Below are 57671 nucleotides of genomic sequence, written 5' to 3' on the forward strand. Positions count from 1 at the left end.
TCCCCCGTCTTCAGCGAATCTAAAACTACCTGCCAGCGGCCTTCTGTTATAAAACTTTTACTACTGCGACCGTTTACTGCGTGATTACTTATAATTAAGGAATCACTCACAAGATCTGGAAGCATTTGTCCCCAGCCGTGTTCAGGATTAACCTCAGGATTTTTTTTATCTGCCATTGTAGAATCTCCTATGAGATACAATGTGGTTTTTTGCTGCGCGGAAACTAACGTAACCCAAGCAAATAAGAAACTAAAGAGTAGCTGTTTTATATTCATTTTTTAATTGTTTAAGATTGAAGAATATGCATCAAGATTCCAGTTATCATGGCCTTTTAAAACGGAAGCTTTAGTGTATTGAGCTAACTCGTTTTCATAAATCTGATGCGACCACCATACACGTTTTTGAGGGTTTGCTCCTGCACCGCTGCTGTTATATTCCGCATAAAAAACCGTACGCTCTTTGTGGGGAAACATGACATCGCCATCCCAGACTTCCCAACCTTCGGGAAGTATGTGGGCTCCCAGTTTACAATTTAAAAAAACGGTTTTAGCATAAGGTCTCCAGGGTCTGCCTAAATATACTTTTGAGACTGCAGCATCTGCAGTAAGTGTACAATCTGAAAATACATAACCGTATTGCTGTCTTGCTGGGGTTGAAGCTGCCGTAACATATGAATCTGCCAGACTTTTAATCTCACAGTTATCAAAGAATGCCGTTGCCTGCCCAAATATAAAATCTGTTGTTCCCTCAATGTAGCAATTTTCAAATAGCATACGGTTGTCTTCGCCGGCAGTATAAACAGTATCCTGACATCCTAAAATTTTACAATTTTTAAATACAGAACGATCTCCTGCCGCGTGTAACGATACTGCCTGCCCTTTTTCACACCACGTATTTTGTATGGTTAAATTTTCAGCATAAAAATCCTGTCCCTCAACTTTTAGAGTAGCCGAAGTGAACGTATTCAAAACCTCCTGGGTCACCGCATCTACTTTCCCTGAATAATCGCTGTTTACCAAAATAACCTGATCACGGTCTTCTCCTATTAGGGCAATCTTTCGCTTCCAGGCTGGGATGGTGATTTTCTCGTTGTAAATTCCTTTTTTTATAAATATACGCACGTAATCAGGACCCAAATCGCGGGTACTATTTATGGCTTCCTGTATACTTTTAAAATCACCACTGCCGTCTTGAGCAACTGTAATCTTGTGGTAAACACGAGCTGTTTCCGCAATAAATATCCGGTTTAAAAATGATAGGCTGTACTGTAATGTTTTTTCAAACCAGGGATTCATTAACCAGAACGAATGCGGTGTTTCTGGGATGGTATGTACTTCATTATAAATCCCGTACTCGTTTAATAGAGAAACCATATCATCACGACCAGCGTGAAAACGAGATACGGTACTGTTTATAAAAAGCGTGGGTGGTGTAGTGGCATTTACATATTCTAATGGAGAAGCTTCTTTCCATTTTTTTGGGTTTTCATCTTGTAAACCGCCTAGCCACTTCCCTGCGATCTCACTTTCTTCAGCCTGCGGGTGAATAAAAGAAACGATACCGTCAACATTAATAATTGCCTGCACTGCATCTGACGTTTTATAATCTGTACTATCAAATCTTTTTGAATTACCTGTAACTCCTACTATAGTGGCCAGTTGAGCACCGGCAGAATTACCCAGAATTGCAATTTGATCTGGATTGATGTTGTACTTCTCTGCGTGATCCCTCATAAATCGTAAAACCGCTTTTAAATCTAAAACTGCCCCGGGAAAAGGTGTATCTGTGCTTAAACGGTATTCTGCAGTAACTGCTACAAACCCATTGTTAGCTAAATGCTGTGCCATAGGCCTTACATTTTCTTTACTTCCACTAATCCAGCCGCCTCCAAAAACCAGTAAAACCGCCGGACTTGTTGCTGATTTATTCTTGGGGTAATACACGTCTGCTTTTAAATCTTTCCCAGAAACACGGGCATAAACGACGTCTTCTTCCGCAGAAAATTGGGCTTCTTTTAAAGTTGTAACCGGTGTGATAAACGGATACTCTTTTTTTAGTTTCTTATAAGTGGTGCTAATCGTGTAAGGTTTTACCTCAATCTCCTTTTTCTGCGCAATACAACTATCGGTAAGTATTAAAAAAAGAGTAAACAAGCTTAAAATTCTATACATCGCTTTTTATTTTGTAATTCTAAAAAAAATCAAAGTCTGCGTAACCGCCACGTTTTGCATCTAGACTGCTTACGCTAAATATACCCACTTTTGCTCCCACCCATTTTCCGGGTTTGGCGGTGAATGCTTTTCTGAGCCGAATTTGTAAAGCTTTGTGCGAGTATATAGGCAAAGAGTGATATCCGTTTTAAATATTCTATAAGGTTTAGATTCTGCATTTTTCTAAAAATAGAAAAAAGCTTAACCGAAACCGGCAAGCTTTTTTCTTTGTTTTTGCAATTAATTAAGGCTATTGATACGCAGGATTTTGTTGAAAATCTCTGTTTTGATTTAAATCGATAGCGGTTTGTGGTAAAGGTCTTAGAATTTTTAATTCGCCGTTAGCTCCTTGAAAATTAGCTTCATTAACCAGATAATGATAAGCAGAAGCACGCTCAACCAATTTGCCGGTACGTTTTAAATCAAACCAACGGTGATACTCTCCTAATAATTCACGTCCACGCTCATCAAGAATATAATCTATATCAAAGTCTCCCGCTTGCGCTGGAACAACTCCTGCACGCCTGCGTACTTCGTTAAGACGTAATAAACCCGTTGCCGGATCGCCTGCTTGAAGATATGCTTCTGCAGCAATTAAATAGGTTTCTCCTAATCGTGATAAAATAATATCTCTTCTGCTGGTACTTCCACCAAATGGAGCTGCAGGATCATCAAATTTTCTAACCGGAATAGTTTGATAATCTGTTGAAGGATTTACTGAAGGTACATAACTACCATAATCGTGATAAACAGCTTCAGGATGTGCAGCCATATAAGCAGCCTTGTCTGCAGGAGTTGCCTCCCAGGCTGGCGCGTAATAATGCGCTACAGGAAGAGTACTCGTATCTTCTACATCGTAAAAGTCAAAATAACGATTATAAACCTCAACCATAAATGTCGCATTATAACGGGTATCGTCTTCAGTAAACAAATCAATAGCAAATTGAGTAGGACATAATAAATACCTTCTACTCGGTGCATTGCCAGCTACTTCAGTTCCACCTTGATACGGTCCAAAATACGATGTTTGTTGATGCCCCAAAGTCTGAGGGTCTGTACTCACCGATTTAGGATCATATTGTACAGAAAATAATGTTTCTGAATTAATTGCATACGTGGGATTACCCGGTGCCCATAATTCATCAAATGGCAGCGTTAAACGCTCTCCTGCAATCGCAGCATCTGCATAACTTGCAGCCGTATCAAAATCTGCCTGTGTACCAAAATCTTCATAACCTCTGGTTAAGTACACTTTAGCTAATAAATGGTTTACAGCACGCTGTGTTACTTTTCCCTGAAAAGCACCTGTAGCTACCTGATTTAGTGCTCCTTCTAGTTCAGTTATAATAAAACTGTAGATGTTTTCTGCAGAATCACGGTCAAAACTAAGAACCGGCTCTTTGAAATACTCTGTAACTAAAGGTACACCTCCATAAGTTTGAACCAATAAGAAATAGGCATTTGCTCTTAAATAGCGTACCTGTCCTATTTGCTGCGTAAGTACACTGGTATTTGCAGTTAAGTCTGCATAAAAAATAGCGGTATTTGCGGTTTGAATCGCTTTATAAGCGTTATCATACAGTGCTGCTACACCTTCAGATGAAGGGTTAAGATCTGTATATTGGCTTAGTCCCGTAGGTTCGGCATCACGCCCTTCAGCATATAAATCTGTTCCGCAGGCATACAACCATGGTTCATTTCCGTAAAGTTCACGTAGTTGTGAATAATTTGCATTAATCAACGACTGGTATCCTTCTGCTGTAAGATAGAATTCTTCGGCAACGGCAAACGACTCATTTTCCTCCTCTAAAAAATCCTGACAACTGGTCACCGCGAGCAGCAGTACCAGACATCCTATTATATATCTTGTCTTTTTCATCTTCTTAAAATTTTAAATTAAAACCTACCTGATAGGTAACATAACTAGGTCTTCCTGTTTGAAGTGATGCCCCTGCCCACTCGGGATCGTACCCATCATACTCTGTAAAAACAAATGGATTGAGTACGTTAGCATACACGCGTAGCTGTGAAAGGTTTAAAGATTCTAATGCTTTACCACTCAAGTTATATCCTAAGGCTATGTTTTTTACTTTAACAAAAGACGCATCTCTGTAATAGCCTACTCCATTATTTCTCCAAAAGCTACCTTCGTTACGAGGTTGTGGATGTGTGTTAGAAGCTCTGGCAGGAATACCGGCATCGTTTGCAGGTATATACCAGTCTATATCTAATTTTTGACGACCGCGATCACGGGTATCTGCAAAATTTGCATGGTAATTACTGTAAACTAAAACTCCCTGAGTAACTATTACTGAAGTAGATAGGTCAAAATTCTTAACGCGTAAAGAACTAAAGAAACTACCCGTCCAGTCTGGATTTGTAGATCCTAAAATAACACGATCTGCATCTGGTGTGTATTTACCGTCACCATTGACATCGAGAAGTTTTTCCTGCCCTTCTTTTAACCCATAACCTGCAGCTTCATCAATCTCATCTGCTTGCCAGATTCCGGTAAACTTGTAATTATAAAGCGCATCTAGCGACTCTCCTATAAACAAGTTATTACCCACATCATCTACCTGATCCTGCCCGTAAATAGAGCGTAATTCATTAGTATTTTTAGTAAAAGTAAACGACGTTGTCCAGGTGATATCCTCTGTTTGGATATTGCGTGTTGTAAGTGCGATCTCTACCCCACGGTTACTTACAGAAGCAACGTTTGCTGCGATATTTGCAAAACCGGTTTCGCTTGGTAAATCCTGAGTAAATAGTAAATCATCAGATAAACGATCATAAACATCGATACTACCTGTAATACGATCTCTATATAAACCGAAATCAAGACCTACGTTAAATTCACGGGTACGTTCCCACTTTAATTGTGCGTTTGCAATCTGGTTAGATATAAATCCGTTTGAAGACTGACCTGCATAATCATAATACGTTTGTGTATCTAGTGTATTTAATGAGGAATACGGATTAATTTTATTATTCCCGGTATAACCAAAACTAGCACGAAGTTTCAAGTTACTTACAACAGCAGACTCGGTTAAGAAATCTTCGTTAGAGATATTCCACCCCAATGCTGCTGAAGGAAATGAATCCCAACGGTTATCTTCAGGAAATACTGAAGAACCATCCCATCTATTAGAAAGTGTAAGTAAATATTTATCGTCATACGAGTAATTAAATCGTAATGCGTAGGATCTTAATGTAGTTTTAAAATAATTAGAACCTAAATCATAAGTGCCCTGTTCCCCACTACCTATATTGTAAAAACTGGTATCAAAAGGCATATTTCTAGAAGAAGCAAATGAACTCTCATTACGGTCTGAAAACATACTGTATAAACCTAAAAGATTTACATTATGTACTTCATTAAAAGTCTTCGTTATATTAAACTGGTTATCCCAGGTATAATTGAAGTTTTGTATCTGATCCAATCGAGCAGAAGACAGATCGTTGTTTTTACTACCGGTATCTGTAAGTGGTCCCCAAGATCTTCCTCGGCGATTATCTGAATATCCTGCAGCCAGCGAGGTCTTAAAGGACAACCATTCTAGAGGCTTATATTCAAAATACGTATTCCCGATTATATTCCATCTACGAATGTTATCGATTGCATTTTCAATTTCTAAAAGAGGATTATATGTACTGGTCTTATCTATAATAAAATTTCCGTCTGGACCCACTAGTTTTCCGGGTAGTGGAAATAGCGTTTCTCCATCAAGGTCATAAGGATCTAAGAAAGGATTTAATCTAAAAGCCTCCTGCATGGCTATATCACTACCCTGATCCTGATCTGTTAAAGTTACCGTAATATTTGTGCCTAAGATAAACTTCTCATTAATCTTATGATCTACACCCAGTTTTAACGTGTATTTATTTAATTCTTCATTTTCTATGTTTCCGGTTTCTGTCTGGTACCCTAATCCTAAGTTATATCCTAAACCGTTTTCAGCTCTTCCAGATGCATTTACATAAGTGTTTTGTTGAATACCTGTTTTTAAAACAGCATCATACCAATCAAAGGACTGGTTTGCAGCTACACGTCTAAATAGTTCTGAATTTCCTGTCCCTGCAACTGCATCAAATAAAGTCGCCTCAGTAACTGCACCGGTGTTTGGGTCTTTAGCAGCAGTAGCTAAATAAGCACCCTGGTGATATTCCCACCACGTCTGCGGATCCATAAATTTAGGTAAACGCGCAACATCTTTGACTCCTACAAATGATTCTACACTTACGGTGAGGCCACCTTTTGCACCTGCTCCACTGCGTGTTGTGACGATTACAACACCATTAGATCCCCGAGAACCATAGATCGCTGTAGAGGAAGCATCCTTTAGAATATCCATACGCTCAATATCCTGAGGATTGAGGAAATCAATATTATCTGTAGGTACACCGTCAACCACAAATAAAGGATTACCGCCACCGCCAATAGAATTTTGACCACGTATAGTAATGTTGTAACCATCGCCAATACGACCGGTTGAATTACTTACCTCAACACCGGCAACCAGCCCCTGTAAAGATTCAACAGGATTTGTAAGGTTACGTTCGGTTAAACTTCCTGAGTCAACCGTACCTACTGCACCGGTAAGGTCTGACTTTTTAACGGTACCATATCCTACGACAACCACCTCACTTAGAGATTGAACATCGGTCTCCAACGATATCGTAAAACTACTTTGAGAGCCTACCGGCAGACGTTTGGTTAAAAAACCTACATAACTTACAACAAGTGTTGCGTCATTACCTGTAACTTCTAACTGAAAATTTCCATCAAAATCAGTAACAGTTGCAGCATTTGTACCTTCAACTAATACGTTAACTCCGGGTAAAGGCATACTGTCATCAGCTGCTGAAACCGTTCCTGTAATGGTACGCGCATTCTGGCTAAAGCCGAATAAAGAACAGAGACTGAAAGCAAGTACAAACAGTCCTCTCTTTTTTCCTCGAAAGAGGAGATGAGTAATTAAATAATTCATTTTAATAAGTTTAATTGTGTGTGTAAATTTTTAAATAAGCAGTCTGGTTTATTTCATAATGGTATTGTTTATTTTGGTATTGATGTATGTTATTGGTTCGCAATTTTCTATTGATGTGGGTTGTTGTGCACCATTTATAGTCACATTCTTTAACGTAATTCCCGATATCAACTTTTCGGGTCTTCCTTTAATTAAAACTCCGTACTCACCCCCATTTTCTACTGTAATATTCTCGAGGTTTATGTTTTTTATAGTGGGGATAAATTCCCCTTCCTGAACTCCGTAAATCCCATAATATAAATTGATTTTAAGTACAGCTTCTTTAACCTGCCCTACCTCAATATCTTTTACATAAAGATTTTCGACAAAACCTCCACGAAGTGTATTTGTTTTAATGCGTATTGCTCTATCAAGATTAGGACTGTTCATAACACAGTTGCGTACAAAAACGTTGCGCACCCCTGCCGAAATCTCACTTCCCATTACCACACCACCATGACCATCTTTCATTTCGCAATTTTCTACGACTATGTTCTCACTAGGAATATTTACACGACGACCGTCTGCATTACGACCAGATTTGATCGCAATACAATCATCACCGGTATTAAATTTACAATTGGTAATGTGCACATAACTCGAATATTCAGGGTCGCAACCATCATTGTTAGGACCGTGACTGTTCACCGTTACGCCATCTACCGTTATATATTTTGATTTTAAAGGGTGTATAACCCAAAACGGTGCATTAGTAAATGTCACCCCCTGAATTAATACATTTTCACATTCTAAAGCCTGAAAAAATAAAGGACGCAATTGATGTTCTGCTCCAAAAACCCGATTTTCAATAGCAACACCATCTTCAATCATTTTAAATAGTGTCGGCAAATTGTGTTCATCTTTTTGTTGAGGAGTATCTTCTTGATGCCCATAACGTTCTGCTCCAGACCACGGCCACCAATTTTCATTGCTAGCCTGTCCATTGAACGTTCCGCTTCCTGTTACTGCGATATTTTTTTGCCCTTTAGCATAAATTAAGGGGGAGTAATTCATAATCTCCATACCTTCATATGAGGTGTGTACCGCCGGTAAATACGCTTGGTGATCTTTAGTAAACAGTACTTCTGCTCCTTTTTCAAGATGCAAGTCAACATTACTTTTTAAATGAATAGGCCCCGTTAGATAAGTTCCCGCAGGTACAATAACACGACCACCTCCCGAAGCATTACACTTTTCAATAGCGTTCTTAAAAGCCTGAGTATTTAAAGTTTTGCCATCTGCAACAGCACCATAATCTGTAATTATAAATTGTATGTCAGGAAATTCTATAGTTCCTATTTTTTCTATGATTCGATCTGCTTCTAGCCAAGGGTCAACTTCTAATGTAGCTTCCTGGATTCCCCCCGTTTGAGATTGATTTTTACATGCTACGAATACTCCTATAACTATTAGGCAAACAGTCAGCGAAATTTTACGCAATCGATTTCTTTTTTGATTAGACATTGAAAATATTTTCAAGATTAAAGCATTCACAATTGCAACATAAAATACAATCGATTGCATAAAAGTAATTATTTAATATGATTATGCAAATAAAATGCTTAAAGAATTATTAAATATTCATTTATTTTAAACAATTTATTTGTTTAAGTCAGAAACCACTCATTAAATCCAAAAAAGAATGCTATAAATACAAGCAAAAGTGTCTCGAATTGAAAAATTATTTTAAATTGAAAACGATTACATACCCTACGACATGCGCCAAAAAGAAAAGATTACCATTTATGATATTTCAAAAAAATTAAATATCAGTGCAGCGACTGTTTCCCGAGCATTAAATGATAGTAACCGGGTAAGTCCCAAGACCAAAGAACTGGTCTTGAAAATGGCAAAAGAATTAAATTACCAGCAAAATACTTTAGCTCTCGCACTTAAAAGTGGTCGTACCTTTAACGTGGGAGTTGTCGTACCGTATATTAATCACACTTTTTTTGCTTCAGTAATACGAGGTATTGAAGAAGAACTGACCCCTAAAGGATATCACGTTATCATTTGCCAGTCACATGAAGATGTGGCAAATGAAGCCCGCCAGATTAAAACCCTACTCAATACGCATATAGACGGTATTTTTATTTCGGTTTCTAAAACAACAGAAGACTTATCTCATATTCAGGAAATACAGGACGACGGCGTACCGCTTATCTTTTTTGACCGTAAAAAAAATATTAAAGGTGTCAGTTCGGTTACCATAAATGATTTTGAAGGTGCTTTTATGGCGACAGAGCATTTAATTCAACAAGGATATAAACAAATTGTACATATAGGTGGTGATCCTAAATTAGAAATATACAAGCATCGTTATAACGGTTATATTGCAGCCTTAAAAGCCTATGATATAGCTATAAATGAAAACCTCATTTTAGAGGTTAGCAGTACCGTTGAAGCGGGTATTGACGCTGTAAAAGAGCTTCTTGATAAGAATATAAAATTTGATGCTTTCTTTTCGGCCAGCGATTATGTAGCTCTGGGTGGATTACGAGAACTACGCAGCCGCGGAATAAAAATACCCGAAGAGGTAGGCGTGGTAGGTTTTAGTAATGAACCTTTTACAAAATATCTGGAGTGCCCGTTAACCAGTGTTGGTCAAACTCCTATGCTGATGGGCCAAATTGCTGCACAGGTTTTTCTAGAACAAATAAATGAACAATCTAAAAGCCTTAAAGTTGAGAAAAAGGTAGTTTTGATGCCAGAACTTTATGAACGTGAGACTTCATTAAAAAAGGGAGTTGCAGTAAGTCTGTAACTCCCTTAGGTAGTTATTAACGCTATTTTTTAAATTATAAGGAGACGCCCCTTTTCCACGGAATAAAATCGTCTTGCCCCAGAATATCTGCTTTAGATTCAATTGTACCACTTGCAACCTGTATTACGTATTCTAGAATTTCTTCTCCCATCTCTTCAATGGTTTTTTCGCCACGTATAACCCCGCCGCTATCTATATCTATAATATCTGGCATACGTCTGGCTAGGGTACTATTTGAAGCTACCTTTAAAACCGGAGCAATTGGGTTTCCTGTAGGTGTTCCTAACCCGGTTGTAAATACCACAACTGTAGCTCCAGAACCTACCATAGCCGTTGTACTTTCTACATCATTTCCTGGTGTGCATAACAGGTTTAATCCCGGTTTAGTTACGTATTCGCCGTAATCTAATATCGCCTGTATAGGTGATGTGCCACCTTTTTTTGCTGCACCTGCAGATTTCATCGCATCTGTAATTAAACCATCTTTGATGTTCCCTGGTGACGGATTCATATCAAAGCCAGAACCTGCATCGATAGCAGATTTTTCATAAGCTTTCATCAGTTGCATAAAACGAGATGCATCTTCGTCGTTAACGCAACGATTAACTAGTTCTTGCTCTACGCCACATAGTTCAGGAAATTCTGAAAGTATAGGAGAGCCTCCTACTGCTGCCAGCAAATCTGAAGCATATCCTAATGCAGGATTAGCTGATATACCGGAAAACCCATCAGAACCACCACATTCTAATCCCATTTTTAACTTGGCAATAGACGCAGGCTTGCGCTGTATGCCATTTGCTTTTTTAATACCTTCAAAAGAATCTTTAATTATCCTGGCAAGCATCGCATCAACGGTTCCTTCAGCTTGCTGCTCATAAATTAAAACAGGCTTTTTTACATCTGAAGTTATACCCGCAAGAGCATTTTTAAAGATGTCTATTTGCAGGTTTTGACAACCCAAACTCAATACAGTTGCCCCGGCAACATTAGGGTTATTTACATAACCTGCCAGTAATTTTGAAAGTGCGACAGCATCCTGTCGAATACCCCCACAACCACCCTGATGGGTTATAAATTTCACCTCAATATTATCAAAAATAGCTTGCTCTTCTTCAATTTCTGCTACCTCGGTATCTTCAGGTACACCTTGAATTAGGTTGCGCAATAATTGGCGTTGACGGCTAGCTTTATGAAATGAAAGTTCTTTTTCGAAAACATCTTTTAATAATTCGATATTTCGGTTTTCACAAAATACCAATGGAAAAAACAGCCATACATTTGCGGTCCCTACCTGACCGTCTTCTCGATGGTATCCCATAAAGATTCGGTCTTTCCATTTGGTGATATCTGGAGCTGTCCACGAAGTAGTTTCTGTTTTTTGAGATACCGAATTTGCCTCATGTTTTACATTTTGAGTAGTAAGTACTCCGCCCACTGGTATCTGACTTAAAGCCTTACCCACTAAAACACCGTACATATAAATAGAATCTCCTGGAGCGAGATCAACTAACGAAATTTTATGCTTCGCTTTACAGTCGTCTAATACCAAAAGTGTCTTTCCCTCAAATTGTAAGCTATCTCCCGTATATAAATCTACAAGTGCTACGGCTACATTATCGCTGGGATGTACTTTTATAAGCTTACTTATCATTTTATTCTATATTAAAAAGGCCAATTTTAACCTTTAAATTTATTGTATCCTTCTTCTATACCGTGTGTATCAATTAGATCTAATGCTTTTGAGATTTGATCTTCAAGATCATCGACTTTAGTTAAATCCTGATCCCAAAATGCTGTATAACTCAGAACTTCATGTGCAATGAGTTTATAATCATGAGTTGCCCATAATTTATTAAATACTGCAACCACTTCAGCATCATCCTGTACAGGTAAAGACTGCTCTTTATAGCTGCCTCTATAAAACCGAATTAAACACGCTAGTGCAAAGGTAAGATTTATTGGTAATCGATTGTATTTTTCATGATAAGCCAATAAACTTGGTAAAACACGAACCTTAAATTTAGAAACAGTATTAAGTGCTATACTCGAAAGTTGATGCTTTATAAACGGATTTCTGAATCGATCAAATACTGCATCTGCAAACGTCTTAAGTTCCTCGTCAGGTAAATCTAATGTGTGATTAATCTCATTGAATACTGCATCACGCACAAAGGTTCCTGTAAAAGAATTGTCTATCGTTTCTTTTACCGTATCGTTACCATATAAAATAGAAAAAGGGACCATAGTAGTATGTGCACCATTTAAAATACGTACTTTACGCGTTCTATACGGCTGCATATCATCAACGACGAGAATATTCTCATCTATTTTATCAAAGGGAATTTTAGCTTTTAAAGCTGCTCCACCTTCAATAACCCACAGTAAAAAAGTCTCTGCAGAAACAATCAAATTATCTTTAAATTCTAGCTGACTTTGATATAATTCTATATCGTCTTTAGGATAGCCGGGTACGATACGATCTACTAATGTATTGTGAAAACTGTTGTGAGTTTCAATCCAGGATTTAAAATCATCGCTAAGTTCCCATAAGTCTGCATACTGCAAAATTATTTTCTTAAGTGTATCTGCATTGTGATTGATTAATTCACACGGAATAATGGTCAGACCTTTATCTGCAGCTCCCTTAAAGTGCTTAAAGCGTTTATAAAGCAATGCAGTCACTTTTGCTGGAAAACTATTATGCGGAACACCTTCCAACGTATCCTGATCATCATAACTTATACCTGCCTCTGTAGTATTAGAAATCAAAAATTCTAACGCTTCTTCTTCAGCTAATGCTAAATAAGCCGCATAATCTTCATATGGATTAATCCCTTTTTGAATACATGAAATGGTATGAATTTCTTCGGTCTCACTACCATTTTTAATTCCTTTTAAAAACAGATTATAAAGACCATCCTGCTCATTAAGCATTTGTATTAGTCCTCCTGCGAGTGGCTGTATTACAGCAACACCTGCATTAAACTGGGCTTCTTTGTTGAGTTTATCTATAATATAATCTACAAAAGCTCTTAAAAAATTACCCTCTCCATATTGAATAACCTTTATGGGTAGTTTTTCAGTATATCCTGAGTTTTGTCTGGTTAAATTTTTCATCGGGTTGTTTACGTTAGGGATTTAAATTATTCAAATAAAGATGGTAACCAAAGACTGATTGCCGGTATAAACGTTACTAAAAGTAAAACGATAGCCATTACCGCATAGAGCGGTAAAAGCGGTTTCATGATTTTTTGAATTGATGTTTTTGCTACCCCTACTCCAATAAAAAGAACGGCTCCCACCGGTGGTGTACATAATCCTACACACAAATTCATTACCATCATAATACCAAATTGCACAGGGTCTACGCCCATACTTGTTACCACAGGTAAGAAAATAGGTGTAAAAATCAAAACAGCTGGAGTCATATCCATAAACGTACCTACAAAAAGTAGTAAGACGTTTATGATAATAAGTATCACAAATTTATTATCGCTAAGTGCCAATAAAGCTGCGCTTACGTTCTGCGGAATATTTTCAAAAGACATCACCCACGACATACTCATAGAAGTCGCAATTAGTAACATCACAATCGCCGTTGTACCTACCGAACTTAAAAAGATGCTTTTTAAACTTGATATTTTTAATTCGCGATAGGCGAATGATAAAACTAAGGTGTATAATACAGCAATACCTGAAGCTTCGGTAGCTGTAAATACACCGGTAACGATCCCGCCAATAACTACAACTAATAAAAATAAACTAGGTAACGCATCAAAAAAAGTGCGCAAAACAACACCCATACTACTACGTTCTCCTGCAGGATATCCTTTTTTCTTAATCCAAAATGCCGCGACAACCATAAGCGCTAATCCCATTAAAATACCAGGTATATAACCTGCAAGAAATAAAGATGCGATAGATACACCACCACTCGCTAAAGAATAAACAATAAGTACATTTGAAGGAGGTATCACTAATCCAGTAGTAGAGGCCGTGATGTTTATTGCTGCACCAAATTCTTTAGAGTAGTTCTCTTTTTCCATAAAAGGTCCTAAAATACCACCTATTGCAGATGTTGCCGCTACTGCAGAACCTGAGATTGCTCCAAAAAGCATCGCAGCAATTACATTAACATAGATAAGCCCCCCCGGTAAAGCCCCCATTAAAGCCTTTGCAAAATTTATAAGCCGTAGGGCAATACCTCCCTGATTCATTATTTGTCCTGCCAGTACAAATAGCGGTATAGCGAGAAGTGAAAAACTATCGAGACCAGTTGCCATACGCTGTGCAATGGTAGTAAAACTAGCCAATGAATCTATAGAAACCATGATGGTAAGTAAACACGAGATCCCAATAGACCACGCCACAGGAACTCCTATTGCAAGCAATACAAAAAATACGAGTACAAGAATTAAAATTTCAATCATGATAACAAGTATTTTTTAGGATTCGCTAATTCTATAGCTTTATATATAATAACTAAAATCCCACTAATGGGAAGAACCATATACACAACTCCTAAAGGCAAACCTAAAGCAGCAGAATATTGTCCCAACTCGTAATTAACATACACTAAATTACCTCCACCTATGATTAATGCAAAAAATGCAAAGAGCATAATCAAAATATTAATGCCGATACGCAGCTTTATGCGATTTTCAGGATTTAATTTAGGCGGAAGAATATTAATTGCCAGATGCTCTTGCTGTCCTGAAGCATAAGCCGCTCCCAGAATACCTATCCAAATTAACAGATAGCGTGCAATCTCTTCGGTAAACGAACTCGCAGATTGCAACACATATCTCGAGAATACCTGCCAAAGAACCGCTATAACGATTGAGGCCATCAAAAAAACCAAAATCGAACCTAAAATTTTATCTAATGTTTTTTTCATACTATTCACTCTTTACCGCTTGAATGGCTTCGATTAACTTTTTCATCTCGGGATTCTGTTCAAATTCAGTGTACATAGGTTGCACTAATGCTCTAAACGGTTCTTTCTCTGGTCTAATAATTTTAACCCCCGCTTTTTCAATTTCACTTAGTGCCTCCATTTCGGCCTCGTGCCAGATTTTTTTCTCATATTCTAGAGACTCCATCGCAGCTTCTTTTACCCACTTTTGTTCCTGTTGAGAAAGCTTATTCCAGATTACCGTACTTATTAATAATTCGTCTGGTAAAGCGGTATGCTCGTCAACGATAAAGTATTTACAAACCTCGTAGTGATGAGATAGAAAAAAACTAGGTAAGTTATTTTCGGCACCGTCTACAACACCCTGTTGCAATGCTGTATATAACTCTCCCCAGGCGATAGGTGTAGGAGAGCCTCCTAAACTTTTAACCATATTCATCGCGGTCTGACTTTCCATCACACGCAACTTTAATCCTTTTAAATCTTCAGGATGTTCTACCGGCTCTTTTGTATAAAAACTTCTACTACCGGCATCATAAAATGTTAAGCCTTTAAGTCGTTGCGGAATACTAGCATTTAATAATTCTTCCCCTATAGGACCTTCTAAAACTGCAAAACGGTGGTCAGCATCTCTAAACAAAAATGGCAGTCCAAAAACCTTTAATTGAGGTGCAAAATTTTCTAAAACTCCTGTTGAAACTTTTGTCATTCCCAGACTTCCTATCTGTAAAAGTTCTAGACACTCGCGTTCTGAACCTAATTGCTGGCTGGGATAAATATCTAGAGATAATTTACCTCCAGATTTTTCTTCAAGGCGCTCTCCCATAAAGACCATTGCTTTATGTACGGGATGTGTAACATCTAAGCCGTGCGCCAATTTAATAACCCGGGTATCACTTATTTCGGCACAACTAAAACTACTTAACAGTAATACTGTACTTAAGAAGAATACTATATATTTTGAGTAAATGTTCATGATCTAATCTTTTTTACAAGATCAAGAGCTTCTTCAATTTTTGCTGTTATTGCGGTGTAATCAAAGGCACCCGCTGCATTCTTAATAAAGAGTTTTGAGCCTATACCTACACAATGCACACCGGCATTAAACCAGGACTTTAAATTCTCTTCGGTAGGACTTACACCACCGGTAGGCATAATACTCGCCCACGGCAAGGGGCCCTTAACTGCTTTTACGAACTCTGGCCCACCTACTTGCTGGCCCGGAAAGATCTTAACTACCTCAGCACCTAATTCTTCAGCATATGAGATTTCAGTAACCGAACCACAGCCGGGCATCCACCCTACTTTTCTACGGTTGCAAGCCTTTGCCATTTCTGCATTTACTATAGGAGAAACTATAAAATCTGCTCCTAACTGAAGGTATAATGAAGTTGTACCGGCATCTAAAACAGATCCAACACCTAAGATCATACCGTTAAGGTTTGCCTTAGCATATTTATTCAATTCGCCAAAAACCTCGTGTGCATAATCTCCCCTATTTGTGAACTCAAAAACTCGAGATCCACCATCGTAACAGGCTTTTAAAATCTGTTTACAAACTTCGATATCCTGATGATAAAAAACCGGAACAATTCCGTTTTCGTGCATTCGGGTAACCGCTTCTATTCGCGTATATTTTGCCATTATTTATATTATCTTTTAATTCTTCCTCCTGTATTTCCTTGCATCACTTCAGTAATTTCTGCTACCGAAACAAGGTTTACATCTCCTAAAATGGTATGCTTTAAAGCACAGGCAGCATTTGCAAAATCAAGCGCTTTTTCGGCATCAAAATGTCTTAGGCCATAAATAAGTCCTGCTGCGTATGCATCACCGGTACCTATACGATCTACCACTTGTGTTATCTCTAATTCTGACGTTTCTAAGTAGGTGTTATCAACCCAGGCTCTGCCGTAAATTTTCTGCCACGAGGCACTTACACCGGTACGTATTTTATCAAAAACCTGTGTGATATTGGGACAGGCATTCATAAGGTGTTTACTAGCTTCAATAAAGCCGTCCTTATCGAGTTTAAATGAAGTTCCTAAAATCTCATTAATCTCATTAACACCCCCAATGAAAATTGTAGATAAGCTTACCAGTTCTTTCAAAACTTCCTGACCTTTACGGCCATACTGCCATAAATTACTTCGGTATGCAGGATCTGCGGTAATATGTAATCCTTTCGCATTCGCGGAAACTAAAGCCGCTTTTAAAGCCTGGTATGCCCCTTCTGAAATTGCGGGTGAAATCCCGGTCCAGTGAAAGAAATCTGCATCTTCAAATTGAGTATCCCAATCTATTTCCTGAATATTAGCAAAAGAGCCGTTGAGTCTGTTATAAGCGATCTGGCTGCTACGCATTCCCGAGCCTACTTCAAGTAAATATTGACCTATAGGATGATTTACCTTTTGTACTGAAGAAACATTTAGACCGTATTGACGCATACTTGCGATAGCCGCATCACCTACCAGATCATTAGAAACTGCAGTAATATGCTTAACTGATTCGCCTAAATACGATAATGAAGCACCTACATTCATCTCTGTACCTCCAAAGAAAAAGTCTAAAGAAGTTGCCTGCATAAGTTTACGATTCTCTGCAGGAGAAAGACGCAACAACACTTCCCCAAAGGTTACTATGTTTTTGGTTTCAGCCATTAAATTTAAAAGTTGAAATAATTCTTAGCATTGTGATAACTTATGTTTGCTACCATTTTACCTACCAGATCCATATCTTTTGGGATCTCTCCCGCTGCCATTTCTTTACCTAATAAATTACAAAGTATACGTCTAAAATACTCGTGACGCGGAAACGACAAAAAGCTCCTGCTGTCTGTAAGCATACCTATAAAACAACTTACCAGCCCCATATTAGAAAGCGCATTCAGTTGTTTTTCCATACCGTCTTTCTGGTCTAAAAACCACCAGCCAGATCCCCATTGCACTTTGCCTCGTACACTACCATCATTAAAGTTACCTATCATCGTTGCAAAAATCTCATTGTCTGCAGGGTTAAGGTTGTAGATGATGGTCTTTGTTAATTTGTCTGTACTATCAAGCGCATTTAAGAAGTTTGATAAACCTTCTGCCTGCTTATAATCTCCTATAGAATCCCATCCCGTGTCTGGCCCTAACTGGCTCAGCATACGCTTATTGTTATTACGCAATGCACCTAAATGAAACTGCTGTACCCACCCAAATTCGTGATAGGCTTCTCCTAGAAATACCAGAATTGCGGTTTTAAATTGTTCTGCTTCGAGATGTGTTAATTGAGCACCGCCTCTTCGTTTTTTAAATAGTCGCTTAACCTCTTCTTCTGATACCGGCTCCCAGGAAACATAATTTAAACCGTGATCACAAAGCGTGCATCCGTTTTCATTAAAATATTCGATACGCTTACGTAATGCTTCTTTTAAATCTTCGTAAGCATCAATACGCACCCCCGAAACGTCTGCTAAATCATCAAGGTATGCATTGTAAGTATCAGCTTCTATTAAGATTGCTTTATCTGGTCTAAATGCGGTACTCATTTTGAGTCCGGCTTTTTTAGCATCAAAAGCTTTGTGAAATTCGAGTGAATCTAGAGGGTCTTCTGTTGTACAAACGGTCTCTACATTCATTTTTTTAAGCAGCCCGTGTACGCTATACTCAGGAGTTTGAAGCTTTCGGTTTACCTCTTTATAAATAGCCGGTGCAGTTTCTTCATTTAGCAATTCATCAATATCAAAATAGCGTTTTAATTCTAAATGCGTCCAGTGATATAATGGGTTACGCAGGGTATGCGGAACTGTTTTTGCCCAGGCTAAAAACTTCTCTTCATCTGTAGCATCACCGGTAATAAAACGTTCATCTATACCTAACGCACGCATTGCACGCCATTTATAATGATCTCCTTTTAACCAAACCTGAGTAAGATTTTCAAACTGATGGTCTGCAAGAATCTCTGCAGGTGGCAAATGGTTGTGATAATCTATTATAGGCTGTGAAGCAGCATAATTATGATACAAATCTTCTGCAAATTTGTTTTGCAGTAAAAAATTATCTGTGATAAACGTGCTATTTACGTGACTTGACGTCTTAGTTGAACTCATTTGTATTAACGTATTACAATCTAAAAAAGAGATTTTTCAATGGAATAAAAAATTATCTACCCATCCAGCCACCGTCTACAGTCATCACATGACCACTCATATAATCGCTGGCTTTTGAAGCTAAAAATATTATAGGGCCTTTAAAATCATCTGGCTGTCCCCATCTGCCAGCAGGAATTCTTCCTAAAATTGAAGAACTACGCTCAGGATCGTCGCGCAATGCTTCTGTATTATCTGTTGCGATATATCCCGGAGCGATTGCATTTACCTGAACTCCCTTACCTGCCCACTCATTAGACAACGCCATTGTAAGTTGACCTATAGCACCTTTTGAAGCTGCATAGCCTGGAACCGTAATTCCGCCTTGAAATGTTAAAAGTGAAGCGGTAAAAATCACTTTACCATTACCTCTTTTTATCATTTCTTTGCCCAGCTCCCTACTTAAAATAAACTGTGCATTTTGATTTACTTCAATTACTTTATCCCAGTATTCATCGCTGTGTTCTGCTGCAGGAGCGCGCAAAATGGTACCTGCATTATTCACTAAAATATCTATTGTAGGATTTTCTGCTTTTACTTTTTCTATAAAAGCATAGAGTGATTTACGATCTGAAAAATCACATTGATAGCCGGTAAATTTTCTTCCGGTTGCTAAAACTGCCTTTTCAATTGCAGAGCCTGAGGTTTCTAAAGATGCTGAAACTCCCAGAATATCTGCCCCCGCTTCTGCAAGAGCTTCCGCCATTGCAAAACCTATTCCTCTTTTACAGCCTGTAACTAAAGCTGTTTTACCTTCTAAACTGAATAAACTCATGTTATTTTAAATCTTCTGGTGAAACGCCATCCATATCTCCATAGTCCATATTCTCACCTGCCATTCCCCAAATAAAGGTATAGTTAGAAGTCCCAGCACCTGAATGAATAGACCATTCTGGTGATATTACTGCCTGGTGGTTTTTCATAAATATATGACGGGTTTCGTCTGGTTGCCCCATAAAGTGGCTAATGGTCTGCCCCTCTTCAAGATCAAAATAGAAATACACTTCCATTCTGCGTGTATGGGTATGCGCCGGCATTGTGTTCCATACATTTCCGGGAGCTAACTCTGTCATCCCCATTTGTAGTTGGCAAGTTTCTACAACGCTGTTTACAAGAAGCTTGTTAATAGTACGTTTATTAGAATATTTTGTGTCGCCTAATTCAACAATTTCTGCTTCGTTCTTAGTTACTTTCTTAGTAGGATACGCGTGATGTGCAGGAGCTGAATTTATATAGAAATACGGCTGCTCTTCTGTTGCTTCAAAAATCACTTCTTTGACCCCTTTTCCTATATAAAGTGCTTCCTTGTTTAAAAGTTCATAAACAGTACCATCAACAGTGATTTTACCTTTACCGCCTACATTGATAACTCCTAATTCCCGACGATCTAAGAAATTTTCGGCCTTTAAATCATCTATGGGCTCTAGCTTTAAAGCTTTATTTACCGGAAATGCACCCCCCGCAATATAGCGATCGTACATAGTATAAGTAAGGTTTATCTCATCTTTCACAAACACATTCGGAATTAAGAAATGCTCCCTAAGTTCTTGAGTCGTATATTTTTTTACATCTTCCGGATGGTGTGCGTATCTAAATTCTGAGTTTGTCATGGTTGTTATTTTAAATATTGTAATTTCTTAAAGACGGTAATTTACGAATCCTTTTTTAAATGTAAAATATACATTTCTGTTTTATTACCGTTCTTTCTTAATTATTGAACTGCTCTAAAAATAAGTTTAGAATTTTTAGGGCTCATCCTGTACTGTGTGGTAAATGGTAGGCAATTATTCTAGTACACCTTCTGCATCTAGCTTTTGAAGTTTCAGTTTTAAGTCTAGTTTAAAGCTTTCTTCACTGGTTATACCGTCTTTTTCCTGATCCCACGCTGCTATAATATAATACGTCTGCGGTTCTAAAGAAGGTTTAAAAACTACTAAATGATCGTGAGGTCCTTCTGTAACTGTAGCTTGTTCTGTATTATAAAATAATGCCATACCTAATTGATCATCTACCCCTGCAAGCGTTTGTTTCCCATAGGTTGCTATATAGGCCCACTTACCATTTTCACTAGTCTGCTCAATACGCGCGATATCATCAAATTTCACAATACCTGTTGCTAAGCCGTCTATAGCAGAGCCGGGAGTTAAGCTTATTTTTAAGAAACGGTCTTCAGGAAAAATGCTTATTTCAGATTTAAGATCTGTAATCACCTCTCCTGTTTTCCAACCTGTATAATTAATGGTTACTGAAGAAGCCTCATCAGAATTATCAACTTTAGCCGTAGTTTTTTCTACCGTATTAAAATGTGCTATCGTATCTCCTGTAAAACGCCCATAACCACCTATACCCATAGATTTACCAGCTTTTAAAATGTCTTGTCCCCAGGGTGCATTTTCATGATACGAGTCAAAACCATCCTGACCTACATAGGGTAACACTAAGGTATCTACGCGTTTCCCAAATATATCGAGTGCATTACGCCAGTCTAAATATAAACGGTACGCTACCTGCTTATTTTCCCAACCGGGACCTTCGTAACGTATATACCATGAATGATCTGTATGGGCTTCTGGCACCTCCAGAAAGTCAACATTTTTAAAACTTCCCTGCAGATATTCTCTGGTCTCCATATTCCAGCTTCCGCCTTCTTTTATAGAAAGCTCGGCGTAGGTTTCTCCTTTCTTATCTACCGAAACTTCCTTAATTTCATTTTCAGCTTTATCGTCTTTATTTTCTTTACAGGCTGTGAATGCTAAAACTGCAAAAGCCCCAACTAAAAATCTTGATTTCATATTCTTATGTATTTGAATAATTATTAACGCTCTAATTGTAATGCTGCCATTATGAAAGGTCCTGTACCCTTAGGATCATTATCCTGCTTACGCTCATTTACGTAATACTCAAAAGAACCGTCCCGGTAGGGATCGCCACCAAGACCGGCTACCGCACAAACCTGAGTTAGGGTAATCGTACCATCTTCATCTCTTACGATAAGTTGGTTTGTTAATCCATCAAATGCTTTATTTGCTGCATCCTTAAATTTAGCATCTAAATAGCCTTTATTAGCTCCCTTAGCAAATGAATATGCAAACATTGCACTACCGGAAGCCTCAAGATAATTACCTTCTTTATCACCTAAATTAGTTACCTGATACCATAAACCGCTCTCATCCTGAAAAGCAACTATTGCCTCAGCAAGATTATTTAAATAGGAAATTAGTTCTGCTCGCTTAGGATGCTCTTCAGGAAAATAATCAAGTACATCTACTAAAGCAATAGCATACCAGCCTAATGATCTCGACCAAAAATGAGGTGAAACCCCGGTTTCAGGATTCGCCCACTTCTGCTCTTTGCTTTCATCCCAACCGTGGTAAAGCAAACCGGTTTCTGCATCTAATGCATTTTTTTGAATTAATTCAAATTGTAGTGCAACATCATCAAGACTCTTACCCTCTTCAAATGTTTTAGTATATTCTGCATAGAAAGGTGCTCCCATATAAAGACCATCTAACCACATTTGAGAAGGATAGCGTTTTTTATGCCAGAAACCACCCTGGGATGTTTTAGGATGATCTGCCAGTTGTTTCATTAAAAGCTGCATCGCTTTTAAGTATTTATCATTTTGAGATTTTGTATAGATAGGAAACAATAATTTTCCTGCATTAATCATATCTATGTTGTAATCTTCTAATTTGTATGTTGCAATAGTACCATCTTCAGCAATAAGTGTGTCTGTATACTGCGCTGCATAATCATAATATCTTTCGCGACCAGATACTTCATATAAATCTACAAAACCCTTTAAGACCAAACCGTGTACATAATCCCATTTAGCATCATCTCTACCATCTATTTGATAAGCCTGTGGGTTACGCTTCATAATAGACTCTGCCATTTGTACCGACCATAATTGATCAGCTAAAGTGTCTTTAACCTTTACACTTGATAATTCCTGTGGTTTTGAAGAATTATCCTTGCATGAGGTCGTGCCTGCTAATAGCAATACAAATGCAAAGAAATGGATAAAATGAACTTTCATAGTTTCTAAATAAAAGATTTATAGAACTCACTAAAACGATTGAAATACAAATGCATCTTTATACAATCGATTACACAAACATAACATACATTGTAAAATAAACAAAAAATTGCGCGTTAATTCTATAAACTATTTTAAAATGTCTAAAATGATTTCCATTTTCACAGATATATCTCAAAAAAAGTTGTGAAGCACTCTAATGCAGAAAATTTAAAATTTGTGAAATTCTACTTGTCATAGTTTAAACTGTATTATGAGTGTAATTTTCTTTTAAATTTTTCTGGTTTTCTCCCATCCTCTCTCCTTTACAACCCTAATACAAATCCATTTTTATAACAAATGCCTTTAAAACCAAAAAATTGAGTACAAAAGAGAATAGTACCTTCAAAATAAACTCTTTCAAATCGCTGATAAAAACGACCAACCACCCTCATTAAGATTATTTTTTGTTAAAATAGTTTAAGTAAAACGTTTAACCTCTAAGATAGCAGGAAAGTACAGGACGCCAAGCAACTAACAGCCCACTACATTTGATTGCAAACGATTTCGCAATTAAATCGAACGTTAAAATTTCATTTCGTATTTAACAGTTTTTAAGAATGAATAAAAAATTACATCACTATTTATTACTCCTTTTTGTGCTGGTTACTTTGGGTAGTTGCAGCAGAGAAGAAGTAGATGAATATTACGCCCGTCCTGATGATTTAGAAGATCCCATATTTCAACAACTTGAAGCACGGGGTAATTTTTCAAACTTCACAACGCTTATTGATAAAGCAGGTTATAAAGATATTTTAAGTAAGTCTGGCTACTGGACGATGATGGCTCCTAATGATGCAGCATTTAGTAAATACTTTGCCGAAAACAATATTTCTAATGTCTCTCAAATAGATTCGGTAACTGCAGCAAAGATTGTACGCTACGCACTTATTTATAATGCGTTTAGAACAGAACGTTTAAGTGATTATCAATCGCGTGGCGGCTGGGAAGAAAGCAATTCATTTAGAAGAAGAACGGCTTACTACGATGGTTTTCAAACTAAAACTGTTAATGGCCAGTCTATGATTGTTGTAGGCTCTAACAGAAATAATTCACCTGGTGGAGATTACTACATTCCCGGCGACAATAATAATAAATACCTCACGTACTTTTTAGAGGAGTATATGACTAATGCGGGTCTTGGAGCAAGTGACTATAATTATTTCTATCCTAACTCAACCTATACGGGGTTTAACGTTCTTCAAGCCGAAGCCGTAAAAACCGATATCGTCGCAGAAAATGGAATAATTCACGAAGTAAGTGAAGTTTCATTACCGCTAATTAACCTGGATCAAAAGCTTGAAGAAAGTAGTAATTACAGCCTTTTTAGAAGTATGCTCGAGAATAATCTGGTGAATTATATTTTTGATCAGGATGCTACCACTACCTATCAAAACTTTACCCGTAAATCTGACAATGTTTTTGTAAAAGTTTATGATGCAGCGCTTTCATTTTCACCTAATAATGAAAACTATCTTAAAGAATCTGATAATGATGGCCAAAGTCAGGCCTACACCTTAATAGTGCCCGAAAATACAGTTCTACAAGAATTTGTTGATGAAATCTTACTTAAGAATTATACTGCTTTAAATAAATTACCAAAATATGTCTTTGAAGATTTCTTTAATGCGCATATGATTCAAAGTGCCGTATGGCCTTCGTTGGCTTCGGGTTATAACAATGAACTGGGAGAAGATCTGCGTATAGATTTTAACTCTAATGTTATTGAAGCTCAGGTTTTGAGTAATGGTTTTTTCTACGGAACCAATAAAGTGCAGGAATCAAATCTTTTTTATAGTGTATACACTTCTGCATATTTAGATCCTAAGTTTACGCTGGCAACCAGACTATTTAATGATGGTTCGGGTTTTCGCGAGATTATAAGTAACCTATCTGCAAGGTATACCCTATTCTTACCATCTGATACGGTATTAGCAGATCTTGGTTTTGGGTATGACATTCCCACATCCTCCTATACTTATACTTCTCCTGAAGGTAATGTTTTGCCGGCAAACATCGCGCGATCACGTTTAATACGTGTTCTATTTAATGGAATCATACCTACTCCAAATAACGAATTAAATGATTTATCTGGTTCAGGAATCATACGTTCTGGAGACTTTGACCTTCCTGGTGAATATATCAAATGGGAAAATGGTCAGGTTTATGCGGCAGGAAATGAGGTCTTAGACAATCGGGTTAATATTTTAGGTTTTGAAGATCAACGCAACGGCCGTACCTACTACATTGATAAACTTCTAGAGTTTAGTGAAGAACCACAAGGTCTTGATTTAAAAAGACTCGCTGAAGTACCCGATTCTGAATACGCTAATTTTTATAGTTTCTTAGAGAATGCATCACTTTATGACAAAAATGCGGGAGTTATAGATGGTATAGAGTTAGGTACTTCTTACACATTTGTAATCCCTAACAATGACGCTATCATTCAAGCTGTTAGAGATGGCGTGCTTCCGGGAGATACCACGACAGGTATTCCTAATTATAACCCCAGCTCTCAGGGTGAGAAAGATAAAGTTGCAGACTTTATAAAATACCATATTCTAGCTACACGTACTGCGTCTGATGACGGACTCATAAACGGTCTTACTGAAACCCTACTAAAAGACGAACTGGGCGAAAAAACCTATATCAATATTAGCAGCGCTCAAGATGATTTATTCTTTACAGATGCTGCAAATCGCGTTGCAAATTACATACCTGCCTTTAGTAATAATCTGGCAGACCGATCATTAATTCACCTAGTTGACAACTATCTTTTATATACAGAATAAGATGAGACAAAAAACTACCTATTTTTTATATTGTTTCACACTTCTATTGCTGGTTTTTTCAAACACTGCTTTGAATGCTCAAAACAGTGATTTAGTAGTACGTGGAACAATAACCGATATCAGTAACGGACAGCCAATTCCCGGAGCAACGATTGCAGAACAGGATGCAGACAATCGTACCGTAACCGGTGTTATTTCTGATTTTGATGGAAATTTTGCAATGCGGGTTAAAAGCCCTTCTAACAAATTAGTGATCTCAACGCTGGGATATACTTCGCAAACGATACCGCTTACCGGAAAAAGCAGTTATGCTGTAAAGCTTACCGCATCTGTTGATGAGTTAGAAACGGTAATGATTACGGTAGATAAAAAAGTTGAAAGCGGTTTGCTAAATATCGCAGAACGTAATCAAACTACCAGTAACGTAACAGTTAACGCCAGCGAGGTAGAAAATACACAGGCCGCTTCGATTGATGAAGCCTTACAGGGCCGTGTTCCCGGGGTTGATATTGTTGCAAACTCTGGTGATCCCGGTGCCGGTATGCAAATTAGAATACGAGGTACCTCATCAATATCTGGGTCATCAGATCCGTTGATCGTGGTAGACGGTATGCCGTATGAAACTTCAATCCCACAGGATTTTAATTTTGGGACAGCAGATCAACAGGGTTATGCGGCACTTTTAAATATAGCGCCTTCAGATATTGAGAGTATTACCATTTTAAAAGATGCTGCAGCAACCGCAATGTGGGGTTCACGTGCCTCAGGTGGTGTTTTGGTAATCAATACAAAAAGGGGTTCTGTAGGATCTCCGAAAATAGGATACAATTTTACAGGAACCTATTCTCAATTACCCAACACAATCCCTATGCTTAATGGTGACCAATATTCACAATTAATCCCGGAGGAGTTTATGAATCGTGATGGTATTCCTTTAAATACGCTTACCGTTAAAGAATTTCAGTATGACCCCCAGGAGGTTTATTTCTTTAAAAACTACGGAAATAACACAGATTGGGTAAAAGCGATTACCCAGACCGGTCTTACCGGGGAGCATACCTTATCGCTTCAAGGCGGGGGTGAGAAAGCACGTTATTATACATCGGTAGGATATTACAATTCTAAAGGAGTTACAAAAGGAACCGGTTTTGAACGTATAAACGGTAGATTAAATTTAGATTATATCGTTTCAGACCGTATTCGGTTTAGAACAGATATCTCCTATACCCATACGGATACAGATCGTAATTATGTAAATACCTTTGGCACTTCAGATCGTGATAGGTTAAGAAGTGTTGCCTACACTAAGATGCCTAACATGAGCATTTATGAGTATGACGATGTGGGTGATCTAACCCCTAACTACTTTTCACCGGCAATAAACATACAAGGTTCATACCCGAGTACCTACAACCCGGTAGCACTCGCAGAATATGCTAGTAATAAACAAACCGGTGATCGTATTGTACCACATTTTAATTTACAGGTAGATCTAATACCTAAGCGTTTAGTATCTACATTTGATCTTCAGTTTGACTTTAACAGCACAAAAGCAAAAGCTTTTTTACCTCAAAACGCAACCGGTAGACCCATCACAGAAACGGTTGTTAATCAGGCTTCAGATGCAGATGTAGATGCGTCTACAGTTACGACAAAAACAAACCTGATTTATACACCAGATTTAGGCACAAAACAAAGTTTACAGGCACTTTTTAGCCTTCAAACAAATGATTACAGATACGAGTCACATCAGGCTTTAACAGCTAATACGGCTTCTTCTCTATTAACAGATCCTTCAGTCCCATCAAGAACGCAAAATTCTAATTTACGCCTATACACTAATAACAGCCAGTCACGCAGTGTTGCTGCTTTAGTAAGTGCGCAATACAGCCTGCTCGATCGGTATATACTTAACGTAGGTATACGCGGAGATGGCAATTCAAAGTTTAGTGCAGACAACCGGTACTCCCTGTTTCCTTCTATATCTACGAGATGGAGAGTTTCTGGAGAGCCTTTTATGGAAAGTTTTGATTTCTTAGACGATTTAAGTTTACGTGCCAGTTATGGTCAATCTGGAGGAACACCCAGATATGATTACCGTTATTTTAATATCTACGGAAACTTTGATACTGAATATTTAGGCTTAAATGGTGTCTATCCTCAAAATATTCAATTAGATAATTTACGTTCTGAAACCCTTACCGGTAAAAACTTAGGGCTTAATCTTCAATTATTTAATAAGAAAGTAATTCTTGATGTAGATGTATATCAAAACCGAACTACTAATTTACTTTTTGAAAATTTAGCAATATCATCTGTTTCCGGTTACGGCAGTGTGTCTGACCAAAACGTAGGAACAATAGATAATCAAGGTTGGGAAGTAGGTTTATATACCACTCCTTACAAATCTGATAAATGGCAGATAGATTTTAACTTCAATATTTCTCAAAACCAAAACATTATACGAGAGATTTCAGAATTTTTCCCAAGTGAGAGTGGCAATATAGATCGCAACGGCGAGTTTAAACGCTTCTTACAAATTGATAATCCTTTTGGTTCTTTCTACGGGTATCGTTTTAAAGGGGTCTATACAGATTTAGAAGCCACTAAAGCAAGAGATGCAAATAACAATGTAATTATAGGTCCTAATGGTCAGGAAGTGTTTATGCGATTTAATTTCCCTAATACTGATTATGTATTTCAACCGGGAGATGCTATTTATGAAGACATCAATAAAGATGGTAACATAGACAGTCGTGATGTCGTATATCTGGGAAATAGCAATCCCAAATTTACAGGAGGTTTTGGTCCTACAATCACCTTTAATGATCAGTTTAAACTTTTAATGTTTTTTACCTACAGATTAAACTATGATATCATAAATGGTACCGATATGCGCACCACAAATCTATATTCATTTGATAACCAAAGTACCGCAGTATTATCAAGATGGCGCAACCCGGGAGATGTGACTAATATTCCCAGAGCTATTTATCGCGGTGGATATAACTGGTTAGGTTCTGACCGCTATGTAGAAGATGCCTCATTTTTACGATTTAGGTCTGCCACGTTTAGCTACAGTTTCAGCAAACCATTTTTAAGAAAGATGAAAGTTGATGATTTACGTGTATTTCTAACTGCAGACAACTTACTCACATTTACAAATTATCGAGGTCAGGATCCTGAGGTTTCAAGACGTGGTGGTGATCCCTTTGAAATAGCTATAGATTACTCACGTACACCTCCTACACGCAGATTCACTATAGGTATTCAAACACGATTTTAAATATTAAGCTATGCGCACTAAAATAATATACACATTAATTCTTATCCTGGCTGTAATGACACAGTCATGTGATAGCTACCTTGACCTAAAACCAGAAGATGGTACGGTACGCGATGAATTCTGGAAAACAAAAGAAGATATACAGGCTGGTGTTATAGGTGTCTACTCTTCATTACTTAACCCACCTCCTTCTGAAAACGATTTGACTATTGCAGAATACCTATTTATGTATGGCGAGTTACGTGGAGGTATGGTGAGTCCCGGTGCTCAGGCATCAGAAGATCAACGCGATGTATTAACTACAAATATTTTACCCTCTAATACCACTTCAAACTGGTCTTCATTTTACAGGGTTATTAATTATTGTAATACGGTTATTGAGTTGGCTCCTGGCGTTTTAGCTCAAGATCCCACTCTAACACAAGAGCAACTCAATAATTATTTATCTGAAGTTTTAGCAATACGCGCTTATTTATACTTTACGCTCGCACGTACCTTTAAAGATGTACCGGTAAAGTTAACAGCAACCTTATCTGATAAAGAAAATTTTCAAATACCTGCAACACCACAAGCCGAGGTTTTTGCTCAGGTTCTTTTAGATCTCAATGAGGCAGAACGCTTAGGAGTTGAAGATTATGGTGCTCGCGATCAAAACAAAGGTAGAATTACCAAATACGCTATAAATGCGATGCAGGCTGATGTTTACCTATGGATGGAAAATTATGAAGAAGCCTTAAAAGCAACCAATAAAATCATAAACACCGGCGACTTTGCACTAATCGATGCCAACTCACAATGGTTGAATATTGTCTATGCGCAAGGAAATTCTTCAGAAAGTATATTTGAGTTTCAATACACCACTCAAAACCTAAATCCGTTTTATAGTATATTCTTTCAGCGCCCACAGTATCTCGCAGCCACTCCTGTTTTAGAGCAGGTATTTGGTGTAGATTTTAATAATCCTGAAAATAAAGATATACGCGGGGAACGCGGTTCGCTTGTACCGGGTACTAATGAAATTTATAAATACACCGGTCTCAATACAACTGTTAGAAAATCATTACAAGAGTCAGACACGCACTGGTTTGTTTACAGATATGCAGATGCATTATTAATGAAAGCTGAAGCTCTTAATGAGTTAAATCGTGGTGAAGAAGCGCTGGCTATTGTAAGTGAGTTGCGCGAAAAAAGAGATGCTATACGCCAAACTCAAGAACAGATTAGTGTAGACAATCAAGACGCTATTAGACTTTATATACTTGCAGAACGCGCTCGTGAATTTGCTTTTGAAGGCAAACGCTGGTTTGATATTCTGCGCAATGCGCGCAAAGAAAATTATGCATATCTCGATATATTATTGAGCGTAGCACTACAAAGTGCTCCTGCAAATCAACAGCAAAGTATTACTACAAAACTGCAGGACCCTAACAGCCATTATTTACCTATTAGTGAAAATGAGCTGATTACTAATAAAGCTTTAATACAGAACCCATTTTATAAATAATCTTAAGTCATGAAAAAAATATTCACCTTACCCATTTTGCTCAGACTTATACTAGTCTTTGTATTGGCCAGTACGGTTATTAACTGTACTTCAGAAAAATTTAAAGAATCTACAGATGAGACACTTAATATAACGGAGTTTTTAAAGGCTAACGAGGAATATTCATCCTTTTTAGAAATTTTGGAAATTACAGATTACGCGTCTTTTATGAATACCTATGGCACCTACACCTTGTTCTTACCAGACAATGATGCTGTGGCTGCTTTACTATCAGATATGGGTGTAAGTTCACTATCAGACATCCCTGTAGATGAATTACAGGATTTAACTAAACTTCACATTCTTGAACAAACTATAAAAACTACAGAATTTACAGATGGTAAAATCGCTGCGCCCAGTTTACAAGGACAATTTTTAATCACAGGAGCGTCTAATAAAAATGGCACTTCAAGTATAACTGTAAATAAAACATCAAATATTATCTCTTCTAATATTGAAGTAGGTAACGGAGTTATTCATGTTTTAGATAAGGTTCTACGCGTTGCAGATAAAACGCTTGCACAAACCTTAGATAGTGACACCTCTCTTACGCTCTTTACAGAAGCTGTAAAAGCTACCGGCTGGTATGACAAACTAAATTTACCGGTCACTTATAATACAGATAGTATTCCCAGTTATTTAACCGTGATAGCACAAACAAATGAAGCATTTGCAGATTCTGGCTTAAATACACTTGAAGATTTAAAAACCAGATACAGCCATTTAGGAGACCCTTTAAACCCTAAGGATAGTTTAAACCTATTTGTAGCATACCGAATTTTGCCCGGGCTTAACTATCTGGCAGATCTTGCGGTTACTCCTGCGGTTATTACAAAGGCCCCGCTAGAAGTAATTACAGTTAAACTGGCATTAGACACCTTATTACTTAATGAAGAAACGTTTAACGGGGTTCTTGAAAAAGGAGTTGCCCTAGATCGAGATAAAAGTGATATAACCGCATCAAACGGTGCGCTACACCTGGTAAATGAAAACTTTTTTATTAAGAAAAGATTACCTGCTCCCGTGTATTTTGATGTTGCAGATCAACCGGAATTTAGACAATTAAGTTCGGTGTTTAGAACCCCGGGAGCCCCTGGTGTATATCTAAAGAATTCTGAGTTGAGCTTAGTATCCTGGCCAGATAGCCAATCGTTAGGATATATTGCTGCGGCGATAGGAAGTAGCTCGCAGCTTGACAGAGCCTGGCATGGCGATGTTATTGATTTAAACAGATTTAGACAAGGTCACCTCAACCCCATGACGTTTACTTCTCCTGTTATTATTAAGGGGCAGTACAAAGTATGGGTGTCGTACAGAGTTAATGAACGTTCTTCTGCCGCTGCACAAGTTTCTGTTGATGGCGTAGCGTTGCCCAGACTTATAAATTTTAGAGAGTATGGTAACACAGATCTCCCAGAACGAGTATTAGAATCTCAAGGTTATAAGCGACATATAGAACCCAGTACTAACCGCTTTAATTGCAGGCTAATGGGTATCATAAACATTGAAACTACAGGAACTCATAACATTACACTTGAAGCCATTCAAGATAGTAGCAATGGTAACACCTGGATAGATGTAATCGAGTTTAGACCTATAGACATGGACCAACTTTATCCCAAGTTTGAAGCCGGTGGAGATGGTTTAATCTTTGAATAGAACACAAAATAAAATGAGTAAAAAACTTAATCCCTTTAGGATGATATCAATAAAAACTTTTATAAAGCCACTTATTGCCGGTCTACTACTTGCAGGTGTAATTTCCTGTTCTGACCCCTGGGAAGAACACGCAGAAACCAGCGATACCAATTTAAGTGTTAATCTGGGTGAAGCACTCACCGCATCAGCGCAAACTTCAGAATTTGGCAAATTACTCACGGAAACCGGCTATGATAAGATTCTTGCTTCTTCAAAAACTTTTACGGTGTGGGCTCCTACTAATGAGGCTTTAGCTCAGGTAGAAGCGTCAGCATTAGCAAGTGCAGCTGCAAAAAAACTCTTTGTAGAAAATCATATTGCACTAACCGCTTTCTCTTCAGTAGCGCAGCAAGATACGGTTACCGTAAAAATGTATTCAAATAAATACCTGGAGTTTAAATTCGGTAAGGTAATGGTAGATGCAAATGTTATAGAAGCAGATAAGTACACATCTAACGGTTTATATCATATCATTGATAAAGCGTTGACTCCTAAAAAGAATATTTGGGAGTTTGTACAGAGCAAGGCTTCTACAAACGCAATGAGCGCATATTTAATAGATCTAAATGAGATTAATATTTATTCTAGAGATAGTGTTCAAAAGTCATTAGCACTACCCGGTATTTATGCAGATTCATTAACGAACTCCTACTTTACAAATGTTTACAATCTTAATAATGAGGAAAATAAATACACCTTTTTTCTTTTAGAAGACGGAAGCTTTGTAACGGAGACCGAACGATTAAGACCTTATATGAATCGTATAAGTGAAGATTCTACTACAACCTATACAAATTATTTTACAGTAAGAGATTTGGCTTTTCATAAAGCTATTGCTCGCGAGAATTTACCCGATACATTAGTGTCTAAATTTGGAGTAAAAGTACCGTTAAATGACGCTACGATAGCTGAAGAGATACAATTAAGCAATGGCGTTGTTTATGTGATGGGTAAATTAGAAGTACCCCTCGCAACCCGCCTGCTTACAACGATCATTGAAGGAGAAGAACCTTTTCAATTTAGCCAGGGAGATAAACGCGGCAATACATTTTATCGTGAAAAAGAAGATCCTAGCGGAAACATCTTTAATGATATAATGATACAGAATCACCGTGTAAATAGATTTACGATTTACTATGGTGCGTCTAATTTATACACCACCACCTATAAGGTTTACTGGCGAGCTATAAATGATATACAAACTAATACCTTTCAGCAACGCGTAAATATAGGAGGTTTTATATCTGCAGTTGATGGTAGCTTAAATGAGCCCTTTGCAGAATTACCCTATACTAACGTAGCGCCTAATGTTTACGAAGAAGTTTATGTAGGTGAATTTGAATTAACTCTAAAAGGAAGTGGTCAAACACTGGTCTCGCTTATGGCTGCAAACTCAACCTCAGACGGTGCAAACACCTTAAGTCTAGATTATCTTAAACTAGTACCTGTAATTAAATAAAGTCTTTTAAACCAATCGTTATGCTCAAAAAATTACAACTAACCTGTCTTCTTAGCATACTGTTCTTCGGTGGAATAGATGAAGGACTTTATGCGCAAACTTCTGCAGATTCTACAGCGGTTAAAACCCGTAGTCAAGAAGGTATAGCAGTAGAAGGTCTTATCAAAGATGCTAAAACCGGCAAAGGAATTTCAGGAATAAGTATTGCCGTTGAAAACTTTTCTGCTGCTATTACTAATGAAGATGGTACATTTTCAATAAAAGTACCGCATCTAAATGCGCTATTACGTATAAGTGGTTTAGAATATCAAGCAAAAGTATTCCCTATTAATAACAGAGAAAATGGTTTTGAAATAGAATTGTTTGAAGCTAATTATTCTTCATTTTATGAAGTTGCTCGTTTACCGGGTAACGATCAATTACAATATACCGGTACACAGGCTACGCACGTTGAAGATTTTGATGAATTGCAATGGAGCAATCCTGTTAATGAATCTGTAGGAGACTTTCTACAAGGTAAAGTTGCTGGTCTTAACAGCGTACGCAAATCTGGGGTACAAGGCTCTGGGGCTTATCTTACCTTAAGAGGATTTAATTCGCTTTATGCAACTAACAAACCGTTATTAGTCGTAGATGGCTTGATTTACGATGATGAAGATTACGGGTCAGGAATAATTCAGAATAACACCTCTTCTCCTCTATCTATGTTAGATGTAAAAGATATTGAAGATGTTACTGTTCTTAAAGATGGCTCGTCCCTTTACGGGACAAAAGGAGCAAATGGTGTTATAATTATTACCACAACCCGAGCTGTAGATTTAAGCACAAAAATAGATTTTACAATGTACGGCGGTTTTAACCAAATTCCAGATCGTCTTCCTGTATTAAATTCTGGTGAATATCGAAGTTATTTATCGCAGTTAGTAGCTACCCGCGGAGACAGTCAAACCCAAATTGAAAATCTACCCTGGGTAAGTGAAGACCGTTCTACTGGTAACTACTTCAGATATCGAAATAATACAAACTGGCAGGATCAGGTTTTTAAAAATAGTGGTAATCAAAACTATTATCTGAAGATTAGAGGTGGTGACGATATCGCTAAATATGGTCTTTCTGTAGGATATTTAAACAGTGACGGAATCCTAAAAAATTCTGGCCTGGAGCGTTATAATACTCGTTTAAATGCTTCCTTAAAACTTACAGACAAACTTTTTGTAGACGCTAACCTTTCTTTTATACATAATACAGAATACCAAAGCGATCAAGGCTTAGCTTATAAAACGAGTCCATTATATTTATCACTAACTAAATCTCCTTTTATGGCGATAAATGCCATAAATGCTTCAGGTGAAGTTTCACCTAATTTAGACGATGTAGATTTATTTAATGTAAGTAACCCTTTAGCTATTTTAGATAATGGTTTTGGAGTAAATAAAAATTACCGCTTTTTTGGTAACCTTAATTTTAAATATCAGTTTAATAAAAATTTTAGTGCCCATACCATAGTTGGTATCAGCTATAACAAAGAACGCGAGAGTTTCTTTATACCAGATTTTGGTGTTGCAGATCTTGTGCTGCCTACTGCAATTGCAACTAACAGAAGTGGTAGTGAAGTGCAACGATTGTACAGCATTCTTACAGATACCTATCTTAATTACTCAAAACAATTAGACTTTAAAAATAAACTTGACCTGCGTCTGGGCTTTCGTACTCAAAATAATAATTCTGAAAGTGATCTGGGCCTGGGGTTTAATTCTGCTACAGATGATTTTACCAGTGTAGGTGCAGGAAGTAATCTTTTACGATTTGTAGGTGGTGCACTGGGCGAGTGGAACTGGGTGAACGCCTATTTAAGCGCAGAGTATGATTATCTAAATAAATACTTTGTAACCTTTAATGCAGCTTTAGATGGTTCTAGCCGTTTTGGTGATGCAATTGAAGATGGAGGTGTAACTATAGGAGGATCTCGTTTTGCTACAATGGGATCATTATCTGCAGGATGGCTTATTTCTTCAGAAAATTTCTTAAAAAATATAAAGGCGATTAACCTCTTAAAGTTGAGAGGTAGTGTAGGGTTTACCGGTAACGATGATATAGGTAACTATACAGCTCAACAATTGTATGTATCACAAAACTTATTAGGACTTCAAGGTCTGGTGCGCGATAATATAGGAAACCCAGAATTGAAGTGGGAAACGGTACGTAAAATTAATCTGGGTGCAGATATAGCGCTTTTTAATGAGCGCTTAAATGCATCGGTTGATGTTTATGAGAATAAAACAACAGATATGATTACGTATGAAACCATTAGCACAACAAGTGGTTTTGATAATATTGTTTCTAATAGCGGTACTATGCAAACCCGCGGTATAGATCTTTCATTAAACAGCAGATTAGTAAATACTTCAGATATAAAATTTGATTTAGGTTTTACGCTATCACGTTATATAAATGAAGTAACAGATATTCCTAATGAGATAATTTTATCTCAGTTTGGTGGTGCTACATATATCACGCACGAAGGGGAAGATGCTAATTTATTTTTTGGGTATCAAACAAATGGCGTCTATGCCACAACAGCAGAGGCGACTGCGGCAGGTTTAAAAATACCTTTGGGTAATGGTAATTTTGCTCCATTTCAAGGTGGTGATGTTATATTTACAGACCTTAACGGTGATCAGGTAATTGATGAGCAAGACCGCACAGTAATAGGAAATCCCAACCCAGACTTTACAGGAAGCGTGAGTACGAGTTTTGCCTACAAAAGACTTAGTCTTTCAGCCCTATTCAACTTTTCAGTGGGCAATGATATTTATAATGGCCTTCGCAATAATTTAGAAAAAATGAGTGGTTATGAAAATCAGAGCATTGCAGTACGTAATCGCTGGGTTGCAGAAGGGCAGCAAACTTCAATCCCCAGAGCAGTTTGGGGAGACCCTATGGGAAATGCCTCTTTTTCAGATAGATGGATTGAAGACGGTTCATATTTAAGACTTAAAACGCTAGTTCTGGCCTATGATATACCACTTGATCTTGATTATTTAAATGCCGTAAAAATTTATGCAACAGCAAACAATTTATTTACACTAACAGATTATTTAGGTTACGATCCTGAGTTTAGCGCTACCTCATCCATTTTTGGACAAGGTGCAGATATAGGTCTTGTACCTCAATTTACTACAATACAAATAGGCGTACGCCTGGGGCTATAATAACATAATCTTATAGAGCTAAGAAAAATGATGACAATGATTCAAATTAACAGAAAAACTATAACTCTTGGGGTACTTGCTTTTATATTAAGCTTTACGTCCTGCCAGGAGTATCTAGACGTTGAGCCTCAGGATAAATTAAATTCTGATCAGGTATACAGAGATGTTTTTGATGCAGATGCAGCAATTGTAGGTACCTACGGAAAGTTTATGCAGCTTGCTGAAAAATACGTATTACTTAATGAATTACGTGCAGATTTGATGACTACAACACGTAACTCAGATCCAGAACTTATTGAACTTTCGCAACACGCTGTAACATCAGATAATAGATTTGCAAATCCTAAAGACTTCTATGAGGTTATTCAAAACTGTAATGACAATCTAAAGAATTTTGATAAGATGCTTGCTGATAAAAAATTCACGCAGACAGAATACAATCAGCGCTATTCAGATATAGGTGCATTACGCTCATGGGTATATCTGCAGCTAGGTATTCATTATGGTGAAGTGCCTTATATCACAGAACCTTTAGAAAACCTGAATGATGTATTAGACACCTCAAAATATCCAAAAATCCCTTTTCAAGAGTTAATACAAAACCTCGTTGAGTTTACTGAAGGGCTTAACTATACAAGCCCTTATTCTGAAGACAGCACTTTAGTTATTGATGTAGATGGATACAATACGGCAAAATTTTTCATCAATAAAGAATGCATTTTAGGTGATTTACAATTGTGGAATAATAATTATACACAGGCAGCAATACACTACAAAAATGTGATGGAAACAGGCTCCAGAAGCGGTAATGATGTTGAGCGTTATGATGTGTACAGAATTAAATATGCTGAGATTGCCTCAAATAATGATTTAGCCGTAGGATATAGAAGATATAGTGAGCAGGATGCTCGATCTCTGATTAATAATAATACGCAGGGATGGCGGTCAATCTTTGCCAGAGAGCGCGATGTATTATGGAATACCGAATGGATCTGGTCATTACCATTTGATAGTGACTTTGCTCCTAAAAATCCCTTTATAAACCTATTTTCTAATCGCGGTGGTGATTATCTGGTTAAGCCTTCAAAGAATGCAATGAATCTTTGGGAAAATCAAAAGCAGCAAAATGGCTTTCCGTATGACGCCAGAGGAAAGCGCTTCTCCTATAATATAATAGATGGTGATGAGGTGATTATGAAGTATATCTATAACTTCTTAGATCCTATTAGACAAATGCCTGTAGACGTTTTTCAAACAGATGGAAATTGGTTTTTGTACAGAGCTGCAACCTTACATCTTCGTTATGCAGAAGCTGCAAACCGTGACAATCAACATAGAATTGCAGATGCATTATTAAACTTTGGGATACGCAATGAATATACCGTTGCTGGCGTGACAGATAAGACAGATATAGAGCAAACGTTTCAGCCGTTCCCATACGACTTTGATGCGCGTAATGGCGACTTTCCCAGGTTTAGAGCAGACTGGCATCGTAGTGGTGGTTTAAGAGGCCGCGCCTATATAGAACGCGCACCGGTTGTAGGTGACAGCTTAATTTCTATAGAGAATAATATCATTGAAGAAGCAGCTTTAGAATTAGCATACGAGGGTAACAGATGGGGAGACCTTGTGAGGGTCGCATTAAGAAGAAACGACCCGTCATTTTTAGCCGATAAAGTATACGCAAAATTAGCTGCAGACGGCAATTCACAGGCTGCATCAATCCGTACAAAACTGATGTCTAAAGAAAACTGGTACTTACCCTTTGTTTGGAGTACCGAAGATTAATAATTAGCATTTAAACTTAATATAAAAGAGTTACTATGAAACTGATACGAAAAATTTCGACACGACTACTACTCTTGACTTTTATTGTCATTAGTGGTATTTCTTGTAAGTCTGACGATCAATACTTGCTAAGTCCTGATGATGAAACAAATGCTCTGGCAGAATTAAAATTCTTTGAAATTCAGTCTGGAGAAAATAGAGTACTTGTTAAGGGTGTCATAGATGATGAGAACATATCTGAGGTAAAAATTACCTGGGATGCTGGCGCATTGTCTATTCCTGTAAATGCAACATCAACTCCAGATACTATAAATGCTCTTATTGAAAACCTTGAAGAACGCCTATATACTTTTGAAGTTCAAACTTTTAGTAATACAGGTGAAAGTTCTAAAATCCTAAAAGGTGCGGCTGCCGTTTTTGGTGAAGAGTTTAAAAATAATGCTTTAAACAGAGAATTAATATCGGGACTTTTATTAGATAATAAACTTGATTTAGAATATGGTCCTACAGCCGCTAGCAGCGGTATAATAGGTACCGAAATCACCTATATCAATCTAGATGGTGATACTGAAGATGTATATTTAGATGCTAAATTAAATACGATCTCTATACCAGATTATAAAAATAAATCTGTTCTTAAATATAGATCAGCCTACCGCCCTACTCCTACGGCAATAGATACCATATATTCTAATTATACAGAGACCTCATTTGCTGCACCTCCGGTAATTTATTTTATTGCAAATGGTGCAAATGATAATGTTCAAATTGAATGGTTGCGTACAAACGGCTTTATTGTAAGCACGAAGTATGATCATAGTAGATTTGACCCCAATGATCAAAGTAAAATTGATGAATTGAACGGTGCAGATTTAGTAATTATAGGTCGTTCCGGTAGTTCTGGTAATTTTAATGGCACCAGTAAAACGGCCTGGAATTCATTAACAGTACCCTTAATTTTAAATTCTCAATGGATATCTCGCAATAGTCGTATTAATTGGTTTAATCAGGCAAGTGATCCTGTACCGTTTACAACTTCTTCGGTAGTGATGAAGGCTAAGATTGAAGACCCCACAGATGCCGTTTTTCAAAACGTTACGCTAGAAAATAATGATTTATTATCCTGGCTAAGCACCCCTATAAACCTTCTTTACACTGCTACACAAACAAACGGAAAAGTAATGGTTACAAGTGCTCCCGGCGAAGCAAATAATGATGAAGGTGGTGCCATGCTTTATGTACGTTTTGAGCCTAATGTAGAATTTTATGAAGGTGCCGGTGAGTCTCCTGCAGGCCCTCGTACTTATTTTGGGTTTGGAGCAGATTCTGGTGGTTCGTTTTACTTTCAACTTACAGATGAGGCTAAACAGGTTTACTTAAATGAGATTAAAAGATTAATCGACCTTAAAAATTAAATGCGTATTACTTTGAAATCTAAACACTTAATCAAAATTATTAATAAACTAACAATGCTGCAGCTTTTTACTGCAGCATTGCTGTTTCTAGTACTCAGCGCTTGTCAAAATAAAACTAAAACAGACGTTACGGAAGATTCTCAAAAAGTTGAAAAACCTAATTTTCTGGTAATTATCGCAGACGACGCCGGCTGGAATGATTTTAGTTTTAATGGTTCTGAAATTAAAACACCTACATTAGACAGCCTTGCAGAATCTGGTCTTCAACTTAATAGGTTTTACACCTATCCCACCTGCTCACCTGCTCGTGCTAGTTTTTTAACTGGCAGACCTGCCAGTAGAATGGGCATTGTTGCTCCTATTAGCGGGCGCAGTGAATTGAGTTTGCCAGACTCTCTTAAAACTCTTCCGCAGTCTTTAAAAGCGTTAAACTATAAAACCGCTTTAATGGGTAAATGGCATTTGGGCTTGAAACCCGAAAATGGGCCTGAAGCCTATGGTTTTGATACTTCTTATGGCTTTCTGCACGGTCAGCTAGATCAATACGCACACACCTATAAAAATGGCGATAGTACCTGGTATAAAAATGGAAAATTTATTACTGAAGATGGTCACGTAACAGATCTTTTGACAAATGCCGCAGTCAATTATATTTATGCACAAAACACTACAACCCCCTTTTATCTACAATTAGCATACAGCGCTCCTCATATACCCCTGCAAGAGCCTCAACAATGGTTAGAAAAATATACAGTGATAAAAGATAGCAGTCGCAGAGCGTACGCAGCTGCAATGAGCCATATGGATTCTGGTATTGGCAGGGTTCTAAATGCTCTAAATGATCACAACCTAATAGAAAATACTGTTGTTTTGTTTATAAGCGACAATGGAGCACAGCAAAACTGGATTCCTTCAGACGAACTCTATGAAGGTAAATACGGACCTAATTTAACGCTGGGAAGCAATTTACCGCTTCGAGATTTTAAAACTTCAAATTATGAGGGAGCTATACGGGTTCCGGCTATTATATCCTGGAAAAATCACATCGAACAAGGTGAAAGTTCTAATTATATAAATGTTACAGACTGGATGCCTACCTTTTTAAAATGGGCATTAACAACTAAAATACCGGTTACTGTAGAAGGGGAGCCTGCTCAGCACCTTTTAAAACAAACTACTGTAAAACGCTCAAAACCTATTTACATACGCGGTCATCTACATGAAAGCTTAATTATCAAACCTTTTAAGCTAATACGCACCAGACATTTAGAACGTGCACCTGATTATGCCCTTTACAATATAGAAATTGATCCTTCTGAAACTAAGAATTTAAGCTTAACTAATCCTGAAAAACTAAGATACCTTCAGGATGTACTTAATGCTGAATTTAGCAAGGATACTCCAAAAGTTAATGTAGAATTAAGAAATTAGCGCCTTTATATAGATAGTGCAGTTTCCGAAGGTAAACTATACGACTAGAAATTATAAATTTTAAAAAAACAATAAGCCTTTTAAACTTATGACTCACGCATTTACCATGAAATTGATACCAGGTTTTGAAGAAGAATATAAACGCCGTCACGATCATATTTGGCCAGAACTAGAATCACTTCTTAATAATTCTGGAATTAAGGAATATTTTATCTATCTCGATGAACAAACAGGTACTCTTTTTGGTTTTCAAATTTTAGAATCAAATCACAGCACTGCACGTTTACCGAATGACCCCATAGTTAAAAAATGGTGGGCCTATATGGCAGATATTATGGAAACAAATGCTGATAACTCTCCCGTTGAAGGGACTTTAAAAGAAGTGTTTAAACTGAAAAACAAATAGGTGAAACCAATTGTTTTTAGAAAACGGTCTAAGAGATTTTAATTTCTCTTAGACCATTTACTGAATTTATTTAATCTGAGCTTTTATCGCTACTTAGATTTACCTTCTCCTTTAAAATTTTGCGTACTGTTTTTAAATAAAACATTAAAAGTGGTTAGACTACCATAAATACGCGTAATATATTGCTGTAAATCTATTTTCTCCTGATCATCCAGGTTTTTACTAGCATTAATTTTTTGCTCCATAACACGTATGCGATCCCGTACCATAACAATTTTATGAAAAAAATTATCTATAGGGATTTCTTTATTGGCCAGATTAGGATCAGCGGGATTTAAGGTAATCGAGCCTCCTCTCCATTTATCTGCTATAGGAACAACCTCTGATATATCTGAATACTGCTTCAGGAGATTTCTTAGCGTTTTTTCGACTTCATAGAAGCTAACACTGTCAACCTCATCCTCAACCGCTTCAATAACCTCAAAATCAGAATTAATATCTATCGTTTCTAACCCGTTTTCAATAAATGTTACCCAGTACAATTTTGAAGTAATGTTTGTCACCACACCCAGACCCAATTGATCGTGTTTTATGCGTGAACCTATGCCCAGAAGATTTTTCATCGTTTAAAATTAATCAGTTGAATCAATATTAAAACTTTTCAGGAAAAATAAATCTGATGCTTACTATAAAAAAGAAAAAGTTAATAGAAATGACAAGCCGGGTGACCTATAATTTTTTATCTATCATCTCATACTGAAAGTACTCTTCTCTAATACTCTCATAGTTGAGGCTGTAATGAACATACATACCCAGAGCAGATAAAAACAAGAACCTATCGAAATAATAAAAAATATCGAATCCAAAATAATATGCAAAAAGTGCGGCAATGTCAGAAAAGACAAAACCAAATGCAAAGAAGGTATAAATTAACGAACGTGTGCTGTTATATTTATTATTATAGGCGATTGCCTCTACACCTAGAAGCATCATTGATGCTCCATATAAATATAAAAGCACAGGTTCTACACCATCATGAAAGGTATAACTTACCATATTCATAATAATGTAAAGCGTATACGTATTAGCTGCCACTAAAATGGCTGTTATAAGAACAATTCCCGGCTTAAATTTAATTTCAGATAGTTTAGGTAAACGCTCTAAAACAATGGTCAAATAGCCTAATGTTCCAAATATTAAATAAAGTTTATATCCCCAGGCCTCCTCATAAAACTGAAAAAACACATCTTTTACAAAGAAAAATGCTAGAACAGAAAGCATCCAAACATTAAAAAGTCCTCGTTTTAAAGTATAGTATATAAAAAAAACAAAAACAGTAATCAATCGAGTTAATCGACTGGTTTCTAAGTCCATATACGCAATAACGGTCAAATTAACCAATATGGCTAATACGACGAAAAGTATAAAGTAAATTCTATCCTTAGAATTTATGGACTTTAGAAAACTCATAATGTTTTAATCATAGAAAAAGTTGAGAATAATAAACATACGATAAAACAGACTGGAGGGTTTTTAGAAAATGAGTTTTTCTTTAAAAGTCAACAATAACCCCGATACCTAGTTGCTGTTTCCATTGTGTTCTGGCTCCCATTGTAATCTCTTCACCGTCAACATTTGTTTCGGTAATCTTAATATCGTTATCATATTTTAAATGCGAACCTAACCTGGCCAATACAAAACTATTCACCTTAAAATTCAAATTTAATTCCCAGTCAACATCTACGTTTCCAAAGCTATTTAAGTAATCAGTATAAAGATTTATAGAATTAGTGAAATTAATATTCTCCATTAGCTTTGCCTTCAACACACTCTGTAAGAGAATACCTAGTTCACTATTTACATTCTCACCTTCTTTAATAATGTTTCCATCAGCATCACGTACGGCCGGTGTAACACCAAATGAGCCATTATTTGCCAAATCTTGATCTAAAACAAATGTTGATTTATAAGTTAAGGGAGAAGCGTATATAGATAGGTTATCTATACGCTTACCATATTCACTTCCTACTCCTAAAAATATATAGCCGGGAGCCATAAATTGTGAAATAGGCACACTGGTATCTGGATATTTATAACCGTTTGTAAATTGTGAGGCAAATCTAAACTTAGCAGAATAATACCAGTTAGAAATAGTATCCCTGCGATACCCATAATCAGACGTGATTTCAATCATGTCATCGGTTTTTCTAATCTCTCTTCCTTCCTGACTATTTATACCAAATCTACCTGAAAGTTTATTTCTCCATTTAGTGCGCTCATCATTATAATTTCTTTCTATAACAAGCTCTGCTAATCCTGAAATAGAATTACTACCTCCTGAATTCCAATTAACAAATGCAACTTCACTCAAATCTAGACCTACTCTGTTGATTTCAGTCCAGTTTGTAGGTTCTTGAATAATGATTTGGTCTGTAAGTTTTTTAATGAGGTTTTTCTTAATAGGTAGTGGAAAAGCCACGTGCTGTGCCGTTAGTGCTTGATTAAAAAGTAAACCAGACAATAGCGCTAAGGAGAAAAAAATCTTGTACAAACCGAAAATTATTTAATTACTACTAATAGGTAAACGTGCCAAAGGTACTTTTAATTGTTAATTTTTTGGATTCTGATGGTTCAACCCTTCCTATAACCTGAGCATCTATATTAAAAGATTTGGAAATAGCAATGATTTCTTCAGCCAGAGCAGGATCTACGTAAAGTTCCATACGATGTCCCATATTAAACACCTGATACATTTCTCTCCAGCTTGTGCCACTTTCCTCTTGTATAAGTTTAAATAAAGGCGGAAGTTCAAAAAGGTTATCTTTTACAATATGTACATTATTAACGAAGTGCAAAACTTTGGTCTGCGCTCCTCCACTACAATGTACCATGCCGTGTAATAAATTGCGATCAACTTCCTTAAGAATTTTTTTAATGACAGGCGCATAGGTACGTGTAGGTGATAAAACTAATTTCCCTGCATTTAGCGATGAATTCTCTATCGTATCAGTTAGTTTTTTAGAACCGCTATACACTAAATCTGTGGGTACGGCGTGATCAAAACTTTCAGGATATTTTTCGGCTAAATAACTACCAAAAACATCGTGACGTGCAGAAGTAAGACCATTACTTCCCATTCCTCCATTATATTCTTTTTCATAAGTAGCCTGGCCAAAACTTGCCAGGCCAACAATTACATCACCAGGTTTAATATGGGCATTATCTACAACATCTTCTCGCTTCATTCTCGCAGTAACCGTAGAGTCTACGATAATTGTACGTACAAGATCACCTACATCTGCCGTCTCACCACCTGTGCTTTTAATGGTAACGCCGTGATTGCTCAAGTCTTCAATAAGCTCTTCAGTACCATTAATAATTGCAGAAATAACCTCTCCCGTAATTAGATTTTTATTTCTACCTATAGTAGAGGAAAGCAAAATATTATCTGTTGCTCCCACGCAAAGCAGGTCATCAACATTCATAATTAATGCATCCTGGGCAATTCCCTTCCACACAGAAATATCACCAGTCTCTTTCCAGTACATGTAGGCTAATGAAGATTTTGTACCTGCGCCATCTGCATGCATAATAAGACAATGCTCATCGCTACCCGTAAGATAATCTGGAACAATTTTACAAAAGGCTTGTGGAAACAACCCTTTATCTACATTTTTAATTGCGTTATGCACATCTTCTTTACCAGCCGAAACACCACGACCCGCGTACCTTTTAGAAATCTCCTGACTCATTCTTGTTAATTATTTGGCAAAAGTAAGAAATAAAAACGTCCTGAAATTTCAGGACGTTCTTAAGGTTGATTAGTTAATTAAATTATTCTTCCCAATCTGGCATTGCTGCGTTTAAAAATAAGAGTTGATCCTCGTCTCCAGAATTATCATTAAAAATATAATTATAAATAGAAGGAGTCGCTCCTATATTATTTTTTACTCGTGTAAAAGCAATAGAACCTTCAGATGGAGAGAATATAGGGTCAAGTTCATTCTCTCCTAAAGCTACATCTGTCTCTAATTGGGTTGATAGGCCCGTGTTAAAATCATATAAAAATAATCTACTTTGAAAAATACGATATTGGTCGTTTTCAGATCCACTAATATCTCTAGAATAAATTAATTGCGAAGCATTAGCATTTAAACCTAATCCTCCTGCTGCGCCATTAACATTTTCAAGAATTGTACGTTCTATAATTTTTGTACTTAGGTTTAAGGTAAAAATTTTAACCCCATATCCATTAGAATTATTTGTTTTGAGTGCTATCACATTATTGTTAAAATCTGTAGTACTCACCTCGGTTATAAAACTACCATCTGTGGTTTGATAAATAAGTTTTGTTCCTCCTCCTGTAGCATCAACGCTATAAAGTTTATCAAAACTAGGATAGTAAATTTTAGAACCATTTACTGCCCACGCGAAATCTATTTCGTCTAATCTGAAGCCATTTACAGGTATGGATGAGGTAATTTGTTTTAAATCTGTACCATCTAAGTTAGCAGTGAATATATTAGTCACCCCTCCAGAAGTTCTTAAAAAGGCCATTTTATTGACGTCTAAATTTTTTCTGGGCCTAAAACTATTAGTAGAACTAGATGTAACCTGAAATTCGACTCCAAAGTCCTTAGAAGATCCAGCATATATGACAGAGTTACCATCTTGAAGGCGTGTAAATAAGAAGTTAAAATCTTCGTTTAAATCTGTTTGAAACTGGCTTATAGAGCTTTGAACTTTATCGTTTATTGAATCATCTGCTGCTATCTGCCAAAAATAACTAGTTCCTAATTCTAAGTTAGACACACTAAATGTAGTATCATTTACAATTGTATATATTTCAGAACTATTAGTTCTGCCATTTCTTAACTGTAAGATATAGGATATATCATCATTATCACTAGATGCAGAAGACCATACAAACTCTATATCAGATGTAAATATTATATCACCATCTTCTGGATACAGTAAATTTGGCGTCAAAGGAGACTTGTTATTATCTGAAGCTGTTTTTAATTCAAAAACAACATTGCTTATCCCTCCTACTGTTACCGCAGCTGCTTCAAAAGCTGTGGCATAACCTTCTAGTTCAGCTTGAACAGAATATGAACCTGAAGAGATTTCATCTAACTGAAAATTGCCCTCATCATCAGAAAATGTAGTACTTGACGCCGGGTTTGTAGAGATTTTGACATTTGCAAGAGGGATATTTGAACTTTGTCCTACAACTGTACCTGCTAATTTACCAGTTCCTATTTCACTAATTGTATCTTCACTGCACCCTATAGAAAAAATGCCTATAAAAAGAATGTATATATATATAATATTTCTCATAAATAAAAGCTGTTTAATACTTTATTATTGTACTAATTTTGTTTCTTAGATTTAAGATTGAAGTAATAATTAAGACCTAAACCAAAATTCCAATAAAAATCATCTCTCTTACCATTCACTACACCTTCTATTTCATCTGTAAAAGTGATATTGTTTTCTGCAAAAATCTTAATTCCTAGTTTAGGCATAATCGAGTATTCGATTCCTGCTCCATATTGAATTTTGCCACTTGTCTTTTTAGAATTTAAGGCCTGTTTAGAATCGCTAAATCCTAAGATAATACCTCCACCAGCAAATAAATATGGAGAAAGCTTATCATTAGGAAGTAATCTAAATTGAGCGTTGAGATCGATACTTCCATAAACATCTTCGTAAGTACTTCCGCTTTTAAACTGAAATACTCCTGCATTCAAATTGAAACCTATAATTTTATTAAAATAATGGCTGTAACCCAGCTTTGCCATAGGCCCTATCCGTTTTTCGGTATAATCCCCATCAAATAGTGTAGCTGCAAATGTTACGTCTAAGGCGTCATTAAATTTTGGCTCATAAAATGTTCGCTCGTATAATCGTGCAGATTGTTCTAGTTCTTTTTCTTCATTATAGTTTAGAACCAACTCTTCATTTACAGCTTTCCCACCTTTTGCAGACCAATAACCACTTTCTACACCTTCTATAATTAATGCGCGCACAGCCTTCTCAATAGCATCTTGAACTGCAATTTGAACAGGCTCATTCTGAGTAATCCCCATTTCTGCTTCTAATAAGCGTTGAAATTTAACAAATCTGAAAAAATTAGCATCAAGAGCTTGAGATAGAATTGTTTTAGAAACATATACCGTTTTTAAAATCTCTCCGTTACTTGTAGAAACCATTCTTAAATAAACTGTTATACGATCCTGCCGGTATTTAGCAGAACCTCCTAACCCAAAATATCGTGCACCAATACCTCCTGTTATTATATTTGTATCATAAGAAACAATACCTCCTTCAAGAATTACTCCAGCATATTTTAGAGGGGGTAATGGAGGTTCATTAGGATTTAAATTTTTTATATATTCCTGTTTTGTATTTCTTATAATATTTCTTTCAGTTGAAAGATTGCTTAAATTTTCTCTTTCAATAGGAATAAACCATCCAGAATCTTCTAAAGCTTTAAGCAAAATGGTAGTCCCTCCTTGTGTAACGGCAGTACTAAATGTGCTACCATTTTCTACAGCTTTATACTGCCCTGTTTGATCTCTAAAGTTATACACTGCTACCTCAACAGGATCCTGGGCTGCAGGTAAATCAAGAAGGGATCTAGTTGATTTTGAAAATTCTCCAGAATGGGAAGGTGTTTGATCTAAGGGTTGATTAAAAAAGGCTCCGCAAGAATGCAGGCTAAATACGGCTAGCAAAATAGCAAAGCGTATAAAATGTCTCATATTGTTGTAATTAATTATAGGGGACTATGACCTGAGTTTGTTCTCCTGTTGATGTATCTAAAATATTAATGGTTAAACCTTCTTCTCCTTCAAAGACTTCTACGTTAAGATTGCCAAAAGTGAAAGTTCCGGGTTCTTGAAAGTCGCCGATACCTGCAATTTGCGTGTTTAACAGAGATCGTGATATTTGACTTAGAATCTGCCTATTTAAATTATCGCCAAAGCGCTCTAGATCTGATTGAGTTTCATTAGCACTTTGTTTTGCAGTTAAAGCATTTTGGGATGTTGCTGAACTTAATAGCCAGTTATAATTAAAGGTGTCCCCTCCAAAAGCGGGATTAAGGGGCTTATAAGAAAATTGCTGTGAGTAACAGCTAAAGCTAAAAGCCAAGAATATAATGTAAATAATTTTCTTCATACTAATATCTAATAAACTCGTCTTTAATACGTTCAAGATTTTGAAGCTGCTGCAGAACACTATTAAGTGTTGCATTTGCTTGTCGTTCTAAATAATCTCTAGATGGATTTGAAAAAAATTGCCATACTAATTGATTATCTACTTTTATTGAAATCCTTGTATTTCTGCTTCTACCTGGACTTTCAGTGATGATAATATTTTTATTTGATTTTAATCCTGATAAGAAATATTTTGAATAAAATAATTGATAAAAATCACGCCCCACTTTGGTTATGCTATTTTCAATAATTAAGCCTTCTATTTCAAAACCATCTTGACTCAAAGATGTCTCTTTAGATATTTCAATTTTACTAGATTCTGGAACAGGTCTAGAAATTGTTAACTCTTCGTTTTCTTCAATATCATTAAAAACTACCCGGTCTTGTCCAAGTGGTTTTTTATTTTCATCATAAATAACTAATAGGATAATTACCCTGTTACGTTCTGAAGAATTTAAAATTGATTCTGCTAATTCTTTTTTTTCATTAGCTCCTATCACAAAGCGTCCCTCCTGTGTATTTTTAGAAATCTTTTTTAAAGAATCGCTTTTAAATGCTGAAAACTCATATTGTAAACTTCGATCTGCAAAAGTTTTGTTTTCTGCAATTGCTCTTATTGTAAAAAATTCACTGTTTTGATCTACGATAATTTTTGCTTCAATTTCTTTATTTAAAAATTGTCCTATTACTGGATTGGTTAAAACACAAAAAATCAAAAATAAAATTGATTTTTTATATACTATTATGTTAGATACGATTTGCATTTAATCTATACTCCTTACGATAAGGGATTGGGAAAATCCATTTTGTCTAAATTTAAGTGACTTAGTTAAATCATTGACTCCCTGTCTTTCAAAGCTTAGATCATTACCATTTTGTATAAGATCAAGAGAAATATCTGCGGATGGATCCAACACAAAATCTGTAATACTATTACGGTTACCTAATTGTTGTAATTCTGAAATTGCCGTATTAACATTATATTCTAGATTCACATCATTGTCATTACCATTCTGAGTAACACTAATATCACTTGCCTTGCTAGTGATATTAATATTGGTCAGATTATAACTCCCTATTTGTTTAATATAAATCTCATTATTGTTAAGTTCAGTATTTCTAGAATTTGTATCATTAAATAAACCTACAAGATTTAATGCTTCTTGATTGAGCATGCTTCCTTCTAAAATTTTCTCCTCTACATTGGGATTACTTATATAATTTTGAGCACTAATAGCTTGAAATGAAAGCATTAGTAAACAATTTAATAAAATATACTTGTAATACATAAGCTTCTGATTTAAAATAAAATCTAAGAGGATTAATATTCTATCAATCCCCTTAGGTTTTATAATTTATAATTAATTAAAAACTCTTACTAGTTATTAAGATCCATATCAGTTCTTGGAGTTTGTGGAGTTCTCATTGCAGGAGTATTTCTAGTTAATATTGTAGCATCCTGTGCATTTGTCATACCTGAATCCTGTTGTAAAACATTTACTTGATTATTACTACCGCCTCCTGGATTCGATACATTTTGATCTGCAAAGAAGTTATGACCTGAACCATATTGAGAGATTACAGATGAACCACCTATACCAAATTGAGTTGAAACCGCAAAGTTATTAGCACCATCTTGGAAATGATCTACATAATTATTATTCCATCTTTGAAAAGATTGAGAGTTATTAGAATTTCCTTCTTGTTTATGATACGCATCATTATTGCTACCCCACTGAATAGCAGATGCTAAGTTGCCATCTCCATCCTGATCAAGATCTGCATAGTTACCATCTCCATTAGCGCTACCTAAGTTGTTTTGATAAACAAGAGACTCATTGTTAGATCCCACTTGATTTTGAACTGAAATATCACCACCTGAATTACCACTACCAAATTGATGAGATTGAGCTAAGTTGTTAGTTCCATCTTGCACTTGAAAAGCCTTAGCATTTTCAGATCCTGAACCGTTAGATCCAAAAACTGGAAATATAAATGTTCCACTTGCAGTACCCCATCCAAAAGAATTAGGATCATAGTAACCTGCGTTCAAAACAGCGTCGTTCCCTTGATTTACAGTAGCATTATTCTCTTGACCTTCCTGAACCTGATCAGAATAATTACTATTTCCCTCTACTTGCGCAAGAGCTACATTACCACCTAAAACATTATCAACAGTATTTTGACGAATGAATGATTGGTTCATGTCTCCATCTTGGAAAATAGTAGCATCATTACGATCATCTGTTCCCGGTGCACTGGCATTATTAGGAGCTGCATTCTGGCGAATATCAGCGTAATTCAAATTACCCATCTGAGTAGTCAAAGCATTATTATCATCAATAAATTGACGTGTAAATGCCTCGTTGCCTTCCCCATCCTGAATAACTTCAGCGACATTACCTACAGCGTATCCTACACCTTGTTGAATTTCTGAATAATTATCGATACCAGTTTGATTTGTGGTAGCTTCATTTTCATCACCGTCTTGCGTGGTATACGATTTGTTCGTTGTTCCATCCTGCATTACCTGAGCTTCATTGTCCATTCCCCCCGGATCAGAAACAGTAGGACCATTAAGCCCTGTTTGAAGAACAGACGCGTAGTTACCATCGCCCGCCTGATTAACATCTGTGTTATTGATTTCTCCTACCTGACGTACTTTAATCATCTGGTTAGAGCCTTCCTGAATACTGGTACCAGTATTGCTTTGTGCGAATGCGGCTACACCCATAAGGAGTGCGCTGGCACTTAAAATTACTTTTTTCATAATAGAATGTTTTAATTATTAATATATAGAATGGTTAATTTTCTTTTAAAAGAAAACATCGGTTTAAAAAGAACCGATGTTTATCTATTATTATTTAATTAGTTATTGAGATCCATATCAGATCTTAGTGTTTGTTGAGTACGCATAGAAGGAATATCTCTTGTAAGAACAGTAGGGTCCTGTACATTTGTCATACCAGCGTTTTGTTGTAAAACATTAACCTGATTATTACTCCCTCCTCCTGGATTAAATCCGTTTTGCTCTGCAGCGAAAAGGTTTCCTGTTCCATATTGAGAAATAACTACTGATCCATCTATACCAAATTGCGTAACATCTGCCTGGTTTGCAGTACCATTTTGGTATACATCAAGATAGTTTCCATTCCATCTTTGGAAAGATTCTGAAATATTTGCAGTCCCTTCTTGTTTGTGAAATGCGTCATTATTTCTTCCCCATTGCAACGTGAAATTTACGTTATCAGAACCGTCTTGTTCAACATCTGCATAGTTACCATCACCATTAACATTTCCGTCATTATTCTGAAAAACTCTTGAAATGTTTTCAGAACCTACTTGACTTTGAATACTAATATCTCCTCCGGCAGTACCACTACCAAACTGATGGGCTTCAGCTCTGTTTCCAGTACCGTCCTGAATCTGGAAAGCTTTAGCATTTGTAGATCCTGCACCATTAGACTCTAAAATAGGTGATGTTACATTACCACTAGCTAAAGAAACCCATGAAGTTGGTGGTGTTAATGCATCTAATACACCTTCGTTTCCTTGATTTACAAAAGCCTCATTCTCTTGACCTTCCTGAAATTGATCTGAATAGTTATTATTTCCTTCAACCTGAGCAACTGCAACATTACCTCCCAGAACATTGTCAACAGTATTTTGACGTATGAACGATTGGTTCATGTCTCCATCCTGAAAAATAGTTGCATCATTACGATCTCCTGTTCCCGGCGCACTAGCATCGTTAGGAGCTGCATTTTGATTTATATCAGCATAGTTATCATTTCCTATTTGAGTAGTTAAAGCTTTGTTATCGTCAAAAAATTGACGGGTAATGGCTGCATTACGCTCACCATCTTGTATAACATCTGCAACATTTCCTACCGCATATCCTACACCCTGTTGAATTTCAGAATAGTTATCGGTACCTAATTGATCTGTAGATGCGTTATTTTCATCACCATCTTGTGTGGTGTAAGATTTGTTAGTTACACCATCTTGCATAACCTGTGCATCATTCCCTAGACCTCCTGGATCTGAAACTGATGGGCCGTTAAGACCTGTTTGAAGAACAGATGTGTAATTTCCATCTCCATCCTGATTCACATCAGTATTGTTGATCTCACCTACCTGACGTACCTTAATCATTTGGTTTGAGCCTTCCTGAATACTGGTACCAGTATTATTCTGCGCAAAAGCGACAACTCCCAACATTAGCGCTCCGACGCTTAGTACAACTTTTTTCATAATAGAAAGTTTTAAATTAATAATATATAGAATGGTTAATAATATACTTAACAACGAGTTTCAGTTTACGATCAAGGGGTGATCTAAATAACCAAAACAATAATTTAGGAGATATAGGGTTGCGAAGAATTTCTATCAGCATTATCCTTTTTTGGTTTCAACGCAAGGCTAAATTAGGAAAAACTAAAGTGCTGATTTTATGATTTCTATAACTTTTCGATGAAAGCTACACCTATCGAAATCGTTATAGCTAGAAAAGCCCTGTAAATAGTGGGCTAGCGGCTGAAAAGGGAAAAACACCCTTTTATCTCGAAGAAAAAAAAGTGTAATCTTTTACCTACGCAAAAAGTAGGAAAGAATTATTCAGGTAACAATTTATTTACGTAAATGTGTTAAAAACAAGACTGAGATCTTAACGAAGATTCAATAATTCTCTGTTTTTAGCAAGAGGCCATAATTTATCTTCGACTAATAATTCTAATTTATCTGAGGCATAACGTATTTCTTTAAAAAAAGGAATTACAGAATCTTTGTACATAGAAGCCCGCTCTTTCATTCCTAATTGATTAGCTTTTTTACGTATTTCTATCATTGCTGTAATACCCTCATTAATTTGTTTGATATACGTAGAGATTTGCTCAATAATTTTAATCTGCTCTATCGCTATAATTTTATAGTCTGCTTCAAAAATTTCTTTTAAACCTTTAACATTCTCGATGAGTAAATTCTGATATCTAATTGCTGTAGGAATTATATGATTTCTTGCCATATCACCTAGAACTCTACTTTCTATTTGAACACGTTTCACATACTCTTCGAGTTCTATCTCATGACGTGCTTTCAGTTCAACCGCATTCATAACCTCCATCTCTTCAAACAATGATGTAGTGATTTTTGAAAGTTGAATATCTAGAGCCTCAGGCGTGGTTCGGTTATTACTTAATTTTCGCTTTTTAGCTTCAGACTCCCACTCTGGACTGTAACCATCTCCTTCAAAACGAATTTTCTTAGATGCCTTTATATATTCTCTAAGAATATTAAAAATGGCATCGTCTTTTTTCATTCCTTTCTTATCTATAAGCGAGTCTACCTCAATCTTAAAATCTTTTAATTGTTTAGCAACTATGGTATTTAATACGACCATTGGCTTAGCGCAATTTGCGGTAGATCCTACAGCTCTAAACTCAAATTTATTTCCTGTAAACGCAAAAGGCGAGGTACGGTTACGATCTGTATTATCCAGTAAAATTTCAGGAATTTTACCTACTACATTCAGTTTTAAATCTGTCTTTTCCTGAGGTGACAATTTTCCGTCAGATACTTTTTCAAGTTCGTCAAGAACCTTAGTTAATTGTTTTCCAATAAAAACAGACATTATTGCGGGCGGCGCTTCATTAGCTCCCAGCCTGTGATCATTAGATGCCGATGCTACTGAAGCTCTTAGCAATTCCTCATAATCCTGCACCGCCTTTATTGTGTTTATAAAAAACGTTAAGAACTGTAAATTCTTCATAGGGGTGCTTCCCGGACTTAACAGGTTTACACCCGTATCTGTAGCCAGTGACCAGTTATTGTGTTTTCCACTTCCGTTAATGCCTTCAAAGGGTTTCTCGTGAAAAAGAACTTTTAATTTATGACGCTCTGCAACACGCGCCATCAAATCCATAATTAACGAATTGTGATCTACAGCCAGATTGGCTTCTTCAAAAATCGGAGCAAGCTCAAATTGGTTTGGAGCAACTTCATTATGTCTGGTTTTAACAGGAATACCCAGCAGCATACATTGTTGCTCCAGATCTTTCATAAAATTTAATGCTCTTGACGGTATAGACCCAAAATAATGATCGTCTAATTGCTGTCCTTTCGCGGGAGCGTGACCTAATAATGCGCGACCGGTTTGCATAATATCTGGGCGTGAAGCAGCCAAAGCAGAATCTATAAGAAAATATTCCTGCTCCCAACCTAGAGTTGCAGTCACCTTGGTAACGCCTTTATTAAAATATTTAGCAACTTCAGTCGCTGATGTATCAATTGCATTAAGTGCTCTTAGTAAAGGAGTTTTATTATCTAGGGCCTCTCCTGTATAAGAAACAAATACGGTAGGAATACATAAGGTAGTATCTAAAATAAAGGCTGCGGAAGTAGGATCCCAGGCTGTATACCCTCGAGCTTCAAAGGTATTACGAATTCCCCCATGTGGAAACGAAGACGCATCTGGCTCTTGCTGAACTAATTTTGCTCCTTCAAATTTTTCTATAGCACTTCCGTCAGGCAAACTTTCAAAAAAAGCATCGTGCTTTTCTGCAGTAGCTCCTGTTAATGGTTGAAACCAGTGTGTATAATGTGTAGCTCCAAGACTTATAGCCCATTGCTTCATTCCTGCGGCTATACTATCTGCCATTAATCTATCAATTTTAGAACCTGTATTTACAGCATCCTGCACCGCCTCAAAGGCATCTACAGAAAGAACCTGGCGCATTGCATTCTTACCAAAGACATGTTTACCATAAAGCGCTGATCTTCTTTCACTTTCTTCAATAAAAACTGGTTTTCTCGAAAGACTTTCTTTAAGAGCAAAAAATCGTAAAGTATTCATTTTTTGATAGATTTTTATGAATTTAAAAATTCTAGAGGGTAAAAATATATAATTCCGCAATACACCCCTACATCATAGGGGGTAAATTAAATTTATTCAATCAATTTTAACTACACACCCCCTAAAATTGAAATGCTAGATATTAAAGATTTGTTATATTTGTTATTAGTTTAATTCAAAAAATTTAAAATTAATTTTATTATGGGCAAATCAAAATTAGAGTATATCTGGTTAGATGGATATCATCCTACTGCCAATCTAAGAAGCAAAACCAAAGTTGAAGATGATTTTAGTGGAAAACTAGAAGATTGTTCAGTATGGTCTTTTGACGGTTCTTCAACTAAGCAAGCTGAAGGTGGATCTTCTGATTGCTTGCTAAAGCCCGTAGCTATATATCCTGATCCTGCACGCAGAGACGGTTATTTAGTAATGACTGAAGTTCTAAATGCAGACGGTACTCCACACGAGTCTAACTATAGAGCACAAATTGACGATGACGATAATGATTTCTGGTTCGGTTTTGAACAGGAATATTTTATAATGGATAAAAACACACAACTTCCTTTAGGATTCCCTGTAGGTGGTTATCCTGGTCCTCAAGGTATGTATTACTGTTCTGTAGGTGGTAAAAACACACATGGTAGAGCTTTTGTAGAAGAGCACGCAGATTTATGTATCGATGCGGGTCTTAACTTTGAAGGTATCAACCAGGAGGTTGCAAGTGGCCAATGGGAGTTCCAACTTTTTGCTAAAGGTGCTAAAAAGGCAGGAGACGAAATTTGGGTAGCGCGTTACTTATTACAACGTTTAACTGAAGATTACGGGTATTATATAGAATTCCACCCAAAACCTATTAAAGGTGACTGGAATGGTTCTGGAATGCACGCAAACTTCTCAAACACAACATTGAGAACTGCCGGTTCTAAAGATGTTTATGACACGATTTGTGAAGCATTTAGACCTGTAGTTAAAGAGCATATAGAAGTTTATGGCGAGTTTAACGATCAGCGTTTAACCGGGAAACATGAGACTGCTTCTATAAGCGATTTCTCTTATGGTGTATCAGATAGAGGAGCGTCTATACGTATTCCTATTATTGCTGTTGAAAGAGGTTGGAAAGGATGGTTAGAAGATCGTCGTCCTGCTTCTAACGGTGACCCATACCGTATTGCCGGTAGAATTGTTAAAACTGTAAAAGGAGCTGAAGCTAAATTATAGTAAGTTTTCTATATAAAATAAAAGCCCGCTTATTGCGGGCTTTTTTATGCTGTATATTGAAAAGAACCTTTAACTGAAAGCTAAACCTATAAACACGCAATAGGCAGCAAACAGAATAAACCCTTTCCAGCGGTTTAATTCTAATCGTAAGGGAAGATATCCCAGCGGCAGAAGAATAATGGCAAAACCTAATAACCAAAACATATTAGTATCTAAAATTC

43 protein-coding genes (2 of these 43 running past the window's edge) are annotated in these 57671 nt (G+C 36.8%); 12 read left to right on the forward strand and 31 right to left on the reverse strand.

The window, feature by feature from the left end; genetic code table 11:
• The 6 genes from ACEN25_RS06930 to ACEN25_RS06955 form a co-directional block, all read right to left on the reverse strand.
• A protein-coding gene (locus ACEN25_RS06930) for a rhamnogalacturonan acetylesterase (RefSeq protein ID WP_441802289.1) crosses the window boundary here: on the reverse strand, positions 1-275 show its start. 508 nt of this gene lie to the left of the window's left edge; 275 of the gene's 783 nt are visible here — the first part of the coding sequence; it begins with the start codon at positions 273-275; its stop codon lies beyond the left edge, outside the window.
• A gap of 3 nt (positions 276-278) precedes the next feature.
• On the reverse strand, positions 279-2171 hold the full coding sequence (locus ACEN25_RS06935) for a pectinesterase family protein (protein ID WP_441802290.1): 1893 nt from the start codon (positions 2169-2171) through the stop codon (positions 279-281).
• Positions 2172-2190: 19 nt separating this feature from the next.
• A complete protein-coding gene (locus ACEN25_RS06940) occupies positions 2191-2271 on the reverse strand; it encodes a hypothetical protein (protein ID WP_441802489.1) in 81 nt (26 codons plus the stop codon).
• Between the two features lie 189 nt (positions 2272-2460).
• Complete coding sequence (locus ACEN25_RS06945; protein ID WP_028376208.1) at positions 2461-4089, reverse strand: RagB/SusD family nutrient uptake outer membrane protein; 1629 nt, start codon at positions 4087-4089, stop codon at positions 2461-2463.
• Between the two features lie 4 nt (positions 4090-4093).
• Positions 4094-7201 carry a SusC/RagA family TonB-linked outer membrane protein gene (locus ACEN25_RS06950; RefSeq protein ID WP_441802291.1) on the reverse strand — a complete coding sequence of 1036 codons (3108 nt, stop codon included), beginning with the start codon at positions 7199-7201 and terminating at the stop codon, positions 4094-4096.
• 48 nt (positions 7202-7249) lie between these two features.
• Positions 7250-8704 (reverse strand): glycoside hydrolase family 28 protein, encoded by a 1455-nt coding sequence (locus tag ACEN25_RS06955; protein ID WP_441802292.1) that lies wholly within the window; start codon positions 8702-8704, stop codon positions 7250-7252.
• A 253-nt stretch (positions 8705-8957) separates the two neighbouring features.
• Between ACEN25_RS06955 and ACEN25_RS06960 the strand changes: the two genes are divergently transcribed.
• Positions 8958-10004, forward strand: a complete 1047-nt coding sequence (locus ACEN25_RS06960) for a LacI family DNA-binding transcriptional regulator (protein WP_441802293.1) — start codon at positions 8958-8960, stop codon at positions 10002-10004.
• A 34-nt stretch (positions 10005-10038) separates the two neighbouring features.
• On the opposite strand, the gene ACEN25_RS06965 is transcribed toward ACEN25_RS06960, so the two are convergent.
• From ACEN25_RS06965 to ACEN25_RS07020, 12 genes are all read right to left on the reverse strand, one after another.
• Entirely contained in the window at positions 10039-11655 is a 1617-nt protein-coding gene (locus tag ACEN25_RS06965) for a UxaA family hydrolase (protein WP_441802294.1), read from the reverse strand.
• A gap of 26 nt (positions 11656-11681) precedes the next feature.
• Positions 11682-13121 (reverse strand): tagaturonate reductase, encoded by a 1440-nt coding sequence (locus tag ACEN25_RS06970; RefSeq protein WP_441802295.1) that lies wholly within the window; start codon positions 13119-13121, stop codon positions 11682-11684.
• A 26-nt stretch (positions 13122-13147) separates the two neighbouring features.
• Positions 13148-14434 (reverse strand): TRAP transporter large permease, encoded by a 1287-nt coding sequence (locus ACEN25_RS06975; protein ID WP_441802296.1) that lies wholly within the window; start codon positions 14432-14434, stop codon positions 13148-13150.
• On the reverse strand, positions 14431-14901 hold the full coding sequence (locus ACEN25_RS06980) for a TRAP transporter small permease (RefSeq protein ID WP_035899733.1): 471 nt from the start codon (positions 14899-14901) through the stop codon (positions 14431-14433). The genes ACEN25_RS06975 and ACEN25_RS06980 overlap by 4 nt, the downstream gene beginning before the upstream one ends.
• Before the next feature lies 1 nt (position 14902).
• Positions 14903-15895: a TRAP transporter substrate-binding protein gene (locus tag ACEN25_RS06985; RefSeq protein WP_441802297.1), complete on the reverse strand. Its 993-nt coding sequence runs from the start codon at positions 15893-15895 to the stop codon at positions 14903-14905.
• The gene (locus tag ACEN25_RS06990; RefSeq protein ID WP_441802298.1) at positions 15892-16563 is read right to left on the reverse strand and encodes a bifunctional 4-hydroxy-2-oxoglutarate aldolase/2-dehydro-3-deoxy-phosphogluconate aldolase; all 672 of its coding nucleotides are present in this window, start codon (positions 16561-16563) and stop codon (positions 15892-15894) included. The genes ACEN25_RS06985 and ACEN25_RS06990 overlap by 4 nt, the downstream gene beginning before the upstream one ends.
• A gap of 8 nt (positions 16564-16571) precedes the next feature.
• Entirely contained in the window at positions 16572-17579 is a 1008-nt protein-coding gene (locus ACEN25_RS06995) for a sugar kinase (protein WP_441802299.1), read from the reverse strand.
• Between the two features lie 5 nt (positions 17580-17584).
• Complete coding sequence (gene uxaC, locus ACEN25_RS07000) at positions 17585-19012, reverse strand: glucuronate isomerase (protein ID WP_441802300.1); 1428 nt, start codon at positions 19010-19012, stop codon at positions 17585-17587.
• 52 nt (positions 19013-19064) lie between these two features.
• The gene (locus ACEN25_RS07005; protein WP_441802301.1) at positions 19065-19826 is read right to left on the reverse strand and encodes an SDR family NAD(P)-dependent oxidoreductase; all 762 of its coding nucleotides are present in this window, start codon (positions 19824-19826) and stop codon (positions 19065-19067) included.
• A 1-nt stretch (position 19827) separates the two neighbouring features.
• Complete coding sequence (gene kduI / locus ACEN25_RS07010; RefSeq protein ID WP_441802302.1) at positions 19828-20661, reverse strand: 5-dehydro-4-deoxy-D-glucuronate isomerase; 834 nt, start codon at positions 20659-20661, stop codon at positions 19828-19830.
• A gap of 174 nt (positions 20662-20835) precedes the next feature.
• Positions 20836-21843, reverse strand: a complete 1008-nt coding sequence (locus ACEN25_RS07015; protein ID WP_441802303.1) for a DUF4861 family protein — start codon at positions 21841-21843, stop codon at positions 20836-20838.
• A 23-nt stretch (positions 21844-21866) separates the two neighbouring features.
• Positions 21867-23090, reverse strand: a complete 1224-nt coding sequence (locus ACEN25_RS07020; protein WP_441802304.1) for a glycoside hydrolase family 88/105 protein — start codon at positions 23088-23090, stop codon at positions 21867-21869.
• A 599-nt stretch (positions 23091-23689) separates the two neighbouring features.
• On the opposite strand from ACEN25_RS07020, the gene ACEN25_RS07025 reads away from it, so the two are divergent.
• The 10 genes from ACEN25_RS07025 to rhaM all read left to right on the forward strand — a co-directional run bounded on the left by ACEN25_RS07025 (position 23690) and on the right by rhaM (position 42159).
• Complete coding sequence (locus tag ACEN25_RS07025) at positions 23690-25921, forward strand: fasciclin domain-containing protein (RefSeq protein WP_441802305.1); 2232 nt, start codon at positions 23690-23692, stop codon at positions 25919-25921.
• A gap of 1 nt (position 25922) precedes the next feature.
• On the forward strand, positions 25923-29207 hold the full coding sequence (locus ACEN25_RS07030; protein WP_441802306.1) for a SusC/RagA family TonB-linked outer membrane protein: 3285 nt from the start codon (positions 25923-25925) through the stop codon (positions 29205-29207).
• Positions 29208-29217: 10 nt separating this feature from the next.
• Positions 29218-30711 (forward strand): RagB/SusD family nutrient uptake outer membrane protein, encoded by a 1494-nt coding sequence (locus ACEN25_RS07035; RefSeq protein ID WP_441802307.1) that lies wholly within the window; start codon positions 29218-29220, stop codon positions 30709-30711.
• A 9-nt stretch (positions 30712-30720) separates the two neighbouring features.
• A complete protein-coding gene (locus ACEN25_RS07040) occupies positions 30721-32409 on the forward strand; it encodes a fasciclin domain-containing protein (RefSeq protein WP_441802308.1) in 1689 nt (562 codons plus the stop codon).
• A 40-nt stretch (positions 32410-32449) separates the two neighbouring features.
• Positions 32450-33907: a fasciclin domain-containing protein gene (locus ACEN25_RS07045; protein WP_441802309.1), complete on the forward strand. Its 1458-nt coding sequence runs from the start codon at positions 32450-32452 to the stop codon at positions 33905-33907.
• 20 nt (positions 33908-33927) lie between these two features.
• Positions 33928-37119, forward strand: a complete 3192-nt coding sequence (locus tag ACEN25_RS07050) for a SusC/RagA family TonB-linked outer membrane protein (RefSeq protein ID WP_441802310.1) — start codon at positions 33928-33930, stop codon at positions 37117-37119.
• Between the two features lie 36 nt (positions 37120-37155).
• Positions 37156-38907 (forward strand): RagB/SusD family nutrient uptake outer membrane protein, encoded by a 1752-nt coding sequence (locus tag ACEN25_RS07055; protein ID WP_441802311.1) that lies wholly within the window; start codon positions 37156-37158, stop codon positions 38905-38907.
• Positions 38908-38942: 35 nt separating this feature from the next.
• A complete protein-coding gene (locus ACEN25_RS07060) occupies positions 38943-40322 on the forward strand; it encodes a DUF4998 domain-containing protein (protein ID WP_441802312.1) in 1380 nt (459 codons plus the stop codon).
• Between the two features lie 54 nt (positions 40323-40376).
• Positions 40377-41753: a sulfatase-like hydrolase/transferase gene (locus tag ACEN25_RS07065; RefSeq protein WP_441802313.1), complete on the forward strand. Its 1377-nt coding sequence runs from the start codon at positions 40377-40379 to the stop codon at positions 41751-41753.
• Between the two features lie 88 nt (positions 41754-41841).
• Complete coding sequence (gene rhaM, locus ACEN25_RS07070; RefSeq protein ID WP_441802314.1) at positions 41842-42159, forward strand: L-rhamnose mutarotase; 318 nt, start codon at positions 41842-41844, stop codon at positions 42157-42159.
• Between the two features lie 89 nt (positions 42160-42248).
• Here the strand turns inward: rhaM and ACEN25_RS07075 are convergent, their stop codons facing one another.
• From ACEN25_RS07075 to ACEN25_RS07130, 12 genes are all read right to left on the reverse strand, one after another.
• Positions 42249-42782 carry a hypothetical protein gene (locus ACEN25_RS07075; RefSeq protein WP_441802315.1) on the reverse strand — a complete coding sequence of 178 codons (534 nt, stop codon included), beginning with the start codon at positions 42780-42782 and terminating at the stop codon, positions 42249-42251.
• A gap of 106 nt (positions 42783-42888) precedes the next feature.
• Positions 42889-43629: a hypothetical protein gene (locus tag ACEN25_RS07080; RefSeq protein WP_441802316.1), complete on the reverse strand. Its 741-nt coding sequence runs from the start codon at positions 43627-43629 to the stop codon at positions 42889-42891.
• A gap of 82 nt (positions 43630-43711) precedes the next feature.
• On the reverse strand, positions 43712-44710 hold the full coding sequence (locus tag ACEN25_RS07085; protein ID WP_035899740.1) for a DUF3078 domain-containing protein: 999 nt from the start codon (positions 44708-44710) through the stop codon (positions 43712-43714).
• Positions 44711-44732: 22 nt separating this feature from the next.
• On the reverse strand, positions 44733-45911 hold the full coding sequence (locus tag ACEN25_RS07090; protein ID WP_441802317.1) for an AIR synthase related protein: 1179 nt from the start codon (positions 45909-45911) through the stop codon (positions 44733-44735).
• A gap of 82 nt (positions 45912-45993) precedes the next feature.
• A complete protein-coding gene (locus tag ACEN25_RS07095; RefSeq protein WP_441802318.1) occupies positions 45994-47499 on the reverse strand; it encodes a carboxypeptidase regulatory-like domain-containing protein in 1506 nt (501 codons plus the stop codon).
• Between the two features lie 32 nt (positions 47500-47531).
• Complete coding sequence (locus ACEN25_RS07100) at positions 47532-48926, reverse strand: CsgG/HfaB family protein (RefSeq protein WP_028376238.1); 1395 nt, start codon at positions 48924-48926, stop codon at positions 47532-47534.
• Between the two features lie 10 nt (positions 48927-48936).
• Positions 48937-49344 (reverse strand): curli production assembly/transport component CsgF, encoded by a 408-nt coding sequence (locus tag ACEN25_RS07105; protein ID WP_441802319.1) that lies wholly within the window; start codon positions 49342-49344, stop codon positions 48937-48939.
• Between the two features lies 1 nt (position 49345).
• Positions 49346-50146: a CsgE family curli-type amyloid fiber assembly protein gene (locus ACEN25_RS07110; protein WP_441802320.1), complete on the reverse strand. Its 801-nt coding sequence runs from the start codon at positions 50144-50146 to the stop codon at positions 49346-49348.
• A complete protein-coding gene (locus tag ACEN25_RS07115) occupies positions 50147-50635 on the reverse strand; it encodes a hypothetical protein (RefSeq protein ID WP_441802321.1) in 489 nt (162 codons plus the stop codon).
• Positions 50636-50760: 125 nt separating this feature from the next.
• Positions 50761-52152, reverse strand: a complete 1392-nt coding sequence (locus ACEN25_RS07120; protein ID WP_441802322.1) for a hypothetical protein — start codon at positions 52150-52152, stop codon at positions 50761-50763.
• Between the two features lie 98 nt (positions 52153-52250).
• The gene (locus tag ACEN25_RS07125) at positions 52251-53636 is read right to left on the reverse strand and encodes a hypothetical protein (RefSeq protein ID WP_441802323.1); all 1386 of its coding nucleotides are present in this window, start codon (positions 53634-53636) and stop codon (positions 52251-52253) included.
• 412 nt (positions 53637-54048) lie between these two features.
• The gene (locus tag ACEN25_RS07130; RefSeq protein ID WP_441802324.1) at positions 54049-56232 is read right to left on the reverse strand and encodes a glutamine synthetase III family protein; all 2184 of its coding nucleotides are present in this window, start codon (positions 56230-56232) and stop codon (positions 54049-54051) included.
• Positions 56233-56433: 201 nt separating this feature from the next.
• Between ACEN25_RS07130 and ACEN25_RS07135 the strand changes: the two genes are divergently transcribed.
• Positions 56434-57450 (forward strand): glutamine synthetase beta-grasp domain-containing protein, encoded by a 1017-nt coding sequence (locus tag ACEN25_RS07135; RefSeq protein ID WP_441802325.1) that lies wholly within the window; start codon positions 56434-56436, stop codon positions 57448-57450.
• A gap of 69 nt (positions 57451-57519) precedes the next feature.
• On the opposite strand, the gene ACEN25_RS07140 is transcribed toward ACEN25_RS07135, so the two are convergent.
• Positions 57520-57671 carry the end of a calcium/sodium antiporter gene (locus ACEN25_RS07140; RefSeq protein ID WP_441802326.1) on the reverse strand. The gene runs 802 nt beyond the window's last position, so the window shows 152 of its 954 coding nt (coding positions 803-954); its start codon lies beyond the right edge, outside the window; its stop codon occupies positions 57520-57522.

The sequence above is a fragment of the Leeuwenhoekiella sp. W20_SRS_FM14 genome, assembly GCF_052119605.1.
Taxonomy (GTDB): Bacteria; Bacteroidota; Bacteroidia; order Flavobacteriales; family Flavobacteriaceae; genus Leeuwenhoekiella.

Coding starts and splice junctions, on each gene's coding strand:
- ACEN25_RS06935 (WP_441802290.1), bottom strand. CDS start 2,171: ATGTATAGAATTTTAAGCTTGTTTACTCTTTTTTTAATACTTACCGAT.
- ACEN25_RS06945 (WP_028376208.1), bottom strand. CDS start 4,089: ATGAAAAAGACAAGATATATAATAGGATGTCTGGTACTGCTGCTCGCG.
- ACEN25_RS06950 (WP_441802291.1), bottom strand. CDS start 7,201: ATGAATTATTTAATTACTCATCTCCTCTTTCGAGGAAAAAAGAGAGGA.
- ACEN25_RS06955 (WP_441802292.1), bottom strand. CDS start 8,704: ATGTCTAATCAAAAAAGAAATCGATTGCGTAAAATTTCGCTGACTGTT.
- ACEN25_RS06960 (WP_441802293.1), top strand. CDS start 8,958: ATGCGCCAAAAAGAAAAGATTACCATTTATGATATTTCAAAAAAATTA.
- ACEN25_RS06965 (WP_441802294.1), bottom strand. CDS start 11,655: ATGATAAGTAAGCTTATAAAAGTACATCCCAGCGATAATGTAGCCGTA.
- ACEN25_RS06970 (WP_441802295.1), bottom strand. CDS start 13,121: ATGAAAAATTTAACCAGACAAAACTCAGGATATACTGAAAAACTACCC.
- ACEN25_RS06975 (WP_441802296.1), bottom strand. CDS start 14,434: ATGATTGAAATTTTAATTCTTGTACTCGTATTTTTTGTATTGCTTGCA.
- ACEN25_RS06980 (WP_035899733.1), bottom strand. CDS start 14,901: ATGAAAAAAACATTAGATAAAATTTTAGGTTCGATTTTGGTTTTTTTG.
- ACEN25_RS06985 (WP_441802297.1), bottom strand. CDS start 15,895: ATGAACATTTACTCAAAATATATAGTATTCTTCTTAAGTACAGTATTA.
- ACEN25_RS06990 (WP_441802298.1), bottom strand. CDS start 16,563: ATGGCAAAATATACGCGAATAGAAGCGGTTACCCGAATGCACGAAAAC.
- ACEN25_RS06995 (WP_441802299.1), bottom strand. CDS start 17,579: ATGGCTGAAACCAAAAACATAGTAACCTTTGGGGAAGTGTTGTTGCGT.
- uxaC (WP_441802300.1), bottom strand. CDS start 19,012: ATGAGTTCAACTAAGACGTCAAGTCACGTAAATAGCACGTTTATCACA.
- ACEN25_RS07005 (WP_441802301.1), bottom strand. CDS start 19,826: ATGAGTTTATTCAGTTTAGAAGGTAAAACAGCTTTAGTTACAGGCTGT.
- kduI (WP_441802302.1), bottom strand. CDS start 20,661: ATGACAAACTCAGAATTTAGATACGCACACCATCCGGAAGATGTAAAA.
- ACEN25_RS07015 (WP_441802303.1), bottom strand. CDS start 21,843: ATGAAATCAAGATTTTTAGTTGGGGCTTTTGCAGTTTTAGCATTCACA.
- ACEN25_RS07020 (WP_441802304.1), bottom strand. CDS start 23,090: ATGAAAGTTCATTTTATCCATTTCTTTGCATTTGTATTGCTATTAGCA.
- ACEN25_RS07025 (WP_441802305.1), top strand. CDS start 23,690: ATGAATAAAAAATTACATCACTATTTATTACTCCTTTTTGTGCTGGTT.
- ACEN25_RS07030 (WP_441802306.1), top strand. CDS start 25,923: ATGAGACAAAAAACTACCTATTTTTTATATTGTTTCACACTTCTATTG.
- ACEN25_RS07035 (WP_441802307.1), top strand. CDS start 29,218: ATGCGCACTAAAATAATATACACATTAATTCTTATCCTGGCTGTAATG.
- ACEN25_RS07040 (WP_441802308.1), top strand. CDS start 30,721: ATGAAAAAAATATTCACCTTACCCATTTTGCTCAGACTTATACTAGTC.
- ACEN25_RS07045 (WP_441802309.1), top strand. CDS start 32,450: ATGATATCAATAAAAACTTTTATAAAGCCACTTATTGCCGGTCTACTA.
- ACEN25_RS07050 (WP_441802310.1), top strand. CDS start 33,928: ATGCTCAAAAAATTACAACTAACCTGTCTTCTTAGCATACTGTTCTTC.
- ACEN25_RS07055 (WP_441802311.1), top strand. CDS start 37,156: ATGATTCAAATTAACAGAAAAACTATAACTCTTGGGGTACTTGCTTTT.
- ACEN25_RS07060 (WP_441802312.1), top strand. CDS start 38,943: ATGAAACTGATACGAAAAATTTCGACACGACTACTACTCTTGACTTTT.
- ACEN25_RS07065 (WP_441802313.1), top strand. CDS start 40,377: ATGCTGCAGCTTTTTACTGCAGCATTGCTGTTTCTAGTACTCAGCGCT.
- rhaM (WP_441802314.1), top strand. CDS start 41,842: ATGACTCACGCATTTACCATGAAATTGATACCAGGTTTTGAAGAAGAA.
- ACEN25_RS07075 (WP_441802315.1), bottom strand. CDS start 42,782: ATGAAAAATCTTCTGGGCATAGGTTCACGCATAAAACACGATCAATTG.
- ACEN25_RS07080 (WP_441802316.1), bottom strand. CDS start 43,629: ATGAGTTTTCTAAAGTCCATAAATTCTAAGGATAGAATTTACTTTATA.
- ACEN25_RS07090 (WP_441802317.1), bottom strand. CDS start 45,911: ATGAGTCAGGAGATTTCTAAAAGGTACGCGGGTCGTGGTGTTTCGGCT.
- ACEN25_RS07095 (WP_441802318.1), bottom strand. CDS start 47,499: ATGAGAAATATTATATATATATACATTCTTTTTATAGGCATTTTTTCT.
- ACEN25_RS07100 (WP_028376238.1), bottom strand. CDS start 48,926: ATGAGACATTTTATACGCTTTGCTATTTTGCTAGCCGTATTTAGCCTG.
- ACEN25_RS07105 (WP_441802319.1), bottom strand. CDS start 49,344: ATGAAGAAAATTATTTACATTATATTCTTGGCTTTTAGCTTTAGCTGT.
- ACEN25_RS07110 (WP_441802320.1), bottom strand. CDS start 50,146: ATGCAAATCGTATCTAACATAATAGTATATAAAAAATCAATTTTATTT.
- ACEN25_RS07115 (WP_441802321.1), bottom strand. CDS start 50,635: ATGCTTTCATTTCAAGCTATTAGTGCTCAAAATTATATAAGTAATCCC.
- ACEN25_RS07120 (WP_441802322.1), bottom strand. CDS start 52,152: ATGAAAAAAGTAATTTTAAGTGCCAGCGCACTCCTTATGGGTGTAGCC.
- ACEN25_RS07125 (WP_441802323.1), bottom strand. CDS start 53,636: ATGAAAAAAGTTGTACTAAGCGTCGGAGCGCTAATGTTGGGAGTTGTC.
- ACEN25_RS07130 (WP_441802324.1), bottom strand. CDS start 56,232: ATGAATACTTTACGATTTTTTGCTCTTAAAGAAAGTCTTTCGAGAAAA.
- ACEN25_RS07135 (WP_441802325.1), top strand. CDS start 56,434: ATGGGCAAATCAAAATTAGAGTATATCTGGTTAGATGGATATCATCCT.